45 protein-coding genes and 2 pseudogenes are annotated in these 47,844 nt (G+C 70.9%); 32 read left to right on the top strand and 15 right to left on the bottom strand.

The genetic code is table 11. From position 1 onward, the window contains the following. A pseudogene (locus AQJ64_RS49025) lies at window positions 1-322 on the bottom strand (ADP-ribosyltransferase); the annotation flags it as partial. A gap of 133 nt (window positions 323-455) precedes the next feature. Here AQJ64_RS49025 and AQJ64_RS50060 point away from each other — a divergent pair. Then, window positions 456-998 carry a hypothetical protein gene (locus AQJ64_RS50060; protein ID WP_055637856.1) on the top strand — a complete coding sequence of 181 codons (543 nt, stop codon included), beginning with the start codon at window positions 456-458 and terminating at the stop codon, window positions 996-998. Between the two features lie 10 nt (window positions 999-1,008). Here the strand turns inward: AQJ64_RS50060 and AQJ64_RS13440 are convergent, their stop codons facing one another. Continuing rightward, complete coding sequence (locus tag AQJ64_RS13440) at window positions 1,009-2,619, bottom strand: hypothetical protein (RefSeq protein WP_162252559.1); 1,611 nt, start codon at window positions 2,617-2,619, stop codon at window positions 1,009-1,011. A 336-nt stretch (window positions 2,620-2,955) separates the two neighbouring features. Between AQJ64_RS13440 and AQJ64_RS13435 the strand changes: the two genes are divergently transcribed. After that, complete coding sequence (locus tag AQJ64_RS13435) at window positions 2,956-3,285, top strand: hypothetical protein (RefSeq protein ID WP_157880997.1); 330 nt, start codon at window positions 2,956-2,958, stop codon at window positions 3,283-3,285. Here the strand turns inward: AQJ64_RS13435 and AQJ64_RS13430 are convergent, their stop codons facing one another. From AQJ64_RS13430 to AQJ64_RS13415, 4 genes are read right to left on the bottom strand one after another with little or no spacing between them, the layout of a single operon-like run. Then, entirely contained in the window at window positions 3,286-4,050 is a 765-nt protein-coding gene (locus tag AQJ64_RS13430) for a succinate dehydrogenase/fumarate reductase iron-sulfur subunit (protein WP_055635503.1), read from the bottom strand. Continuing rightward, window positions 4,047-5,927, bottom strand: a complete 1,881-nt coding sequence (locus AQJ64_RS13425) for a fumarate reductase/succinate dehydrogenase flavoprotein subunit (protein WP_055635502.1) — start codon at window positions 5,925-5,927, stop codon at window positions 4,047-4,049. Before AQJ64_RS13425 ends, AQJ64_RS13430 begins: the two co-directional genes overlap by 4 nt. Then, the gene (locus tag AQJ64_RS13420; RefSeq protein ID WP_055635501.1) at window positions 5,927-6,760 is read right to left on the bottom strand and encodes a hypothetical protein; all 834 of its coding nucleotides are present in this window, start codon (window positions 6,758-6,760) and stop codon (window positions 5,927-5,929) included. Before AQJ64_RS13420 ends, AQJ64_RS13425 begins: the two co-directional genes overlap by 1 nt. A gap of 35 nt (window positions 6,761-6,795) precedes the next feature. Further along, window positions 6,796-7,095, bottom strand: a complete 300-nt coding sequence (locus AQJ64_RS13415) for a hypothetical protein (protein ID WP_055635500.1) — start codon at window positions 7,093-7,095, stop codon at window positions 6,796-6,798. 296 nt (window positions 7,096-7,391) lie between these two features. Between AQJ64_RS13415 and AQJ64_RS13410 the strand changes: the two genes are divergently transcribed. The 16 genes from AQJ64_RS13410 to AQJ64_RS13335 all read left to right on the top strand — a co-directional run bounded on the left by AQJ64_RS13410 (window position 7,392) and on the right by AQJ64_RS13335 (window position 25,701). Then, a complete protein-coding gene (locus AQJ64_RS13410; protein ID WP_055635499.1) occupies window positions 7,392-9,650 on the top strand; it encodes an ABC transporter family substrate-binding protein in 2,259 nt (752 codons plus the stop codon). 133 nt (window positions 9,651-9,783) lie between these two features. Next, a complete protein-coding gene (locus AQJ64_RS13405; RefSeq protein WP_240512718.1) occupies window positions 9,784-10,125 on the top strand; it encodes a type II toxin-antitoxin system RelE/ParE family toxin in 342 nt (113 codons plus the stop codon). Beyond that, a complete protein-coding gene (locus tag AQJ64_RS13400) occupies window positions 10,125-10,430 on the top strand; it encodes a helix-turn-helix domain-containing protein (protein ID WP_055635498.1) in 306 nt (101 codons plus the stop codon). Before AQJ64_RS13405 ends, AQJ64_RS13400 begins: the two co-directional genes overlap by 1 nt. 143 nt (window positions 10,431-10,573) lie before the next feature. Beyond that, window positions 10,574-12,481 carry a translational GTPase TypA gene (gene typA, locus AQJ64_RS13395; RefSeq protein WP_055635497.1) on the top strand — a complete coding sequence of 636 codons (1,908 nt, stop codon included), beginning with the start codon at window positions 10,574-10,576 and terminating at the stop codon, window positions 12,479-12,481. Window positions 12,482-13,079: 598 nt separating this feature from the next. Beyond that, the gene (locus AQJ64_RS13390) at window positions 13,080-14,708 is read left to right on the top strand and encodes a peptide ABC transporter substrate-binding protein (RefSeq protein ID WP_055635496.1); all 1,629 of its coding nucleotides are present in this window, start codon (window positions 13,080-13,082) and stop codon (window positions 14,706-14,708) included. Window positions 14,709-14,853: 145 nt separating this feature from the next. Further along, window positions 14,854-15,786 (top strand): ABC transporter permease, encoded by a 933-nt coding sequence (locus AQJ64_RS13385; protein WP_055635495.1) that lies wholly within the window; start codon window positions 14,854-14,856, stop codon window positions 15,784-15,786. Then, on the top strand, window positions 15,779-16,726 hold the full coding sequence (locus AQJ64_RS13380; RefSeq protein ID WP_055635494.1) for an ABC transporter permease: 948 nt from the start codon (window positions 15,779-15,781) through the stop codon (window positions 16,724-16,726). The genes AQJ64_RS13385 and AQJ64_RS13380 overlap by 8 nt, the downstream gene beginning before the upstream one ends. An 11-nt stretch (window positions 16,727-16,737) precedes the next feature. Continuing rightward, window positions 16,738-17,790, top strand: coding sequence for an ABC transporter ATP-binding protein (locus AQJ64_RS13375; RefSeq protein ID WP_055635493.1), 1,053 nt, complete (start codon window positions 16,738-16,740; stop codon window positions 17,788-17,790). Further along, window positions 17,783-18,928 (top strand): ABC transporter ATP-binding protein, encoded by a 1,146-nt coding sequence (locus tag AQJ64_RS13370; RefSeq protein ID WP_055635492.1) that lies wholly within the window; start codon window positions 17,783-17,785, stop codon window positions 18,926-18,928. Before AQJ64_RS13375 ends, AQJ64_RS13370 begins: the two co-directional genes overlap by 8 nt. Window positions 18,929-18,997: 69 nt before the next feature. Beyond that, window positions 18,998-19,384, top strand: a complete 387-nt coding sequence (locus AQJ64_RS13365) for a VOC family protein (RefSeq protein ID WP_055635491.1) — start codon at window positions 18,998-19,000, stop codon at window positions 19,382-19,384. A 102-nt stretch (window positions 19,385-19,486) separates the two neighbouring features. After that, on the top strand, window positions 19,487-19,687 hold the full coding sequence (locus AQJ64_RS13360; protein WP_055635490.1) for a helix-turn-helix domain-containing protein: 201 nt from the start codon (window positions 19,487-19,489) through the stop codon (window positions 19,685-19,687). A gap of 179 nt (window positions 19,688-19,866) precedes the next feature. Next, complete coding sequence (locus AQJ64_RS13355) at window positions 19,867-21,489, top strand: peptide ABC transporter substrate-binding protein (RefSeq protein ID WP_055635489.1); 1,623 nt, start codon at window positions 19,867-19,869, stop codon at window positions 21,487-21,489. A gap of 6 nt (window positions 21,490-21,495) precedes the next feature. After that, entirely contained in the window at window positions 21,496-22,419 is a 924-nt protein-coding gene (locus tag AQJ64_RS13350; protein ID WP_055635488.1) for an ABC transporter permease, read from the top strand. Beyond that, window positions 22,412-23,365, top strand: a complete 954-nt coding sequence (locus AQJ64_RS13345; RefSeq protein WP_055635487.1) for an ABC transporter permease — start codon at window positions 22,412-22,414, stop codon at window positions 23,363-23,365. Before AQJ64_RS13350 ends, AQJ64_RS13345 begins: the two co-directional genes overlap by 8 nt. A 277-nt stretch (window positions 23,366-23,642) precedes the next feature. Further along, window positions 23,643-24,680, top strand: a complete 1,038-nt coding sequence (locus AQJ64_RS13340; protein ID WP_079061632.1) for an ABC transporter ATP-binding protein — start codon at window positions 23,643-23,645, stop codon at window positions 24,678-24,680. Further along, complete coding sequence (locus AQJ64_RS13335) at window positions 24,673-25,701, top strand: ABC transporter ATP-binding protein (protein WP_055635485.1); 1,029 nt, start codon at window positions 24,673-24,675, stop codon at window positions 25,699-25,701. The genes AQJ64_RS13340 and AQJ64_RS13335 overlap by 8 nt, the downstream gene beginning before the upstream one ends. A 170-nt stretch (window positions 25,702-25,871) precedes the next feature. Here AQJ64_RS13335 and AQJ64_RS13330 read toward each other — a convergent pair whose 3' ends face one another. Then, complete coding sequence (locus AQJ64_RS13330) at window positions 25,872-28,016, bottom strand: S9 family peptidase (protein WP_055635484.1); 2,145 nt, start codon at window positions 28,014-28,016, stop codon at window positions 25,872-25,874. A gap of 179 nt (window positions 28,017-28,195) precedes the next feature. Between AQJ64_RS13330 and AQJ64_RS13325 the strand changes: the two genes are divergently transcribed. Beyond that, complete coding sequence (locus tag AQJ64_RS13325; protein ID WP_055635483.1) at window positions 28,196-28,390, top strand: hypothetical protein; 195 nt, start codon at window positions 28,196-28,198, stop codon at window positions 28,388-28,390. Window positions 28,391-28,399: 9 nt separating this feature from the next. On the opposite strand, the gene AQJ64_RS45645 is transcribed toward AQJ64_RS13325, so the two are convergent. Both AQJ64_RS45645 and AQJ64_RS45640 read right to left on the bottom strand, forming a co-directional pair. Then, a complete protein-coding gene (locus tag AQJ64_RS45645) occupies window positions 28,400-28,495 on the bottom strand; it encodes a DUF397 domain-containing protein (protein ID WP_079061671.1) in 96 nt (31 codons plus the stop codon). Between the two features lie 13 nt (window positions 28,496-28,508). Beyond that, a pseudogene (locus AQJ64_RS45640) lies at window positions 28,509-29,076 on the bottom strand (DUF5753 domain-containing protein); the annotation flags it as partial. A 487-nt stretch (window positions 29,077-29,563) separates the two neighbouring features. Between AQJ64_RS45640 and mshB the strand changes: the two are divergent. The 7 genes from mshB to AQJ64_RS13285 all read left to right on the top strand — a co-directional run bounded on the left by mshB (window position 29,564) and on the right by AQJ64_RS13285 (window position 37,400). Beyond that, on the top strand, window positions 29,564-30,472 hold the full coding sequence (gene mshB / locus AQJ64_RS13315) for an N-acetyl-1-D-myo-inositol-2-amino-2-deoxy-alpha-D-glucopyranoside deacetylase (protein WP_055635481.1): 909 nt from the start codon (window positions 29,564-29,566) through the stop codon (window positions 30,470-30,472). After that, window positions 30,472-30,882 carry a DUF6113 family protein gene (locus tag AQJ64_RS13310; RefSeq protein WP_055635480.1) on the top strand — a complete coding sequence of 137 codons (411 nt, stop codon included), beginning with the start codon at window positions 30,472-30,474 and terminating at the stop codon, window positions 30,880-30,882. Before mshB ends, AQJ64_RS13310 begins: the two co-directional genes overlap by 1 nt. Window positions 30,883-31,035: 153 nt before the next feature. Then, a complete protein-coding gene (locus AQJ64_RS50715) occupies window positions 31,036-33,618 on the top strand; it encodes a hypothetical protein (RefSeq protein ID WP_059202647.1) in 2,583 nt (860 codons plus the stop codon). A gap of 290 nt (window positions 33,619-33,908) precedes the next feature. After that, the gene (locus AQJ64_RS13300) at window positions 33,909-34,844 is read left to right on the top strand and encodes an ABC transporter ATP-binding protein (protein WP_055635478.1); all 936 of its coding nucleotides are present in this window, start codon (window positions 33,909-33,911) and stop codon (window positions 34,842-34,844) included. Continuing rightward, the gene (locus AQJ64_RS13295) at window positions 34,841-35,581 is read left to right on the top strand and encodes an ABC transporter permease (protein WP_055635477.1); all 741 of its coding nucleotides are present in this window, start codon (window positions 34,841-34,843) and stop codon (window positions 35,579-35,581) included. The genes AQJ64_RS13300 and AQJ64_RS13295 overlap by 4 nt, the downstream gene beginning before the upstream one ends. Before the next feature lie 5 nt (window positions 35,582-35,586). Continuing rightward, a complete protein-coding gene (locus tag AQJ64_RS13290) occupies window positions 35,587-36,786 on the top strand; it encodes a sensor histidine kinase (protein WP_055635476.1) in 1,200 nt (399 codons plus the stop codon). Beyond that, a complete protein-coding gene (locus AQJ64_RS13285; protein ID WP_055635475.1) occupies window positions 36,783-37,400 on the top strand; it encodes a response regulator transcription factor in 618 nt (205 codons plus the stop codon). Before AQJ64_RS13290 ends, AQJ64_RS13285 begins: the two co-directional genes overlap by 4 nt. Window positions 37,401-37,427: 27 nt before the next feature. Here AQJ64_RS13285 and AQJ64_RS13280 read toward each other — a convergent pair whose 3' ends face one another. Continuing rightward, on the bottom strand, window positions 37,428-38,270 hold the full coding sequence (locus AQJ64_RS13280) for a transglutaminase-like and tetratricopeptide repeat-containing protein (RefSeq protein ID WP_059202646.1): 843 nt from the start codon (window positions 38,268-38,270) through the stop codon (window positions 37,428-37,430). Then, a complete protein-coding gene (locus tag AQJ64_RS13275) occupies window positions 38,267-39,298 on the bottom strand; it encodes a GNAT family N-acetyltransferase (protein ID WP_063808081.1) in 1,032 nt (343 codons plus the stop codon). The genes AQJ64_RS13280 and AQJ64_RS13275 overlap by 4 nt, the downstream gene beginning before the upstream one ends. Before the next feature lie 140 nt (window positions 39,299-39,438). Here AQJ64_RS13275 and fdxA point away from each other — a divergent pair, with 140 nt between their 5' ends. Together fdxA and AQJ64_RS13265 are read left to right on the top strand one after the other, a co-directional pair. Then, on the top strand, window positions 39,439-39,759 hold the full coding sequence (fdxA, locus tag AQJ64_RS13270; protein ID WP_030961637.1) for a ferredoxin: 321 nt from the start codon (window positions 39,439-39,441) through the stop codon (window positions 39,757-39,759). Between the two features lie 142 nt (window positions 39,760-39,901). Further along, window positions 39,902-41,002, top strand: a complete 1,101-nt coding sequence (locus tag AQJ64_RS13265; protein WP_055639140.1) for a bifunctional succinyldiaminopimelate transaminase/glutamate-prephenate aminotransferase — start codon at window positions 39,902-39,904, stop codon at window positions 41,000-41,002. 72 nt (window positions 41,003-41,074) lie between these two features. Here the strand turns inward: AQJ64_RS13265 and AQJ64_RS13260 are convergent, their stop codons facing one another. Then, entirely contained in the window at window positions 41,075-41,521 is a 447-nt protein-coding gene (locus AQJ64_RS13260; protein WP_055639141.1) for a hypothetical protein, read from the bottom strand. 331 nt (window positions 41,522-41,852) lie between these two features. Then, entirely contained in the window at window positions 41,853-42,872 is a 1,020-nt protein-coding gene (locus tag AQJ64_RS13255; RefSeq protein ID WP_079061630.1) for a VldE C-terminal domain-containing protein, read from the bottom strand. Between the two features lie 93 nt (window positions 42,873-42,965). On the opposite strand from AQJ64_RS13255, the gene dapE reads away from it, so the two are divergent. Both dapE and AQJ64_RS13245 read left to right on the top strand, forming a co-directional pair. Further along, window positions 42,966-44,045, top strand: coding sequence for a succinyl-diaminopimelate desuccinylase (dapE, locus tag AQJ64_RS13250; protein WP_055635253.1), 1,080 nt, complete (start codon window positions 42,966-42,968; stop codon window positions 44,043-44,045). A gap of 111 nt (window positions 44,046-44,156) precedes the next feature. Then, window positions 44,157-44,918 carry an LOG family protein gene (locus AQJ64_RS13245; protein ID WP_055635252.1) on the top strand — a complete coding sequence of 254 codons (762 nt, stop codon included), beginning with the start codon at window positions 44,157-44,159 and terminating at the stop codon, window positions 44,916-44,918. A 3-nt stretch (window positions 44,919-44,921) separates the two neighbouring features. Here the strand turns inward: AQJ64_RS13245 and folP are convergent, their stop codons facing one another. Further along, window positions 44,922-45,782, bottom strand: a complete 861-nt coding sequence (gene folP, locus AQJ64_RS13240; RefSeq protein ID WP_055635251.1) for a dihydropteroate synthase — start codon at window positions 45,780-45,782, stop codon at window positions 44,922-44,924. Between the two features lie 131 nt (window positions 45,783-45,913). Between folP and AQJ64_RS13235 the strand changes: the two genes are divergently transcribed. Together AQJ64_RS13235 and AQJ64_RS13230 are read left to right on the top strand one after the other, a co-directional pair. Next, the gene (locus AQJ64_RS13235) at window positions 45,914-46,267 is read left to right on the top strand and encodes a DivIVA domain-containing protein (protein ID WP_055635250.1); all 354 of its coding nucleotides are present in this window, start codon (window positions 45,914-45,916) and stop codon (window positions 46,265-46,267) included. Continuing rightward, window positions 46,264-46,845 carry a DNA-3-methyladenine glycosylase I gene (locus AQJ64_RS13230; RefSeq protein ID WP_055635249.1) on the top strand — a complete coding sequence of 194 codons (582 nt, stop codon included), beginning with the start codon at window positions 46,264-46,266 and terminating at the stop codon, window positions 46,843-46,845. Before AQJ64_RS13235 ends, AQJ64_RS13230 begins: the two co-directional genes overlap by 4 nt. A 55-nt stretch (window positions 46,846-46,900) precedes the next feature. On the opposite strand, the gene chcB is transcribed toward AQJ64_RS13230, so the two are convergent. Continuing rightward, the gene (gene chcB / locus AQJ64_RS13225; protein ID WP_055635248.1) at window positions 46,901-47,692 is read right to left on the bottom strand and encodes a 2-cyclohexenylcarbonyl CoA isomerase; all 792 of its coding nucleotides are present in this window, start codon (window positions 47,690-47,692) and stop codon (window positions 46,901-46,903) included. Between the last annotated feature and the right edge of the window lie 152 nt (window positions 47,693-47,844).

Raw genomic sequence — 47,844 nt, 5'->3', positions numbered from 1 at the left:
CGACGAACGTGGTCGCCTTCGTCTTCAGCTCCAGCAGCTTCGAGACGAGGGGACGGATCTCCGTGGCGTAGGAGGAGAGAGCCGAGGAGACCGTCTCCAGGTCCGTCGCGAAATCGTCGGCCCTGGTCTTCACCGGCTTCGTCGTCGCGAACAGCTGTTCCGCCTCGGGCGCCTTGTAGAACGCCGACAGGCCCTGGAACTGCGCGTCCACGTCACTGCCCGTGGTCCGGACGTCGCCTGCGTCCTTCTTCAACGCGGCATGATCCAGTTCCAGTTGGAACAGATTGCCGGTGAACTGCGGAATTTCCTCCGGCTTGATCACGCCTCTCACACCCCCGTGTGTCCGACTCGTCCCCGCGATGAACGCGCGACAAGAGTCGGATCATCATACAAAGGGGGGCTGACGCGGCCTCGGGACCGTCACCGTTTCGCCACAACTACCGCCGATTTTCCAGGTGCAGAAGCTGGTGTATACGGACATCAAGGCGACGTTTGGTCTCTCCGCCCAGCCCGCCGTCCGCGTGATCGAGAAGACCGTCGACGCCTACGCCGCCCTGCAGACGAATCTGACGGCCGGAAACCTCGGCAAGCCCGGCTCGAAACGCTGGCTCAAGGCCACCGGCACCCCCATCACCTTCCGGCCCGAGGCGGCCCAGCCGTTCGACGACCGGTGTCTGTCGTGGCAGCACGACGCGCGCACGGTGTCGATCTGGACGGTTCAGGGGTGGCTGAAGAACCTGGGCTACACCGGCCATGCCGACCAGCTCAAGACACTGGTGCAGTACCGGCGCGGTGAGAGCGATCTCATCTGCCGGGGCGGCAGGTGGTACCTGATCGCCATCTGCGAGGTGCCCGACCCCGAGGCTCCTGCCGCGGCACTAGCTTGGGGAGAGGGCGGATGCGATCCGTGGCCGTCCTGTCGTAGGGGACAGTCGGAAGCGCGACGAAGCGTGAACGACCGAGCGCACAAGCTCGGCCGTTCACGGCCGCGAAGGTGACGTTCTTGCTCTAGGGCCGGCCGAAACCCCACGCCGAGTGCTCCCCGCCCTCCTCGGCCGCCGCCTCCCCCGGGAGGATCCCGCCGAGGACCGCCCCGGCGGAGCCGTCCGTCTCCGGCTGTCCGGCCGGTACCGGGGACGCCGGATTTCCGTGCAGCCGTACGTCACGCTCCGCCAGGTCGCTTGCCTCCAGGGCCAGTTCGTCCGCGCGCTCGATGTCTCCCGGTGCGCCCTCGGCCAGCAGTCGGCGCGCCTCCGCGAGCCGGGTGCGGGCGGTGGCGCCCACCGCACCCCGGTGCGTGGTGACGAAGTCGTCCGCGGCGGCGGCCGAGGCGCGGGCCACGGAGAGCGCGGCGGCCGGAAGCACCCCGGCCCGGCCCGAGGCGAGCGGCGCGGTCGCCCGTACGATCCGGCGCAGGGCGCTCAGCGGGTCGTACGGCCGGTTCGACGTCACCTCCTGGCGTACGGAGGCGAGGACGGCGTCGGCGTTGAGGAGGCGGGGGTGCGGCTCGTCCGCGCGGACGGTGTGCCGCCGTACCGTCGACAGCTCGGCCTCCGCCCCGGTGAGCGCCGCCGGTACGGTCTCCTCGGCGTCCCGCAGCTCGGCGGCCGTGCGGTCGACGCCCTCGACGAAGACGGCCGCCTGGGCCACCGCCGCCTCGGCGGAGTGAAGTTGGCGGGACGCGGCCTCGGTGCGGCCCGAGAAGAGCTCCTGGCGGGCCAGGTTGAGCCGCAGGGTCGCGAACAGCAGGCGGTCCTTGGCCTGTTCGACGGAGCCGGTGACGGCGGAGGTCGCGGTGGGGGCGTACCGCTCCGCGAGGTCGGCCAGGAGGGTCTGGGCCGCGGCGGTGTGTCCGGTCAGGTCGCGGAAGCGCGCCTCCGCGTAGGGGAGGGCCCGCTCCGGATCCCGCAGGCGCGCGAAGTCCCCCGCCACGGCGTCCAGCCGGCGGCCGGCCTCCTCGCAGCGGCCGATCATCCCGGCGAGCGCGTGCCGCCGGGGTGCCTCCTCCGCCGGTACGCCCTCGTCGTAGCGCTGCCGCATCCGGAAGGCGGCGGCCAGTTCGCCCTCGGCCTCGCCCAGCGCCCGCGTGAACGGGGCGACGGCCGCCGCACCGAGGAGTCCGCGTGCGAAGCCGAGTTCGGCACGGGCCACGCGGAGCCGGTCGTCGGCGCGGACCAGCGCCGCACACGCCTGCGCGTCCGGCTCCGCGAGGGACTGCGGCGGCGTGCTCACGGGCGGGGGCCCGCTCACCCCGCCGGGGGTCGTCCGCCCGCGCGTCCGCCGGACCCGGCGTATGTAGCCGTAGGCCGCGACCGCGCCCACCGCGCCGGCCGCCACCAGGGGAAGCACGAGGTCCGTGGTGGACGTCCCGTCGGCCTCGGCCCTTCGTGACTGCACGAAGTCCGGCGGCGAGTCCAGCGGCGAGTGCCGTGGCGAGTCCAGCGCCGAGTCCGGCGGCGAGTCCAGCGCCGAGTCCCGTGGCGAGTCCCGGGCCACTGCCGTGGCGCTCACCACCTGCCGCGGCTCCTTGATCGCGACGGGCGCGTCGTCTCCCGGCGTCATCCCCGGCAGCACCAGCCACACGACCCCGGCCGCACCGCCCAGCACGGCGTGCGCCACCCGCACGGGTATGTGCGATCTGGCCCGCCGCCTGCCTCGGTGCATGGATGACGTCACATTTCGGAGCGTATGGTCGCGAATGCGGCCACGCGAGCGGGATACACCCGAGGCGGGACCGGTGGGGCGGGGGACCGCGGAAGGGGGGAACGGGGACGGACGACGAGGCGTCCCGGGCCGACGCCGGCCGCGCGTACGTCGGGGTGGCGGCCTCCGTGGACCTCACGGGTGGACCTCACGGGTGGACCTCACGGCGACGGAGACGGACCGGGCGGCGTACGCACGGGGCCCGGGGCCGCTGAGCCGGATCTCTGGCGCGAGCCGCCGATCCTGGGGATCATGACCGTCATGTTCACGGCACTGACGGGCATCGGCGTGGTCTGCTTGGCGGGCATGGCGGTGCTGGGCGCGGTGGCCCTCGTCACCGGCCGGACCCCGCGGTTCACCGGGGTCGAGGAGCGGACGAGGCTGTGGGGGGCCGGCGTGCTGCTCAGCGCGTTCGGTCTGACGGCCTTCCTGTTCCTCGGCCCGCTGAACAGCACGCACCACCTCCACCGCGACCTTCCGCTGATCGGCATGGGCCTCAACCTGGCGGGCCTGGCGCTCCAGTGGTACGCCCGGCGCGCCCGCCCCCTGCCCCCGCCGCCCGCGCGGACGACGCCTTCCTGATCAGCGCCGCCGGATCTTCGACCCCAGCCACACCAGCGGGTCGTACTTGCGGTCGACCGCCCGTTCCTTCAGCGGGATCAGCGCGTTGTCGGTGATCTTGATGCCCTCGGGGCAGACCTCCGTGCAGCACTTGGTGATGTTGCAGTAGCCGAGTCCGTGTTCGTCCTGGGCCGTCTTCTTGCGGTCCAGGCCGCTCTCCTCCGCCGCGTCCAGCGGGTGCATGTCCAGCTCCGCCACCCGCATCAGGAAGCGCGGGCCGGCGAACGCCGTCTTGTTCTCCTCGTGGTCGCGCACCACGTGGCAGGTGTCCTGGCACAGGAAGCACTCGATGCACTTGCGGAACTCCTGCGACCGGTCCACGTCCTCCTGGAACATCCGGTACTCGCCCGGCCCGACGCCCTCGGGCGGCACGAACGCCGGGACCTCGCGCGCCTTCCGGTAGTTGAAGCCGACGTCGGTCACCAGGTCACGGATCACCGGGAACGCCCGCAGCGGGGTCACGGTGATGGTCTCGGCCCGGTCGAACACCGACATCCGGGTCATGCACATCAGCCGGGGCCGCCCGTTGATCTCCGCCGAACACGAACCGCACTTGCCCGCCTTGCAGTTCCAGCGGACGGCCAGATCGGGGGCCTGGGTGGCCTGGAGGCGGTGGATGATGTCCAGGACCACCTCGCCGTCGTTGACCTCGACGGCGAAGTCCTCCAGGCCGCCGCCGTCGACGTCACCCCGCCACACCTTGAAGCGGGCCTCGTAGCTGCTCACTCGTACAGCTCCTCTTCGGCGAGGTACTTGACCAGCTCCTCCTTCTCGAACAGGGCGAGCAGGTCCGGGCGGATGGGATCGGTGGTCTCCCGGTCGAGGCCGACGCCGGTCGCGTCGTCGGTGAGCCGGCACAGCAGGTTGACGTTGCGCCAGGTCCGTTCCATCGTCGGGTGGTCCTCGCGGGTGTGGCCGCCCCGCGACTCGGTGCGCTCCAGGGCCGCGCGGGCCACGCACTCGCTGACCAGCAGCATGTTCCGCAGGTCCAGGGCGAGATGCCAGCCCGGGTTGAACTGGCGGTGGCCCTCGACCCCGGCGCGCGCCGCCCGTACCCGCAGCTCCGCGAGCCGTTCCAGGGCCTGTTCCATCTCGCCCTGCCGGCGGATGATGCCCACCAGGTCGTTCATGGCCTGCTGGAGTTCGTGGTGGAGGGTGTACGGGTTCTCGGCGGGGTCGCCCGAGAACGGCCGCAGGGCCTCCTCCTCGGCCACCGCGAGGTCCGCGTCGTGCACGGGAGGCCGTACGTCCGCCCCCGCCGCGTACTGTGCCGCGTGCAGCCCGGCCCGGCGGCCGAAGACCAGCAGGTCGGACAGGGAGTTCCCGCCGAGCCGGTTGGAGCCGTGCATCCCGCCGGCCACCTCACCGGCCGCGAACAGCCCCGGTACACCACGTGCGGCGGCGGTGTCGGAGTCGACCGCGATACCGCCCATGACGTAGTGGCAGGTCGGCCCGACCTCCATGGCCTCCGCCGTGATGTCGACGTCGGCCAGCTCCTTGAACTGGTGGTACATCGACGGCAGCCGGCGTTTGATCGTCTCGGCCGGCATCCGGGTGGAGACGTCGAGGAAGACACCGCCGTGCGGGGAGCCCCGGCCCGCCTTCACCTCGGCGTTGATGGCGCGGGCCACCTCGTCGCGGGGGAGGAGCTCGGGCGGGCGCCGGTTGTGGTCCGGGTCCTCGTACCAGCGGTCGCCCTCCTCCTCCGACTCGGCGTACTTCTCCTTGAAGACGTCCGGGACGTAGTCGAACATGAACCGCTTGCCCTCGGAGTTCCTGAGCACCCCGCCGTCGCCGCGGACGGACTCCGTGACGAGGATGCCCTTCACGGACGGCGGCCAGACCATGCCCGTCGGATGGAACTGCACGAACTCCATGTTCAGCAGGGGCGCGCCCGCGAGCAGGGCCAGGGCGTGGCCGTCGCCCGTGTACTCCCACGAGTTCGACGTCACCTTGAAGGACTTGCCGATCCCGCCGGTCGCGACGACCACGGCGGGTGCTTCGAGGACGAAGAAACGGCCGCTCTCGCGCTCGTAGGCGAAGACGCCCGAGACACGTGGGCCGTCCTTCAGCACACGGGTCACCGTGCACTCCTGGAAGACCTTCAGCCGGGACTCGTAGTCGCCGGTCTCACGGAAGTCCTCCTGCTGGAGCGCGACGATCTTCTGCTGGAGGGTGCGGATCAGCTCCAGGCCGGTGCGGTCGCCGACGTGCGCGAGGCGCGGGTACTCGTGGCCGCCGAAGTTGCGCTGGGAGATCCGCCCGTCCTTCGTCCGGTCGAAGAGGGCGCCCCAGGTCTCCAGCTCCCACACCCGGTCCGGGGCCTCCTGCGCGTGCAGCTCGGCCATCCGCCACTGGTTGAGGAACTTGCCGCCGCGCATGGTGTCGCGGAAGTGGACCTGCCAGTTGTCGTGCTCGTTGGCGTTGGCCATCGCCGCCGCGATCCCGCCCTCGGCCATCACGGTGTGCGCCTTGCCGAACAGGGACTTGCAGATCACGGCCGTACGGGCGCCGCGCTCACGGGCCTCGACGGCGGCGCGCAGTCCCGCGCCGCCCGCGCCCACGACCACGACGTCCCACTCCTGCCGCTCGACCACGGACATCAGAAAAACCTCGGATCGTCGAAGACACCGGACGCGACCAGGTACACGTAGAAGTCGGCGAGCGCCACGCTCACCAGGGACGCCCAGGCGAGCAGCATGTGCCGGGCGTTGAGTCTGCCGACGAACTGCCACGCCCGGTAGCGCACGGGATGCCGGGAGAAGTGCTTGAGCTTGCCGCCCACGATGTGCCGGCAGGAGTGGCAGGAGATCGTGTACGCCCAGATCAGCGTGATGTTGACCAGGAAGACCAGGGTGCCGAGGCCCATGTGGCCCCAGCGGTAGTGCTCGTCGCGGAAGGAGAGCACGGTGTCGTAGGTCAGGATCCCGGCGACGACGATCGCGGCGTAGAAGAAGTACCGGTGGATGTTCTGCAGGATCAGCGGGAAGCGGGTCTCACCGGTGTACTTCGTGTGCGGCTCGGCCACCGCGCAGGCCGGGGGCGAGGCCCAGAAGCCCCGGTAGTAGGCCTTGCGGTAGTAGTAGCAGGTCAGGCGGAAGCCCAGCGGGAAGATCAGGATGATGATCGCGGGCGAGATGCCCCACCAGCCGCCGAAGATCTCCGCGTTGGGGCCGGCGTGCATGGGCCGGCAGTTCTCCGCCAGACAGGGGGAGTAGAACGGCGAGACGTACGGCGCCGCGTAGTAGTCGGCGTTGGCGAAGGCCCGCCACGTCGAGTAGGCGATGAACGCCAGCAGACCGGCGGCGGTGGCGGCGGGCGCCAGCCACCAGCGGTCGGTCCGCAGATGGGGGGCGGCGATCGCGGCGCGTCCGGCGCCGCGTACGCCGCCCGGGGGATGGGGTTCCGTGGAGGGAGGTTCCGTACCAGTGGCCAACGCAGGACTCCGGTCGGTGTCGGGTCAGAGGGTTCTCAGGGGGCGTGCCGGTCCCGGGCGCCGAGTCCCTCGTCGTCCGTGTCGATCCACAGGGAGTCGTCGTAGGGGGTGTCCGGGATGGTGAGGAGCTGCTGCTTCTGCGGGACCGGCGGGGCCGTCGGGCCCGAGGCGGTCTCGCGCAGCAGCGCGACGCTCTCCCGGAGATGGTCGGCGTCGGCGCGGACGCGGCGCATCTCCAGGCCGCCGCTGCCGAGCTGCTGCTCCAGGCGGCCGACGGACCGTGAGAGGTCGTCGAGGCAGCGCTGGACCGTAGTCAGGTCGTCGTGCACGGACATGACGTGACCTCGCTTCCGTGGGCGGCTGTGCCCTGGACGGCAACGTTCATGTGCGCCTGCGAGTGTTGCGCGTCACACCTGTCGATGTGAAGGCGTGTGCAGCGATTGGCGGATGCGGAGGGGGTGCATTGCTCCGCACGGGTGGGGCTGCGAGCCCCCGCCGCCGTGTCGCCCCCGGCAGGCGAACCCTTTCCTCTTCAGTGAGCCGAAGACCAGACCGTAGATCTGATCAACTCCAAAATACCGCCAAATGTGATCAGAACGCACTGGAAGTGGCTCCCCGGAGGTAACCAGAGATGTCGAAGCCCTACGACGGCGTCGGACTGCGCGCGGTCATGCGCTCGGTCGCCTTCCTCGCGGCGGGCGCGCTCGCGGTGCCGCTGCTGGCCGGCTGCGGCGACAGCGACGAGGCCGGCAAGCCGCTGGCCCGCCAGGACGTCGCCCCGGCCGCCCGGGCCCTGGTCGCCGACGGGGGCACGCTGCACTGGGCGGTGGACGCGGTCCCGGAGACCTTCAACACCTTCCAGTCGGACGCCGACGCCACGACGACCCGGGTGGCCCAGGCCGTCCTGCCGTCGATGTACCGGATCGACGCGAACGGGCGGGCCCGGCGCAACCCCGACTACCTGGAGTCCGCGAAGGTCGTCGACACCGAGCCCAAGCAGGTCGTGCTGTACAAGCTGAACCAGCAGGCGGTGTGGAGCGACGGCCGGGAGATCGGCGCCGCCGACTTCGCCGCCCAGTGGCGCGCCCTGTCCGGCAAGGACAGCGCGTACTGGACCGCGCGCAACGCCGGCTACGACCGCATCGAGAAGATCGAGCGCGGCGACGACGACCTCGAGGTCCGGGTCACCTTCGCCCGCCCCTACTCCGACTGGCAGTCGCTGTTCTCGCCGCTGTACCCGAAGGACGTCATGGGCACGCCCACCTCGTTCAACGACGGGGCGCGGCGCACGCTGAAGGTCACGGCCGGTCCGTTCCTGGTGAAGAAGGTCGACCGCAAGAAGGCCCAGGTCCGGCTCACCCGCAACCCGCGCTGGTGGGGGGAGCCGGCCAAGCTCTCCGAGATCCAGCTGACGGCCGTGCCCCGCGCGGAGCGGGCCGCCGCCCTGGCCGCCGGGAAGATCGAGCTGGCCGAGATCGACGCCGCCGACGCCCAGCGCATCGAGGGCGCGGCGAAGGGATCGGCGGCCGGACCGCTCGCCGGACCCGGCGCCGGGCGCACCGCCGCGAAGGCCCTGCGCTCCTGGGCGCTCGCGCACGGCTCCGACGAGGAGACGGCGGAGCACGAGACGCAGGCCCGTACCGAGCTGCGCAAGGCGATCGCGAAGTGGGAGCGCCAGCAGAAGGCGCTGAAGGACTTCGAGGTACGGCGTTCCCTGGAGCCGGCGTACACCCAGCTCGCGCTCAACGGCGCGGACGGGCCGCTCGCGGACGAACGGGTGCGGCGGGCCGTGGCCCGGGCGCTGGACCGCAAGGCCCTGGCCGAACTGGTGCTGAAGCCGCTGGGGCTGCCCGCGGTACCCGTGGGCAGCCATCTCGCCCTGTCCGGGCAGGAGGCGTACGCCGACAACAGCGGCGCGCTCGGCGGCCAGGACACGGCGGAGGCACAGGCGCTGCTCACGGATGCCGGGTGGGTGGCCGGCGGGCCGGTCAAGGAGGAGAAGAAGGGCGAGAAGGCGGCGGGGGCGAAGGGAGAGAAGGGAGAGAAGGGAGAGAAGGGCGCGAAGGGCGGGAAAGGCGGGAAGGACGAGGAGGAGGCGTCCGGCGAGGAGGGCTCCGAGGACGAGGGCTCCGACGACGAGAAGTCGCAGGGCGGTTCCGAGGGGGCGTACATCGTCGGGGAGGACGACAAGGGACACGCCCCGGACGACCGGCAGCTCGCGCAGGAGGGCACCCAGTACAAGCACCAGCGGCAGGGCGGCGCCCCCGGCGCCTACGCCCCCAAGGGCACCCGGGCCCCGGCCGGGGCGGCCGCCGGGGCGCTGGCCAAGGACGGCAAGGCGCTGTCGCTGCGGTTCGTGGTGCCGTCCGGGCCGGGCTCGGAGCCGCTGCGCACGGTCGCCGCGCGGATCACGAAGATGCTGGGCAAGGTCGGCATCCGCACGGAGACCCTCAAGGTCTCGGACGAGAGCTACTTCAAGGACCACATCGCCTCCGGCGAGTACGACCTCGCGCTCTACTCCTGGCCCGCGACCGCGTTCCCGGCCACCGATGCCCGCCCGATCTACGCCAAGCCCGTACCGGCCGCCGACGGCTCGCTCAGCGTCGAGCAGAACTACACCCGCGTCGGCACCGACCAGGTCGACCAGCTCTTCGACCGGGCGATCACCACTCTGGACGCGGGCGAGGAGCGCTCCCTGATCCGCAAGGCCGACTCGCGTATCTGGGCGGCGGCCGCCTCGATCCCCCTCTACCAGCGCCCCCAGCTCACCGCCGCCCGCAGGAACGTCGTCAACGCCGGCGCCTTCGGCTTCCAGACCCCGGTCTACGAGGACATGGGCTTCCTGAAGAAGGGCGCCCAGGCGCCGCCGAGCCCGTCGGCGAGCGACTGAGGACTCGGTCCGGAGAACACGTCGGCCGCCGTTCCCCGCTGCCCGGGGGACGGCGGTCACTCGCACGATCGGGTGACTCAGAGCTGTTCGGCGCTCTGCGGCTCACCTGCGGTCATAGCGTTGGTGCTATGAAGTGGGGTACCGTCGAACTGGAGCCGGGGTCGCCGCCCGGCTGGCCGGGCTCGACGACAAACGCTGGGCGCAGGCGCTCATGCATCTCGACCTGCTGGAGCAACGGGGAGTCCACCTCGGTGAGCCGTACACACGCCAGCTCGACGGCAAACTGAGAGAGCTGCGGTTCTACTGCGGCGCCGAGCGTGTTCGGGTCACGTACTGGATCGCCACGGGACGCCGCATCATCATGCTCACCGTGTTCCCCAAGACGAGAATGCGCGAGTTCGCCGAAGTGGAGCGGGCGCGTCAGGCCATGAAACGGTGCCAGGCGGAAGGGCACACCGCGGACGAGGAGGAGTAGTGACGGAGACCACGCGAACCAGCCTCGCCGATGCTCGGCAGGCCAGGGGCATGACCCCCGAGATCGAGGACGAGTACGCCGCCGCGCAACTGCGATTCGCCTTGGGCGAGACTGTGCGCACCAAGCGGCAGGATCTCGGATTGTCGCAGCACGAACTCGGGCACAGGGCCGGTATGACCCAGTCGGCCGTGGCGCGGTTCGAGGCAGGCGGCACTGTGCCGACGATTCCCGTCCTGGACCGCCTGGCCCGGGCTCTGGGACTGGAGCTGAGGGTGGAACTGGCTCCCACGGCGAAGAGCGCCTGACGGGGTCGGGACCCCCTGCGGAGGCCGACCCCTTCCGAGCCCCGTACCATGGGGTGAGGCCGTGGCATGTCAAGCCCGGCAGGGCCCGCGTCACACAGACGTACACGACGGGCCTTCCTCACACTCCGGGAGAACGCCGCTTTATGGCCACGCGCCACGACATCCGCAACGTCGCCATCGTCGCCCACGTCGACCACGGCAAGACGACCCTCGTCGACGCCATGCTGAAGCAGGCCGGTGCCTTCGCGGCGCACGCGGCCGAGTCGCTCGACGACCGAATGATGGACTCGAACGACCTGGAGCGTGAGAAGGGCATCACGATCCTGGCCAAGAACACGGCCGTGAAGTACCACCCGAAGGATGGCGGCGACGTCATCACCATCAACATCATCGACACCCCGGGCCACGCCGACTTCGGTGGCGAGGTCGAGCGCGGTCTGTCGATGGTGGACGCGGTGGTGCTGCTCGTCGACGCCTCCGAGGGCCCGCTGCCGCAGACCCGTTTCGTGCTCCGCAAGGCGCTCCAGCAGCGCCTGCCCGTCATCCTGTGCATCAACAAGACGGACCGTGCCGACTCGCGCATCGACGAGGTCGTCAACGAGACCTACGACCTCTTCCTCGACCTGGACGCGGACGAGGACCAGATCGAGTTCCCGATCGTCTACGCGTGCGCGCGTGACGGCGTGGCCTCGCTGACCAAGCCGGAGGACGGCACCGTCCCGGCCGACAGCGACAGCCTGGAGCCGTTCTTCTCCACGATCCTCTCCCACGTCCCGGCTCCGGAGTACGACGAGGCGGCCCCGCTCCAGGCGCACGTCACCAACCTGGACGCCGACAACTTCCTCGGCCGCATCGCGCTGCTCCGCGTCGAGCAGGGCGAGCTGCGCAAGGGCCAGACCGTCACGTGGATCAAGCGTGACGGCACGATGTCCAATGTGCGCATCACCGAGCTGCTGATGACCGAGGCGCTCACCCGCAAGCCCGCCGAGGTGGCCGGCCCGGGCGACATCTGCGCCGTCGCCGGTATCTCGGACATCATGATCGGCGAGACCCTCGCCGACACCGAGAACCCGATCCCGCTGCCGCTGATCACGGTCGACGAGCCGGCGATCTCGATGACCATCGGTACGAACACCTCGCCGCTGGTCGGCCGGGGCGGTACCGGCAAGGGTGCCGACAACAAGGCCGCGGTCAAGGACCGCAAGGTCACCGCGCGCCAGGTCAAGGACCGCCTCGACCGCGAGCTGGTCGGCAACGTCTCCCTCCGCGTGCTCGACACCGAGCGTCCCGACGCCTGGGAGGTCCAGGGCCGTGGTGAGCTGGCGCTCGCCATCCTGGTCGAGCAGATGCGCCGCGAGGGCTTCGAGCTGACCATCGGCAAGCCGCAGGTCGTCACGAAGGAGGTCGACGGCAAGACGTACGAGCCGGTCGAGCGCATGACGATCGACGTGCCCGAGGAGCACATGGGCGCGGTCACGCAGCTCATGGGCGTCCGCAAGGGCCGGATGGACAACATGTCCAACCACGGCTCGGGCTGGGTCCGCATGGAGTTCGTCGTACCGTCCCGCGGTCTCATCGGCTTCCGTACCGAGTTCCTGACGCAGACCCGCGGCACGGGCATCGGGCACTCCATCCACGAGGGCCACGAGCCCTGGTTCGGCGCCCTCCAGACCCGTAACAACGGCTCGCTGGTCGCCGACCGCTCCGGTTCCGTCACCGCCTTCGCGATGACGAACCTCCAGGAGCGCGGCGTGCTGTTCACGGACCCCGGCACCGAGGTGTACGAGGGCATGATCGTCGGTGAGAACTCCCGCTCCGACGACATGGACGTCAACATCACCAAGGAGAAGAAGCTCACGAACATGCGGTCGTCCTCGGCCGACTCGTTCGAGGCGATCGTCCCGCCGCGCAAGCTCTCCCTGGAGCAGTCGCTGGAGTTCTGCCGCGACGACGAGTGCGTCGAGGTGACCCCGGAGGCCGTCCGCATCCGCAAGGTGAACCTGGACGCCCGCGAGCGCGCCCGCGCCGCGAGCCGCGCCAAGCACGGCTGACGGACCCTCTGGCAAGTGAGCCAGGTCCCGCACGGCGGGGCCTGGCTCACTTGTTGAACACAGTTTTTACTCCGAGGGGACATAGGGATAACCCTTTGATCGCGTGCGGAACCGCCCGCAAGGGGCCGATCGGTACTAGCCTCGGATGTGTGTGCAGTGTGCGCACTGCGGGTGCGGTGTCGGTGAACGCCCTTGCGGGCGTGACCCGTTGATAACGGTGGACATGCCAAGCCGACCCCCCGCACAGCGGTCACGTTAGCCGCAACTGGTTTTTGGCTCCCCTGCGTCCGGAATGCGGACACCTCTCGCCGATAGATGTGTAACAAGTCCGTTTCGCAGGGATCTTCCCTCTATCCCTTTGTCCGGATTTTGGAAGATGTCGCCGCCAGGTGTGATCGAACCGAGACCTTGACGGTGTGGTTCGGCCTTCGCTGATGGCAGATAGTTAGGCGCGTAGAGCTCGGAGGACGGGTCAGGCGCCGACAGGCGGCGCAGGCTCGCGAGCGCTGGGGGCACCGACCATTTTCAGGCGCCGGCAACGGTGTTGTGTCGTGTGCTGCCCTGTGCAGTGAACCAATGGATTCTTGAGGAGGAACCCATGCGCGGTGCGAGGAGTGCCAAGTGGGTCGCGATGGCCGCGGTTGTGGCACTGGGGGCGACCGCCTGTGGTGGTGGCGACAGCGACAGCAAGGGCGACAGCAAGGCCGCCATCGACCCGAACGGCACGTTCACGGTCGAGTCCGGTGAGCCGCAGAACCCGCTGCAGCCCGCCAACACGATGGAGTCCTACGGCAGCATCGTGATCAACTCGCTGTTCACCGGTCTCGTCGACTACGACGAGAGCGGCAAGATCGTCTACATGAACGCCGAGTCGATCAAGACGTCGGACAGCAAGACCTGGACGGTCAAGCTGAAGTCGGGCTGGAAGTTCCACGACGGCACCCCGGTCACCGCCGAGTCCTACGTCAAGGCCTGGAACTGGGCCGCCAACCCGGACAACAAGCAGACCAACAGCTTCTGGTTCTCCGACATCGCGGGCTACGACAAGGTCGCTCCGGAGAAGGGCAAGGCCACGGCCACCGAGCTCTCCGGTCTGAAGGTCGTCGACGACAACACCTTCACCATCGCGCTGACCACGGCGATCCCGTACTACGAGTACAAGCTCGGCTACCAGGCCTTCTCGCCGCTGCCCGACTCCTTCTTCAAGGACCCGAAGGCCGCCGGTGAGAAGCCGGTCGGCAACGGCCCCTACGAGTTCGTCAGCTGGGACCACAAGAAGGCCATCACGGTCAAGAAGTACGCCGGCTACAAGGGCTCGAACGCGGCCAAGAACGGCGGCGTGGTCTTCAAGAACTACTCCACCCCGGAGACCGCGTACGAGGACCTGAAGTCCGGAAACCTCGACGTCACCACCCAGATCGCCCCCAAGGACCTGCCGGTCTACAAGCAGGACCTCGGCGACCGCGCGATCGACCAGGCGTACTCCGCCATCCAGATGATCACCCCCGCCTTCTACACCAAGCAGTGGAAGGACATCGACCCGAAGGTCCTTCAGGGCCTGTCGATGGCGATCGACCGTGACACCATCACCAAGACCGTGCTCCAGGGCACCCGTGAGCCGGCCACCGGCTGGGTCGCCAAGGGCGTCCTCGGCTACCAGCCCGACGTCGCGGGTGACGTCACCAAGTACAACCCGACCAAGGCCAAGGAGCTCATCAAGGAGGGTGGCGGCGTTCCCGGCAACGCGATCACCATCCAGTACAACACCGACGGCGGTCACAAGGAGTGGGTGGAGGCGGTCTGCAACTCCATCACCAACGCCACCGGTGTGAAGTGCGCCACCGACCCGAAGGCCGACTTCCAGGCCGACCTCGACGCGCGTGACGCGAAGGAGGTCAAGTCCCTGTACCGCTCGGGCTGGGTGCTGGACTACCCGGTGAACGCCAACTTCCTCCGTGACCTGTACGGAACCAAGTCGTCCGGCAACCAGAGCGGCTTCTCCAACAAGACGATCGACGCGGACATCGCCGCCGCCGACAGCGCCACCACGCTGGACGACTCGGTGAAGAAGTACCAGGAGGTCGAGAAGCAGCTCGTCAACTACATGCCGAGCATTCCGCTCTGGTACTACAAGGTCAACGCGGGCTACTCGGAGAAGGTCTCGGGTGTCAAGTTCGGCCAGGACGGTGACCCGATCCTGACCGGCGTCCAGGTCAAGAAGAAGTAACCGCAGACAGCCCGTCGGCCGGGGCGCGCACAGCGTGCCCCGGCCGCCACGGCAGCGGCCGGGGGGCCCTTTCCACACGTATCGCCGGCCGGTACGCGGGGAAAGGGCCCGCATGCTGCCGCTGTGACTTTTTTATGGAGGCACGATGGGGCGCTACGTCGCACGACGACTGCTCCAGATGATCCCGGTCTTCATCGGGACCACACTGCTCATCTTCCTCATGGTCTACGCCCTGCCCGGCGATCCCGTCCGCGGGCTGTTCGGCGACAAGGGCGGAAGCCCTCAGGTCATCGCCGCGCTGAGACACCAGTACGGCCTCGACCAGCCGATCCTGGTCCAGTACTGGGACTACATGAAGGGCATCATCCTGCACGCCGACTTCGGCACGCAGATCGGCAGCGGGCGGCCCGTCACCGATGTCCTCGGGGACGCCTTCCCGGTGACCCTGCGCCTCGGCGGCTTCGCCTTCGTCATCGAGCTCGTCCTCGGCATCGGCCTCGGCGTCTTCGCCGGCCTGCGTGCCGGACGGGCCGCCGACACCTCGGTCCTGATGGTCACGCTGCTGCTGATCTCGGTCCCGGTGTTCGTCCTCGGCTTCATCCTCAAGTGGATCTTCGCCGACGAGCTCCAGTGGCTGGAACCGAACGTCAACGACCCGACGAACTACGGTGAGTTGCTGATGCCCGCGATTGTGCTGGCCACGGCGTCACTCGCCTATGTGTCCCGGCTGACCCGTACGTCGATCGCGGAGAACATGCGCGCCGACTACGTCCGCACGGCCATCGCCAAGGGCCTGCCCCGCCGCCGGGTGGTCGGTGTCCACCTCATGCGCAACTCGCTGATCCCGGTCGTCACCTACCTCGGCACCGACATCGGCGCCCTGCTCGGCGGCGCCGTCGTGACCGAGGGCATCTTCAACATCCAGGGCATCGGCGGCACGATCTACCAGTCGATCGTCCGCCGGGAAGGCACCACCCTCGTGGGCCTGGTGACCATCCTCGTCCTCGTCTATCTCGTCGCCAGCCTCCTTGTCGACCTGCTCTACGCGGTCCTTGACCCGAGGATTCGCTATGCCTGACATGACCAAATCCGACACTGCCACCGCCGCGCCGGACGCGGTCGACGCCACCGCGCCCGCCCCGCAGCCGGTCAAGGCCGAGAAGACCCGCAGCCTGTGGGGCGATGCCTGGGAGGACCTGCGCCGCAACAAGATCTTCCTGATCTCCGCGGTGCTGATCCTGCTGCTGCTGACGATCACCTTCTTCCCCGGCTGGTTCACCAGCGCCAACCCGACCTACGGCGACCTGGCCAAGCACTATCTGCAGAAGCCGCAGCTCGGGAAGGTCTTCTCGCCCGAGTGGCTGGGCTACGACCAGCAGGGCCGCAGCGTCTACGCCCGGCTCATCTACGGCGCCCGGGCCTCCATAGCCGTCGGTTTCGGCACCACGATCGTGGTGACGATCGCGGGCGGCCTGGTCGGCATGATCGCCGGATACTTCGGCGGGATCATCGACTCGATCCTGTCCCGGCTCGTGGACGTGTTCTTCGGCATCCCGTTCCTGCTGGGCACCATGGTCGTCCTCAACTCCTTCCCGGAGCGCACGGCCTGGGTCGTCATCGGCGCCCTGGGCTTCTTCGGCTGGACCCAGCTGGCCCGCGTGATGCGCGGCGCGGTGATCACCACCAAGCAGTCCGACTACGTCCAGGCGGCCAAGGCGCTGGGCGCGAGCACCCCGCGCATCCTGTTCCGGCACATCCTGCCGAACACCCTGGCCCCGGTGATCGTCGTCGCCACCATCTCGCTCGGCGTCTACATCGGCTCCGAGGCCACGCTGTCCTTCCTGGGCCTCGGCCTGAACGGCGTCTCCTGGGGCAACGACATCTCCGACGGCGGCAACCAGATCCGAGTGGCGCAGTGGATCATGCTGTACCCCTCGATCATGCTCACCATCACGGTGCTGGCGTTCATCATGCTCGGTGAAGCGGTACGCAACGCCCTTGACCCGAAGACGCGCTGAGGGAGGCGTACGTGACCATCATCGAAGAAACCGCTCCGGTACCGGCGCCCCGCGAGGGCGACGACGGGCCACTGCTCGAAGTGCGTGACCTGCACGTCGAGTTCGTCACCCGCGAGGGTGTCGTCCAGGCCGTCAACGGCGTCAACTACAGCGTCAGCGCCGGCGAGACCCTCGCCGTCCTCGGCGAGTCCGGCTCCGGCAAGTCCGTGACCGCGCAGGCCATCATGGGCATCCTCGACATGCCGCCGGCCCGGATCCCGCAGGGCGAGATCCTCTTCCGCGGCCAGGACATGCTGAAGATGTCCGCCGAGGAGCGCCGCCGCATCCGCGGCCGGCGGATCGCCATGATCTTCCAGGACGCGCTCAGCTCGCTCAACCCGGTGCTCTCCGTCGGCTACCAGCTCGGCGAGATGTTCCGGGTGCACCAGGGCCTCTCCAAGAAGGAGGCCAGGACCAAGTCGATCGAGCTGATGGACAAGGTCAAGATCCCGGCCGCCGCGGCCCGGGTGGACGACTACCCGCACCAGTTCTCCGGCGGTATGCGCCAGCGCATCATGATCGCCATGGCGCTGGCCCTGGAGCCGGACCTGATCATCGCCGACGAGCCCACCACGGCCCTCGACGTGACGGTCCAGGCCCAGGTCATGGATCTGCTCGCGGAGCTCCAGCGCGAGTACAACATGGGTCTGATCCTGATCACCCACGACCTCGGCGTGGTCGCCGACGTCGCGGACAAGATCGCGGTGATGTACGCGGGCCGGATCGTGGAGCGCGCCCCCGTGCACGAGCTCTACAAGCGCCCCGCGCACCCCTACACGCGCGGTCTGCTGGACTCGATCCCGCGCCTGGACCAGAAGGGCCAGGAGCTGTACGCGATCAAGGGTCTGCCGCCCAACCTGCTGCGGATCCCCACCGGCTGCGCCTTCAACCCGCGCTGCCCCAAGGCGCAGGACATCTGCCGCACGGAGATCCCGGCCCTGGTGCCGGTGACCGAGCAGGACGGCGCCGAACTGGTCGGCCGGGGTTCGGCGTGCCACTTCTGGAAGGAGACGATCCATGGCTGAGCTCAGCAAGAACGACGAGCAGGAGGCCACGCCGAACGTCTCCGAGGTGGAGACCGCCGACGTCCACTCCGAGTCGGAGGCGGTCGCCGCGATCGAGGCGCCGGTGGACCGCGGCGAGCCGATCCTCCAGGTGCGCAACCTGGTGAAGCACTTCCCGCTCACCCAGGGCATCCTGTTCAAGAAGCAGATCGGCGCGGTCAAGGCCGTCGACGGGGTCTCCTTCGACCTGTACCAGGGCGAGACCCTGGGCATCGTGGGCGAGTCCGGCTGCGGCAAGTCCACGGTCGCCAAGCTGCTGATGAACCTGGAGCGGGCCACCGCCGGCGAGATCTTCTACAAGGGCCAGGACATCACCAAGCTGTCCGGGCGCGCCCTGAAGGCGGTCCGCCGCAACATCCAGATGGTGTTCCAGGACCCCTACACCTCGCTCAACCCGAGGATGACGGTCGGTGACATCATCGGCGAGCCCTTCGACATCCACCCGGAGGTGGCCCCCAAGGGGGACCGGCGCCGGAAGGTCCAGGAACTCCTGGACGTCGTGGGTCTGAACCCGGAGTACATCAACCGCTACCCGCACCAGTTCTCGGGCGGTCAGCGCCAGCGCATCGGCATCGCCCGCGGCCTGGCCCTCAACCCCGAGATCATCATCTGCGACGAGCCGGTCTCCGCGCTGGACGTGTCCGTCCAGGCCCAGGTCATCAACCTGATGGAGCGACTGCAGGACGAGTTCAACCTCTCCTACATCTTCATCGCGCACGACCTGTCGATCGTCCGGCACATCTCGGACCGCGTCGGCGTGATGTACCTCGGCAGGATCGCCGAGATCGGCTCCGACGAGCAGATCTACGACCACCCGACGCACCCCTACACCCAGGCGCTGCTGTCGGCGGTCCCGGTTCCGGACCCGGAGGCCCGTGAGGGCCGCGAGCGCATCATCCTCACCGGTGACGTGCCCTCGCCGGCGAACCCGCCGTCCGGCTGCCGCTTCCGCACCCGGTGCTGGAAGGCGCAGGACAAGTGCTCGACCGAGGTGCCGCTGCTCGCCGTACCGGAGCGCTTCCGGGGCGAGGACACCCCGGCGGCCCATGAGTCGGCCTGCCACTTCGCCGAGGAGAAGGACGTCGTGCACGCGGCGTGACCCGCACACAGGAGCCCGGCACCTCATGGCGAGGTGCCGGGCCGTGTGCTGTCCCGGGAAAGGACGCCGATGCTTCACCACGTCGAGCTGTGGGTTCCCGACCTGCGCAGGGCCGTGGACGAATGGGGCTGGCTGCTGGGCCGGCTCGGCTACGTGCCGTACCAGGACTGGGACCACGGCCACAGCTGGCGGCACGGCACGCTCTACGTCGTGGTCGAGGAGTCCCCGGCGCTGCGCGAGGGCACGGGCCACGACCGGATGCGCCCGGGACTGAACCACCTGGCGTTCCACGCCGGAAGCCGCCCACAGGTGGACGCGCTGGTCGCGGAGGGCCCGGCGCACGGATGGACCCCGCTCTTCGCGGACCGCTACCCGCACGCCGGCGGCCCGGACCACTACGCCGCCTACCTGGAGAACACGGACGGCTTCGAGACCGAGCTGGTCGCCGGCCCCTGAGTCGCCGTCACTTCCACTCCAGGCCCCAGACGTCGGCGTCCGCCTTCACCGGGGCGAACGTTGCCTGCCGCGGCACTAGGGTGGACTTGTTGGTGATTTGACATCCTCCCCTCTCAAAAGCAGGAACGCCTCGCGACCGAGGCGGGCATGACACAGGGCGCGCTGTCGCGCATGGAGTGCGGCCGCGGGGTGCCGACCCTGCCGCTGCTGGAGCGGCTGGCGGCGGCCCTGTCGTCGAACCTGCTGATCTCCATGTCACCGCACGGCGGTGTCCCCGTGGTCTTCAAGGCGCTGCCGCGCTGACCCACCCTCCGCGCGACCGACCCCGAACGGCTCAGCCGAGCCGTTCGGGGTCCGCCTTCTGACGCCCTTCGCACCCGTACGGGTGGGGTGAACATGCACGGAAGCCGCCATGTGCCGATATTGGCTGGTAAAGGATCAAGGCACTTCCGGGTCCGGCGCCAGTCAAGAGGAGGCACTCCATGCGTGGAGCCACGCAAGCCAAGTGGGCCGTGTGCGCGGCGGCCGCCCTGCTCGCGACGGCGGCCTGCGGAGGCGGGGGGAGCGGCGGCGACACGAGCGCGGTCCTCACCTCCTCCTGGGGCGACCCGCAGAACCCGCTGGAGCCCGCCAACACCAACGAGGTGCAGGGCGGCAAGGTCCTCGACATGATCTTCCGCGGGCTGAAGCGGTACGACCCCGAGACCGCCCAGGCGCAGAACATGCTGGCGCAGAGCATCGAGACGCCGGACTCGCAGAACTTCACGGTCACCCTCAAGGACGGCTGGACGTTCAGCAACGGCGAGAAGGTGACCGCGCGCTCGTTCGTCGACGCCTGGAACTACGGGGCGAGTCTGAAGAACGCGCAGAAAGCCGCCGAGTTCTTCAAGTACATCGACGGCTACGACCGGATCCACCCGGAGACGGGCACCCAGAGCGCGGACACCCTCTCCGGGCTGAAGATCGTCGACGACCGTACCTTCACCGTGCGGCTCAGCCAGAAGTTCTCGTCCTTCCCGGACACCCTCGGCTACGCCGTCTTCTCGCCGCTGCCCCGGGCGTTCTTCGACGACCACGAGGCCTGGCTGAAGAAGCCGGTCGGCAACGGGCCCTACACGATCGCCTCGTACACCCGGGGCGCGCAGATGAACCTCGTCCGCCGGGCCGACTACCCCGGCGCGGACAAGGCGCGCAACGGCGGGGTCACCCTGAAGGTCTACACCGACCCCAACACCGCCTACACCGATCTGCTGGCCGGCAACCTCGACCTCACCGACGACGTGCCCGCCGCCCAGCTGGCAAACGCCCCGGGCGACCTCGGCGGCCGGTACCTCAACCAGCCCGCCGGGATCATCCAGACGATCGCCTTCCCCTACTACGACAAGGAGTGGGGCAAGCCCGGCATGGACAAGGTCCGCAAGGGGCTGTCCATGGCCATCGACCGGGACCGGATCACCAGGACGATCTACCGGAGCACCCGTGTCCCGGCGACGGACTGGACCTCACCGGTCCTCGGGATCAAGGGCGGCGACAGCAAGGGACTGTGCGGCGAGTGGTGCACCTACGACCCGGCCCGGGCCAAGGAGCTGATCCAGGAGGGCGGGGGGCTGCCCGGCGGACGGGTGCGGATCACGTACAACGCGGACGCCGGCTCGCACAAGCAGTGGGTCGACGCCGTCTGCAACTCCATCAACAACGTCCTGGGCGATGACCGGGCCTGTGCGGGCAGCCCGATCGGCACCTTCGCCGACTACCGCGACAAGACCACCCGGCAGAAGCTGAGCGGCCCCTTCCGGGCCGGCTGGCAGATGGACTACCCGCTCATCCAGAACTTCCTCCAGCCGCTCTACTACACCAACGCCCCCTCCAACGACGGCAAGTGGTCCAACAAGGAGTTCGACCGGCTCGTCGACCGGGCCAACGCCGAGACCGACCCCGCCAAGGCCGTGGCGCTGTTCCAGCAGGCCGAGGAGGTCGTCCGGGACGACATGGCCGCCATCCCGCTCTGGTACCAGAACGGCACGGGCGGCTACGGGGAACGCCTCACCGACGTCCGGCTCAACCCGTTCTCCGTCCCCGTCTACACCGACATCAAGGTCGGCTGACCCGCCATGGGGCGGTACGTCGTACGGCGACTGCTGCAGATGGTGCCCGTGTTCATCGGGGCGACGCTGCTGATCTTCCTCATGGTGAACGTGATGGGCGACCCCGTCGCGGGCCTGTGCGGCGAACGGCAGTGCGACGCGGCGACGACCGCCCGGCTCAAGCAGGAGTTCGGCCTGGACCGGCCCGTCTGGCAGCAGTACCTGACCTACATGGGGAACGTCTTCACCGGGGACTTCGGTACGGCGTTCAACGGCCAGCCGGTCACCGAGCTGATGGCGACGGCCTTCCCCGTCACCGCGCGCCTCACGGTCGTCGCGATCCTCTTCGAGATCGTCATCGGGATCACCCTCGGCGTGATCACCGGGATGCGCCGCGGCCGCCCCGTCGACACCGGGGTCCTGCTGGCCACCCTCGTGGTGATCTCCGTGCCCACCTTCGTCACCGGTCTGCTGCTCCAGCTGCTGCTCGGCGTCGAGTGGGGCTGGATCAGACCCTCCGTCTCCCCGGACGCCGCCTTCGGCGAACTCCTCGTCCCCGGCCTGGTCCTGGCCTCGGTCTCACTGGCGTACGTCACCCGGCTGACCCGGACGTCCATCGCCGAGAACCGGCGCTCCGACTACGTCCGCACGGCCGTCGCCAAGGGGCTGCCGCGCCGGCGGGTCGTCACCCGGCATCTGCTGCGCAACTCCCTCATCCCCGTGGTCACCTTCATCGGCGCGGACATCGGGTTCCTGATGGGCGGCGCCATCGTGACCGAGCGGATCTTCAACATCCACGGCGTCGGCTACCAGCTCTACCAGGGCATCCTCCGCCAGAACACCCAGACGGTCGTCGGCTTCGTCACCGTGCTCGTGCTGGTCTTCCTGGTCACCAATCTGCTCGTCGACCTCCTGTACGCCGTACTCGACCCGAGGATCCGCTATGCCTGAACTGGAACCCGAGGGCGAGATCGTGGCGCCGGGGCTGACGGCGCTCCCCCTGGACCAGGCCCCGCCGGGGGCGCCCGCCCCGGTCGCCGGGACCACGGGCAGACCCCGCTCCCTGTGGTCGGACGCCTGGCGCGACCTGCGCCGCAACCCGGTCTTCCTGGCCTCCTCCCTGATCATCCTCTTCCTGCTGTTCATCTCCCTGTGGCCCTCGGCCATCACCTGGGAGAGCCCCCTGAAGTGCGACCTCGCCCACGCCCAGGAGGGCTCCGGACCCGGCCACCCCTTCGGCTACGACGGTCAGGGCTGCGACGTCTACACCCGCACGGTCTACGGCGCCCGTACGTCCGTCACGGTCGGCGTCCTCGCCACCCTCGGGGTCGCCGTCCTCGGCAGCGTCCTCGGCGGCCTCGCGGGCTTCTTCGGCGGCGCCGGAGACGCGGTCCTCTCCCGCATCACGGACGTCTTCTTCGCGATCCCCGTGGTCCTCGGCGGGCTGGTGCTGCTCTCCGTGGTCACCGGCGACACCGTCTGGCCGGTCATCGGTTTCATGGTGCTGCTCGGCTGGCCCCAGATCTCCCGGATCGCCCGCGGCTCGGTGATCACGGCGAAACAACACGACTACGTCCAGGCGGCCCGCGCCCTCGGCGCCTCCTCCTCCCGCATCCTCCTGCGCCACATCGCCCCGAACGCGGTGGCCCCCGTGATCGTCGTCGCGACCATCGCACTCGGCACGTACATCGCCCTGGAAGCGACCCTCTCCTACCTCGGTGTGGGCCTGAAGCCCCCCACGGTCTCCTGGGGCATCGACATCTCCGCCGCCTCCCCTTACGTCCGCAACGCCCCCCACGCCCTCCTGTGGCCCTCCGGCGCCCTCGCCCTGACGGTCCTGGCCTTCATCATGCTCGGCGACGCGATCCGCGACGCCCTCGACCCGAAGCTGAGGTGACGGAGCGATGGGACAGCACGTGCCGGACACGCGGTCCGGGGCGCAGCGGGCGGGTGCCTCCGGTCCGGTCCGCCGGCCTTCTCCGGCGACGCGGTCGGCGTCGTCCCGATCCGAAGTCGAGGTGATCCGGTGATGCGGCGGGTGGTGCGTGTGGCGCGGCGGGAGTGCCGGTGCCCTGCGGGGTATCGGGGGCGGGGTGCCCTTCGGTCGGGTCCGCGGGTTTTCGTCTGCGACGCGCGTGGGCGTCGTCCCGATCCGAAGTCGAGGTGACCCGGTCATGCCGCTGGATGCAGGGGACGCGGGGGACGTACAGGTCACGGGGCCGCGGTCCCGTGGGGAGCGGTTGCTGGACGTGCGGGATCTGCGGGTGGAGTTCCGGACCCGGGACGGGGTCGCGCGGGCCGTCAACGGGGTCAGCTGGGCCGTGGACGCCGGCGAGACGCTCGCGGTGCTCGGGGAGTCCGGGTCCGGGAAGTCGGTGACCGCGCAGGCCGTGATGGGGATCCTCGACGTGCCGCCGGGCCGGATCACCGGCGGCGAGGTGCTCTTCAAGGGCCGGGACCTGCTCAGGATGAAGGAGGACGAGCGCCGCAGGATCCGGGGCGCCGAGATGGCGATGATCTTCCAGGACGCGCTGTCCTCCCTGAACCCGGTCGTCCCCGTCGGCGACCAGCTCGGCGAGATGTTCGTCGTCCACCGGGGCATGTCCAGGAAGGACGCGCGGGCCAGGGCCGTGGAGCTGATGGACCGGGTCCGCATCCCGGCCGCGAGACAGCGGGTCGGGGACTACCCGCACCAGTTCTCCGGCGGCATGCGCCAACGCATCATGATCGCGATGGCCCTCGCCCTCGAACCGGCCCTGATCATCGCCGACGAGCCCACCACCGCCCTCGACGTCACCGTACAGGCCCAGGTCATGGACCTCCTCGCCGAGCTCCGGCGCGAGTACCGCATGGGCCTCGTCCTGATCACCCACGACCTCGGTGTGGTCGCCGACGTGGCCGACCGCATCGCCGTGATGTACGCGGGCCGGATCGTCGAGTCGGCCCCCGTCCACGACCTCTACAGGGCCCCGGCCCACCCGTACACCCGGGGGCTCCTCGACTCCATCCCCCGCCTCGACCGCAAGGGCCACGCGCTCCACGCCATCAAGGGCCTGCCGCCCAACCTCATGGACATCCCGCCCGGCTGCGCCTTCCACCCCCGCTGCCCGGCGGCCCGGGACGTCTGCCGGACCGACGTACCGCCGCCGCACCCGGTGGACGAGCACCGCGGGAGTGCCTGCCACTTCTGGAGGGAGTGCCTGCATGACTGAGCCGATTCTCCAAGTGAGCGGGCTGTACAAGCACTACCCGCTCACCCGGGGCGTCCTGTTCAAGAAGCGGGTCGGCTCGGTGAAGGCCGTCGACGGCGTCGACTTCGCGCTGGGCAAGGGCGAGACCCTCGGTATCGTCGGCGAGTCCGGCTGCGGCAAGTCCACGGTCGCCAAGCTGCTGGTCAGCCTGGAGCGTCCGACGCGCGGCCGGATCCGCTACAAGGGCGAGGACATCACCAGGCTGTCCGGGCGCGCCCTGAAGGCGGTCCGCCGCAACATCCAGATGGTGTTCCAGGACCCGTACACCTCCCTCAACCCGAGGATGACGGTCGGTGACATCGTCGGGGAGCCGTACGAGATCCACCCCGAGGCCGCCCCCAAGGGCGACCGGCGCCGCCGGGTGCGGGAACTGCTCGACGTGGTCGGCCTCAACCCGGAGCACATCAACCGCTACCCCCACCAGTTCTCCGGCGGCCAGCGCCAGCGCATCGGCATCGCCCGCGGTCTCGCCCTGCGCCCCGAGGTGATCGTCGCCGACGAACCGGTGTCCGCGCTGGACGTCTCGGTGCAGGCACAGGTCGTCAACCTCCTCGACCGGCTCCAGCGCGAGTTCGAGCTGTCGTACCTCTTCATCGCCCACGACCTGTCGATCGTCCGGCACATCTCGGACCGGGTCGGGGTGATGTACCTCGGCCGGATCGTGGAGATCGGCTCCGACGAGCAGATCTACGGCCGCCCGACGCACCCGTACACCCAGGCGCTGCTGTCGGCGGTCCCGGTCCCGGACCCGGAGGCCCGTGAGGGCCGCGAGCGGATCATCCTCACCGGTGACGTCCCGTCCCCGACGGACGTGCCCTCCGGCTGCCGCTTCCGCACCCGCTGCTGGAAGGCGCGCGAGCGGTGCGCCCAGGAGGTGCCGGTGCTCGCCGTCCCGGAGCCCCTGAGGGACCTCGGCGGGGCCGCCGCGCACGCCTCCGCCTGCCATTTCGCCGGGGTCGATCATGGAAACGATCGCCCATAACAGCACATTTGTGCCGCAACTGTGTTAACACGCAGGCAACTTGGCCGACCCGATTCCGATATACGGACGCGTCAGTCTGTACAGCGTACGGCCGTGCGGGTGCCGTAAACGGGCCGGGATGCGCCATGTCATCCCGGCCCGTTGCCGTGCCTTGCCTTGCCTTGCCGTGCCTAGGCGTGCGGGCCGAGCCCCAGCGAGCGCTTCAGGAAGTCGACCTGGAGCAGCAGCAGATTCTCCGCGACCTGCTCCTGCGGGGTCATGTGCGTGACGCCGGACAGCGGCAGCACCTCGTGCGGCCGGCCCGCCGCGAGCAGCGCCGAGGACAGCCGCAGGGCGTGCGCCACGACCACGTTGTCGTCGGCGAGGCCGTGCACGATCATCAGCGGCCGGTGCGGCTCGGCGGGCGCGGACAGCCCCTCGTCGGTGACGAGCGAACTCTTCGCGTACGCCTCCGGGTTCGTCGCCGGGTCGCCGAGGTAGCGCTCGGTGTAGTGGGTGTCGTACAGCCGCCAGTCGGTGACCGGGGCGCCCGCGATGCCCGCGTGGAAGACGTCCGGGCGGCGCAGCACCGCGAGCCCGGCCAGCCAGCCGCCGTAGGACCAGCCGCGGATCGCCACCCGGGTCAGATCCAGGGGGTGGGACTTGGCCAGATCCTGGAGCGCCTCGATCTGGTCGTCGAGGCTGACGGTGAGGTCGTGGTGGACCGCCTTCTCCCAGGCGGGGGAGCGGCCCGGGGTGCCCCGCCCGTCGGCGACGACCACCGCGAAGCCCTGGTCGGCGAACCACTGCGAGGTCAGATGCGCGTTGTGGGCGGCGAGGACCCGGGGGCCGTGGGGGCCGCCGTAGGGGTCGAGGAGGACGGGCAGCAGGGGTGCGGAGGGTTGCGAGGTGTCACCCGGGTAGTCCGTAGGCATAAGCACGGCGCACGGGATCCGCCGTGCGCCCCCCTCGGTGAGGATCACGCGCGGGGACAGACCGGGATCTTCCGCATACGACCGGACAGTCGCCGTCTGCTTCCCGTCCCGCAGGATCCGCACCAGGCTCCCCGGCCGGTCGAGCCCCGCGGACACCAGCACGGTCACGCCCCCGGCGCGCACGGCGGAGTGCACACCGGGCTCCTGGGAGAGGCGCTCAACCCCGAGTTCGTTGACCCGGTAGACATGCACCTCGCCGATTTCCGGGCTTTCCGCCTCCGCGCCGGCCGACGCCGAGAGCAGCACGTCGTCAGCCGTGACGTCCAGCACCGCCCGTACGTGCAACTGTGCCCCCGTCAGCGGACGTTCGCCGACCGCGAGGACCCGGGCACCGCCCTCGTCGGCGATCCGGACCAACCGCCCCGAGGGGCTCCAGCACGGCACACCAGGGAAAAGATCCAGCCAAATCGGATCTTCGTCGGCGTGCACCATCCGGGTCGCCCCGGACTCCGTGTCCACCGCCAGATACAGCTGGCTGCGCTGATCGCGCGCCTGGACCAGAAGCAGCGGCGCACCCGCCCCTGACCAGTGCACTCGCGCCAGATACGGGTACCGCGCCCGGTCCCAGACGACCTCCGTGCGCACCCCGTCCAGCCCGAACACGAACAGCCGGACCTCGGCGTTGGCCGTCCCAGCAGCTGGATACGGCACGTGTTGTGGGTCACGTTTCGGCTGTGCGGGGTCTGAGATCCACCACCGCTCCACCGGCGTGTCGTCCACCCGCGCCACCAGCAGCCGGTCCGACTCCGGGGCCCACCAGAAGCCCCGCGAACGCGCCATTTCCTCGGCCGCGACGAACTCGGCCAATCCATAGGAAACCGTGCCGGATTCCGGCTCCGCGACCGCCCGGTCGTCCTCGCCCTCGGCGCTCACCACCCGCAGCGCACCCCCGGCGACATACGCGACGAGCCGCCCATCGGGGGACGGACGGGGATCGACCACCGGCCCCGGCACCCGGATCTCGCGCGCCGTACCGGCCCTCAGTTCGGCCGTGAAAAGCCGCCCCGACAGCGAGAAGGAGGCCAGTTCCACGGCCTCGTCGGTGGCGTAGCCGACGATCCCGGCACCGCCCTCGCGGCTGCGCTCCCGGCGCGCCCGCTCCTCGGCGGAGAGGTCCTCCGCGGCACCTCCGAGCAGCCCCCGAGGATCGGCGGCCAGCCGCTCCTCACCGTCCGCGGGATCGAGGACCCACAGGGCGCCTGCGCGATCCGTACCGGAGCCGGAGCGCAGGAACGCGACCCGGGAGCCGTCGGGGGCCACCGTGAACGAACGCGGCGCGCCGAGCGTGAAACGCTGGGTGCGCGCGTGCCGGCGGGGGAAGGAGTCGGACTCGGTCGTCATCCCACGACCATATTGGCCATGCGCCCCCTTGTGCGGCTGTGCGCCGAGAGATGCGCACGTACTCGTAGTTATGATCACTAGCGCACTGTGGGTATGAACCTGCTGGCAGTTGTATGGATTTACAAGTTCCCTCGTTCTGTTCTGCCCCCACGTTCCCGGGTTCTTGGAGGTGAGCCGCCGTGGCACTCTCGATTTCGGCGGTGGTGCTGCTGGCGATCATCGTCTTCTTGTTGATCAAGAAGTCAGGGCTGAAGGGCGGTCATGCGGTCGTCTGCATGCTGCTCGGCTTCTACCTCGCCTCCTCGACGATGGCGGGGACGATCAACGATCTGACGACGAGCGTGGCGAGCATGATCGGCAGCATCAAGTTCTGACGCACGCCGTCAGTGCCCTGACGCGTACGACACGAAGTCGGCCCATGCCTTCGGCGAGAGCCGGAGGCGGGGGCCGGTGGTGTGCTTGGAGTCGCGGACGTGGATGGTGAGTCCTGCATCACGTTTCTCCCAGTAGTTGCTCGATGAAGGTGAGTGACTGCCCGGGCGTGCGGGCTTGGGCCCGGATGGTGCCGTACCGCAGCCCCAGGATCCTCGGTTCCTTCAGGTCCGAGGTGGCACGGCCACCGAAGGCCCCGTCGGAACGCCCCAAGGCTGTGCCGTCCGCGAACTGGTCGGCATCACCTGGAACGTGACGTTGCGCAACTGCGCTACCTCCAGCAGATGTTCGAGTTGTCGACGCCTGACCATTGTGCCTCCGACGCGACGGCGCAACGCGGCCTCTTCCTGCACGAAGCTGAGCGCCGGCACGGGAGTCCCAGGCGCTCGACCTCCGCCTCCGGGTAGGGCGGCTGGCGCGCTCCGAACAGGGCTCGTGCGTGCTCGGGAGTCTGCAGAAGCCCGTGAACGCTGAGCCCGACGTAGACCCCGATCTCGACGGCCCTGGCCTCCATGGCCGCCAGATCCCGCATCTTCTTCGGGTACCGGACCTTCTCCACGTCCTCCTTCATCGCGGAGAGCAAGCCACCGGCCCCCAGCACCTCGTCGGCCCGGTCCAGGAACGCCGGCGGACTCCCGCCGAAGCTTCAACTGCCGCCCCACTCTGCGTGAGGTGATCCACGAAACCGGCACGGGAGCTTGCCTGTTGCCCGAACCCGACGACTCGCGTTCCGGTGCGAGGGGCGCTCTCTTCCAAGGACCGCGGCGGGGAAAAGACCCTCACCAAGCCCCACCCCTCCCGCCGCGGGCGACGCTCACTCGCGCGCACAAATGCGACGGCCCCCGCCGGGAGCGCAATCCCGATGCGAGGGCCTGACCACCGAGGAAGTCAAGAGCTTCCCGCTACTCGTCCTGAGGCCGGTGGCCTCGACGTCACCGACGAGATCCGCGAGCGCATCACCACCTGTGATGATCCGGATCTCCTGCGTATCCGGCTCACCCGGGCAGCAACAGCAGCCTGCGCCGCGGACGTGTTCACCGAGCCGGAAGACGACGCCTTAGTCTCCCGAGGAGGGAGATGGCCGCCGGGCGGCTGTCGCCTCGTAGGGTGGCCCCATGACGGAACTGCCCGCTCGGCGTCTGCTTCTGGTGCACGCGCATCCGGACGACGAGTCGATCAACAACGGCGCGACCATGGCCCGGTACGCGGCCGAGGGTGCTCGGGTGACGCTGGTGACCTGCACGCTCGGAGAGCGGGGGGAGGTCATCCCGCCGGAGCTGCGGCATCTGACCGGTGCCGCCCTCGGTGAGCACCGGCTGCGTGAGCTGACCGACGCCATGGCCGCGCTCGGTGTCGGGGACTTCCGGCTGCTCGGCGGTGTGGGGCGGTACGGCGACTCCGGGATGATGGGCATGGCCGACAACGACGATCCCGGCTGCTTCTGGCAGGCCGCTGTCGACGAGGCCGCCACCGCGCTCGCCGAGGTGATCCTCGAGGTGCGTCCCCAGGTCGTCGTCGCCTATGACGACAACGGCGGCTACGGCCACCCCGACCACATCCAGGCCCACCGCGTCGCCCTGCGGGCCGTGGACTTCGCGGCAGGGGCTGAGGCAGGGGGCGGATGGAGTGTCCCCAAGGTCTACTACAACCGCGTGCCGCGTTCCGTCGCCGAGACCGCCTTCGACCGGCTCCGCGAGGAGCTGCCCACGCTGCCCTTCGGCAAGAGCGCCGCCGTCGCCGACGTACCCGGTGTCGTCGACGACGACCGGATCACCACCGCGATCGACGGCACCGCGTACGCGCCCGCAAAGGCCGCCGCGATGCGCGCGCACGCCACCCAGATCGAGGTCGCCCCCGGCGAGCGCTACTTCGCGCTCTCCAACGAGCTGGCCCAGCCCCTCTTCACCACCGAGTACTACGAGTTGGTGCGCGGGGAGCCCGTCAGGGATTCCGGACCGGGCGCCCAGAACAGGGAGACCGACCTGTTCGCCGGAGTCGAGGCCGGGAACGAGGAGGTCGCCTGATGTCCGGTGTCGGTTCGATGCTCGCCCAGCCCCTCCAGCGGCCCTCCGCCGGACGGATCGCCGCCTACCTCGGGCTTTTCGTCCTCGGCGCGGTGACCGGCCTGGCCGGTGCGCTCGTGCAGGCCGGCTGGTTCCCCGGCGGACTGCTGCTCGCGCTCGCCGGCGCGGCCGGGCTCTTCCTCGGCGGCGCCCGGGCCGCGAACAGCCGTGCCGGGGCGGTCGCGTCGGCCGCCGGCTGGATGGTCGCCGTGATCGTGTGCACCGCGGGCCGTCCCGAAGGAGACTTCCTGTTCGGCGCGGGAGGCGGCTCCTACCTCTTCCTGCTCGGCGGTATGGCTCTCGCTGTGATCTGCGCCACCCTTGGGCTGGGGCGGCAACCGGACCGCCCCGACGTCCGACTTGGCAAGTGACGTACCACTTCGCAGGGCGCGGCCGTGCGAGTCCCGTGCGGGTTTCAACGGCGGTCGTGGGATACGCGCCAGAAGTGGCCAGTATGGTGGTGCGCGCCGCCGAGCTGCCCGAGAGGTCGTGGCGAGCGGTGGAGTCAACCTGGAGAACCTGCCTTGAGTCGTGAAACTGACAGTCCGTCCTCCGGGCCCAACGGGCGCGGCGGGGCGGCGTACCCCTCGGGTACGCCGCCGTACGGCATCCCCGTGGTGTCCGACCCCGGTGCGGACGCGGGCCGTTCGGCCGACCGGCCGGAGGAACGCAAGACCGAGACCACGCTGACGACCCGGATCCGGATCAACATCCCCGGTTCCCGGCCCATTCCGCCGGTCGTCGTGCGCAAGCCCGTCGCCGACTCCGAGGTCGACGACACCAACACCGGCGCGCAGCCGCGGCCCGCGGCCGGGGCCGGCAACTCCACCGGCTCCATCGGGTCCTCCAACGCGACCGGTTCCTCCGGTTCTTCCGGTTTCTCCGGGTCCGACACGGGCGGCTTCGCCGCGCCCGCCGAACCCGCGGCCGCCGGAGAGGAGAAGGCGAGCGACTGGTTCGCCCCGCGCAAGTCCTCGCCCGGCAAGGGCGGTCAGGGCGGCGGAGCGACCAACGGGGCGGGCATTCCGGGCGGTTCCGCCGCAGGTGTGGGTGCTTCCGGCGCTTCCGGCGCTTCGGGTGCCCCTGGTGCCGGCGCGCCGGGGGCTCCGGCCGGTGGCGCACGCCCCGCTGCCGGGCGACCGGGCGGCGGACGGCCCGGTGGCGTGGTCGGCTCCATGAGCGCGCCGCTCGGCTCCCGGCCGGGCGGCACCAACGGCGCCGGGCTCCCCGGTGCCACCGGCGGTCCGGTGGCTCCCGGGCACGGCGGCGGCACCGGTTCCTTCGACGTGACCGAGGCGCTGTCCGCGGGCCCGCTCGGCAACTCGCGACCCGCGCAGGGGCAGGCGCCGGCGGGTCAGGGGGGCGGCGGTGCCGGGACGCCCCGCGACGAGCTGCCGTACTTCTCCGACAACGGCCGTGGCGACCAGCAGGGCCTCCCCGGGGCGAACGGCCAGGGCGCCGCCCCCGGTCCCGGCAGCCGGCACGACTTCAACGGCCCCGAGGGTCCCTCCGGCCCGCACGGCCGCGGCGGCCCGCAGGGTCCCACCGGCCCGACGGGCGGCCCGGTCACCGGCGACGGCCCGATGGTGCCCCCGGTGGCACAGAGCGCGTCCGGCACGGCCGTCCGCGCCCCCGGCGCCCCCAACGGCTACGGCGGTCCCGGTGGTCCCGGTGGTCCCGGTGGTCCCGGTGGTCCCGGTGGTCCCGGTGGTCCCGGTGGTCCCGGTGGTCCCGGTGGTCCCGGTGGTCCCGGTGGTCCCGGTGGTCCCGGTGGTCCCGGTGGTCCCGGTGGTCCCGGTCGACCTGGTGGCCCCGCGGGTCCCGGCGGCCCCCGTACGACCGCTCCCGGCACCGGAACAGGTACCGGACCCGGCTCGGCTCGGCTCCCCGGCGGCGGTCTGAGCGACGACACCGCGGTCCTCACCCCGCAGATCCAGGCCCCCGGGCCGGGCGCCGGCGGCTACGGCCGTCCCGCCGACAACGTCTCCGGGCACACCGTCACCAGCGGCATCCCGGTCGTGCCCTCCGCCGGCCAGGGCAACCCCGGCGCGCCCACGCCCTTCGCGCCCGGTGGTACGCAGAGCGGCGGACCGGGGGCGAAGAACGCGCCCAAGCCGGCCGCCGGGGCCGCGCAGAACGCGTCCGGCTCGAAGAAGGCGAAGAAGAAGGGCCGCAGCAAGCTGGTCCTGCTCGGCGGCGTCCTGGTCCTCGGCGGTGTCGGCGTCTACGGCGCCGGACTGCTGATGAACCACTCCGACGTGCCCAAGGGCACCACCGTGCTCGGCGTCGACATCGGCGGCAGCACCCGCGACGAGGCCGTCAAGAAGCTCGACGACGCCTTCGACGAGCGGGCGGCGCAGGCGCTGAAGCTGTCCGTCGACGGCGACACGGTCTCCCTCAAGCCGGACCAGGCGGGCCTCCAGTTCGACATCCAGGCCACCCTCGACGACGCCGCGAAGAGCGACTACAACCCGGTCTCCGTGATCGGCTCGCTGTTCGGGCAGCACCGTGAGATCGAGCCCGAGATGCCGGTCGACGAGGAGAAGCTCCAGGCGGCGCTGCAGAGCGCGGCGGGCGGCGCGGGCTCGGCCACCGACGGCACCATCAAGTTCGAGTCGGGCAAGGCCGTCGCCGTCTACGGCAAGGCGGGCAAGGGCATCGACGCGGCGAAGGCCGCGGAGGCCGTCGTCGCCGGGTACCGCACCCAGGTGGAGAACGGCTCCACCGCCGCGGTGATCGTCCCGACCACGACCAAGCAGCCGACGATCACCGACGCCGAGGTCGACCGGATGATGAAGGAGTTCGCCGAACCGGCGATGTCCGGCCTCGTCACCGTGCAGACCGACGCGGCGCACAGCATTCCGTTCGGGCCGGTGTCCCTGCCGAAGATCCTTGGTGTCAAGGCCATCGACGGGAAGCTGGTGGAGACGTACAACCTGAAGGCACTCGAGAAGGCGTACGGCAGCACGTTCGACGGCGTGAAGGTCGACGGAGCGAGCGGCAAGCGGGACGTCCTGCCGCAGGATGTCGTCGCCGCTCTGCGCAAGGCTCTGCGGGGCAAGACAGCGGCGGAGCGCATCGGAGTCATCGACACCAACCCGACCTGACCGTCGGCCGTCCGTGAACGCGTAGGAGGCCCGTCCCGGGGCAGGGACGGGCCTCCGCGGGCTTTCACCGGTGCACGGGCACGGTCACGGCGACGCAGTTGATCTCCGAGGCGGCGACCGAGGCCGTCGACGTGCTCGGCGGGTCGGGCCGAGCAGCGGTCAAGCCGGCCCCTCGGATGTGCCCATGCCGCTGAGTTTCCGTGCCGCGCGACGGCACATGACATCTGTCATGCGGCACCGAGGACGCCCGACACTGCCCCCGCCCGCGTCCTGCGGGCGACGATCGGGACATGACGACGAAGACAGCAGCCCCCGGGGCGAAGACAGCACCCGTGGTCGGCTTCGACCGCGTGAGCAAGGCCTACGGCGACGTACGCGCCGTGGACGGGCTGACCCTGGAGCTGCACCCCGGGGAGACCGTGGCGCTGCTCGGGCCCAACGGGGCCGGCAAGTCCACCACCCTCGATCTGCTGCTCGGGCTCAAGCAGGCCGACGGCGGCGAGGTCAGCGTGTTCGGCACCAGCCCGCGTGAGGCGATCGTCGCCGGGCGGGTCGGGGCCATGCTCCAGAGCGGCGGCCTGATGGACGAGGTCACCGTCGGCGAACTGGTCGGCCTCGCCTGCGCCCTGCACCCCAGGCCCTACAAGGTCTCCGACGTGCTGGCCCGCGCGGGCATCGCCCAGATCGCCTCCCGCAAGGTCAACAAGCTCTCCGGCGGCCAGGCCCAGCGCGTCCGCTTCGCGCTCGCCACGGCCGGCGACAGCGATCTGATCGTCCTGGACGAGCCCACCACCGGCATGGACGTCACCACCCGCCAGGGCTTCTGGGCCACCATGCGCGAGCAGGCCGACCAGGGCCGCACGGTGCTGTTCGCCACCCACTACCTCGAAGAGGCCGACGCCGTCGCCGACCGCGTCCTGGTCCTGCACCGGGGCCGGCTGCTGGCCGACGGCACCGCCGCCGAGATCAAGGCGAAGGCGGGCGCCCGCAGGATCTCCTTCGACCTCGAGGGCGACATCGACGAGCCCGCGCTGCGCGCCCTGCCCTTCCTGACCACGTTCGACCTCTCCGGGCAGACGGTCCGCATCCAGTCCGCCGACGCCGACGCCACCGTCCACGCGCTCTACGGCCTCGGCGTCCACCCCCGCAACCTCGAAGTCGCCGGGCTCGGTCTGGAGCAGGCCTTCGTCGCCATCACCGCCGCCGAGGAGGCGAGGACCAAGTGAACAGCCTGATCAGGCTGGAACTCGCGCGCGCCCTGCGCAACCGCAAGTTCCTGTTCTTCTCGGTGATCTACCCGTCGGTGCTGTTCCTGCTGATCGCGGGCAGCGCCGACGCCACCACCAGGGTCGGCGGCACGGGCCTGACCCTGCCGACGTACATGATGGTCTCGATGGCCTCCTTCGGCGCCCTCACGGCCGTCCTGATGGGCAACAGCGAGCGCATCGCCAAGGAGCGCGAGAGCGGCTGGGTGCGCCAGCTGCGGCTGACCACGCTGCCGGGCCGCGGATACGTCCTGGCGAAGACCGCGAGCGCGGCCGTCGTCAGCCTCCCGTCGATCGTGGTGGTCTTCGCCGTCGCCGCCGCCGTGAAGGGCGTACGGCTGGACGCCTGGCAGTGGCTGGCGCTCACCGGCGCGATCTGGGCCGGCAGCCTCGTCTTCGCCGCCCTGGGCGTCGCGATCGGCTACCTCGCGAGCGGGGACGCGGTCCGCCCCATCACGATGATCACCTACTTCGGGCTGTCGATCCTCGGCGGTCTGTGGATGCCGACGACGACCTTCCCGCAGTGGCTCCAGGACATAGCCAGGTGGGTGCCCACGCACGCGTACGCTGCCCTGGGGCAGGCGATCGAACAGAGCCAGGCCCCGCACGCCAAGGACATCGCCGTCCTGGCCGTCTTCTTCGCCCTGTTCACGGGCGGCGCGGCCTGGCTGTACCGGAAGGACACGCTGAAGGCGTGAGTGCCATGACGGACGACCCGCTGCCGGAGGAAGCCCGCAAGGGACCGCCGATCCTGCTGGGCCAGGCGGCCCGCACCCGACGCGAGCTGTGGCGGCGCAAGCTGCTGTGGATCGGCGTCTGGCTGGTGTTCCTCAGCTCACCGGTCCACGACCTGGTCTCCGGCCACCACACCACCGCCGGCACGGTCGCCGGCTGGACGGGACTGGCGGTGTTCGTCGCCGTCTACCTCTCGCTCCTCTTCCGCGACATGGGGGCGACGCCCTACCCGTCGAAGGTCGTCCACGGCCTCATCGGCGCGATGGCGGTGCTCGCCGTCGTCCTGTCCCTCACGCTCGGCTCCGCCTGGCTCGGCCTGTTCTGCTACGTCTCCGTGGCCGGCGGAATCGCCCTGCCGCTGCGGATGGCGTTCTGGGCGATCCCGGGCACGGGCGCGGTGCTGATGCTCGTCGGCCTGCGCACCGACGTGGGGGAGGCCGCCAACCTCCTCGTCCTGGTCCTCCTCATCGGCTTCGCGATGACGGGCGTGAGCCAACTGGTGCGTACGACGGTCGAATTGCGCAAGGCCCGCGCCACCGTCGCCCAACTCGCCGCCAACGAGGAGCGGTTGCGCCTGGCCCGCGATCTGCACGACCTCCTCGGCCACTCCCTCTCCCTGATCACCCTCAAGAGCGAGCTGGCCGGCCGGATGCTCCCCGACCACCCCGAGAAGGCGGCCCAGCAGGTCGCCGACATCGAACAGGTCAGCCGCCAGGCCCTGGTCGACGTCCGGGAGGCCGTCACCGGCTACCGGCGCCCCCGCCTCGCCGCCGAACTCGCGGGCACCCAGGTCGCGCTGACGGCGGCGGGCATCACCGCCGTGACCCCGGCCGAGCCCGACCTCGACGGCGTCCCCGAGGAGAGCGAGTCCGCCCTCGCCTGGGCCCTGCGCGAGGCCGTCACCAACGTCGTACGGCACAGCGGCGCCACCCGCTGCACGGTGGAGGTCCACCGGCGCCAGACCCTCGACGGCCCCCGCCTCGAACTCCGCGTCGAGGACAACGGCTCCGGCGGCTCCGGCAAGGGCCCCGGCAACGGCCTGACCGGCCTCACCGAACGCCTGGAGAAGGCGGGCGGCACCCTGGAGGCGGGCCGGGTCAAGCACGGCTTCCGGCTGACCGCCCGCGTCCCGGCGGGCACCGCCGCGGACGTAGGATCCCGCCCATGAGCGACGGCACGATCAAGGTCCTGCTGGCGGAGGACCAGTCGATGGTCCGCGAGGCGCTGGCGGCCCTCCTCGGCCTGGAGGACGACATCGAGGTGGTCGCCCAGGTGGCCCGCGGTGACGAGGTCCTCGCGGCCGCCCGCACCCACGCCGTGGACGTGGCCCTCCTCGACATCGAGATGCCGGGCTGCACCGGCATCGAGGCGGCGGCCCTGCTCCACCGGGAGATCCCGCACCTGAAACTGGTCGTCCTCACGACCTTCGGCCGCCCCGGCTACCTCCGCAGCGCCATGGAGGCGGGCGCCGACGCCTTCCTGGTGAAGGACGCCCCGGCCGCCCAACTCGCCCAGGCGGTACGCAAGGTACTGGCGGGGGAGCGGGTCATCGACCCGACCCTGGCGGCGGCGGCTCTCGCGGAGGGCGCCAACCCCCTGACGGACCGCGAACGCGAGATCCTCCGGGCGGCGGCCGACGGCTCCACCAACGCCGAACTGGCGGCGGAGCTCCACCTCTCGCAGGGAACGGTGCGCAACTACCTCTCGACGGCGATCCAGAAACTGGCGGCGCGGAACAGGGCGGAGGCGGTACGGATAGCCAGGGAGAAGGGCTGGCTCTGAAACCGGCGCCGGACGCGGCTCACCCGCTCAGTTCAACATCGCCCGCGCCGCATGAGCCTCCCTGCGCACCTTCGCCGCCGCAGGCTCGTCCACCACCTCCACCAACGACGCGTACTCCTCCAACTCCGCTGCCCCGCCCAGGAAATCCCCCCGCTGCACCAGCAACGCCCCCTTCTCGTACCGCAACCGGGCCGGATGGGACGGCACCAGCAACGACAGTTCCACCGCCCACAACCCCACGTCCGACCGCTCCGGCCGGGCCGCCGCCCACGACCGGATGTTGTTCAGGATCCGCATCACCACCGACAACGGCTCCGCCGGCACCAGCATCGACGGCTCCAGCCGTGTCGCCCCCGCCCCGGCCACCAGCAGCTCCGCGTCGCCGCCGGACAGCACCCGCCCCCCGTCGAACGGATCGACCAGCACCTGCCGTTCGAGATCCTCCGGCGGCCCGAACCCCACCACGAAGTGCCCCGGCAGCGCGACCCCGTACACCGGCGCCCCCGCCCGCCGCGCCACCTCCACCCACACCACCGACAGCAGGATCGGCAGCCCCCGCCGCCGCAGCAGCACCTGATGCAGCAGCGAGGACTCCAGCCGCTGATAGTCCGCGCCGGAGCCCCGGAACCCGTACCGCCCGCCCAGCAGCTCCTCCAGCGCCCGCGCCCACGCCCGCGCCCCGCCCGGCCGGAAGGGCACCTCCCCGGCCAGCCGGTCGAGTTCCATCTGCGCGGCGTCCACCCCGGCCTCGCCCAGCTCCGGGTCCGCCGCCGCGCCGACCAGCAGACACAGCGCCGCCAGGTCGGGCCGCTCGGCCCGCGCCTCCTCGGCGAACAGCCGCCGCACCTCCGCGGGGTCGTACGCGCTCACGACGGCTCCCGGTAGTGGTGGTAGGCGTGATGCGCCGAGAACCCCATCCCGGCGTACAGCGCCCGCGCCCCCGCGTTCTCCTCCTCCACCTGGAGCCAGGCGGCCGAGGCGCCCTCGTCCAGCGCCCGCCGGGCCAGCGCGGCCATCACGATCGTGGCGAGGCCCGTGCGGCGCTGGGCCGGATCGACCTCGACGGCGCCGAACCCGGCCCACCGCCCGTCCACGACACACCGCCCGATGGCGACGGGCGCACCACCCGCCGGACCGGGTATCGACGCGAACCACACCGAAGGCCCTCCCCCGCTCCCGGCTTCGCTCGAGCGGGGGGACCCCCCTCCGAGCACCTTCAGGGCCACCTCGCTCACTCCCTTGCGCTGATACCGGGCCAGCCATGCCTCGTCGGCCGTCCTGCCCAGCACCACACCCTCAGCGTCCGCCCGGTCGGCGACCGGCGCCAGCGCCCCGGTCCACAGTTCGGCGGTCACCTCGCGCACCCACCCGCGCCGCTCCAGCTCCGCGCAGAGCAGCTCCTGGGTCCCCTCGGCGCCCGTCGCCGTCTGCACATAGGCCGGCAGACCGCGCTCGCCGTACCAGCGTCGTACGGCGTCCAGGGCCGCGTCGAGCGGCAGGCCGGGGTCGCCGAGCGGCAGCACGGAGTTGGCGCGGCGGGTGAACCCGGAGGCGGCCCGCAGCTCCCATGCGCCGAGCCGCTCGCTCTCCACCGGCCGCCAGGCCCGCGAGGCGGCCCGGGCGAGTTCCTCGTACGTCGCGGCGGGACCCCGGCGGCGGGCCGGTGCGGCCGGTACGGCCTTCCCGGCCACCAGCGAGGACTCGTCAATCCGGACGACCTCCCCGCTCTTCCGTGTGATCACGAGCACACCCTTGTCCCATGATGTGAGAACACCCACCGTGTCGGTGAATTTCCCCTCCGTGACCCCAGGGTCGCTCAACCGTCGCACCGAGACGCGTTTGCCCACGTCAGCAATGGTGATACGGACCTCGAGGCGTCCGTAAGCCGAGAATTCCACTGGTCGGTCCACCCCTCCTGTTCGGATCATGCCCAAGAACGGAGATACTAGGGGCGGGCATCGACGACGCCGCGCTCCCGCGCGCCAGGCGGCAGGGCCTGAGGAGGCCCGCCAGCGCCCTATCGAGGAGGAACGACAGCGTGACCTACGTCATCGCGCAGCCTTGTGTCGACGTGAAGGACAAGGCGTGCATCGAGGAGTGCCCGGTCGACTGCATCTACGAGGGCTCCCGGTCCTTGTACATCCACCCGGACGAATGCGTCGACTGTGGTGCCTGTGAGCCGGTCTGCCCGGTCGAGGCGATCTTCTACGAGGACGACACTCCGGAGGAGTGGAAGGACTACTACAAGGCGAATGTCGAGTTCTTCGACGAGCTCGGCTCGCCCGGCGGCGCCAGCAAGCTGGGTCTGATCGAGCGCGACCACCCCTTCATCGCCGCGCTGCCGCCGCAGGCCGAGTAACCGCGAAGCGGCCCGCACCACACGTGCCGCCTCGGTCCCGTACGGCCTGATCCGCTCTGCCGGCCGTGCGGGACCGGGGCGTTTGCCGTCGGTACGACAGCGTTCGTACGACCGCGTCCGACGAGAAAGTGAGCCAGAACCCGTGTCCGCAGTCTCCGACCGCCTGCCCACGTTCCCCTGGGACAAGCTGGAGCCGTACAAGAAGACGGCCGCCTCGCATCCGGACGGCATCGTCGACCTCTCCGTCGGCACCCCGGTCGACCCGGTCCCCGACCTGATCCAGAAGGCCCTGATCGACGCGGCGGACTCCCCGGGCTACCCGACCGTCTGGGGCACCCCGGCGCTGCGCGACGCGATCACCGGCTGGCTGGAGCGCCGGCTGGGCGCCCGTGAGGTCACCCACCGGCACGTCCTGCCGATCGTCGGCTCCAAGGAACTCGTCGCCTGGCTCCCGACCCAGCTGGGCCTCGGCCCCGGCGACCGGGTCGCGTACCCGCGCCTCGCCTACCCGACGTACGAGGTCGGCGCCCGCCTGGCGCGCGCGGACTTCGAGGTGTACGACGACCCCACCGCGCTCGACCCGGAGGGTCTGAAGCTCCTCTGGCTGAACTCCCCGTCCAACCCCACCGGCAAGGTCCTCTCCCAGCAGGAGCTGACCCGGATCGTCGCCTGGGCCCGTGAGCACGGCGTCCTGCTGTTCTCCGACGAGTGCTACCTCGAACTGGGCTGGGAGGCCGACCCGGTCTCGGTCCTGCACCCGGACGTGAACGGCGGTTCGTACGACGGCATCGTCGCGGTCCACTCGCTCTCCAAGCGCTCGAACCTCGCGGGCTACCGCGCCGCCTTCCTGGCCGGCGACCCCGCGGTCCTCGCCCCGCTGCTGGAGATCCGCAAGCACGGCGGCATGATGACCTCGGCGCCGACGCAGGCGGCGGTCGTGGCGGCCCTCGGCGACGACACCCACGTCCACGAGCAGCGCGCCCGCTACGCGGCCCGCCGCGCCCTCCTGCGCGAGGCCCTGGTGGCCCACGGCTTCCGTATCGAGCACAGCGAGGCCAGCCTCTACCTCTGGGCCACCCGCGAGGAGTCCTGCTGGACCACGGTCGCCCACCTCGCCGACCGGGGCATCCTGGTCGCCCCCGGCGACTTCTACGGCGAGGCGGGGGCCACCTTCGTCCGCGTGGCCCTGACCGCGACGGACGAACGGATCGCGGCAGCGGTGTCGCGCCTGGCGGCGGGCTAGGGCAGGGAAACGGAACGGGGCCCAGGGGCGACGCCCCGGACCCCGTCCGCCTCACCGGCGTACACCCCGGTGTCAGCCGAGCGGCAGGCCCTTCACCGTGCCGCCGCCCGGCAGCCCGCCCTTGGTGAGCGCGTCCGTCGGCAGCCCGCCCTTCGTCGCGGACTTGGCGGTGTCCCCGAGGACACCCCCGGCGGACCCGGCGGCCTCGCCGGCCACCTTCTGCACCGCCGGCGTCGCCTTCTTCACGGCCTTGCCACCGGACTTGCCCGCGCCCGGCACGGCCTTCTCGACGGCCTTGCCGCCGGCTTCACCCGCGACCCCGGTCGCACTGCGGGTCGCACCGTCGAGCGTCTTGCCGACGGTCGCCCCGTCCAGGGCGGTCAGCCCGCCCAGGTCAGGGGTGGCGGGCAGGGTGGAGGGGGCAGCGCTCGCGGAGCCGGCCGCACCGACCCCGGCGGCCGCTCCCGCAGCGACGAGCAGCGCGGCACGGGCGATCCTGCGGGTCAGGGGGAGGGACATGGTGCTCCTTCGACGGGAGAGAACAGAGAACGCTGTGACTACCGCTCGAAGCCGCCGAAGGTTGCGCACGCCCGATGTAAAGAGTTGGCAATGCGTCGCATTATCGGGCCGTGGATAAAAGCGGGCGAAAAGTACCCGATAAGCACCCGATGTGAAAGTCCGTCGAACGGCCGGAGCCCAGCGCCCCCAAGGATTCCGCCACACCCGTACGGGAGGGCGCGAAAACCGGGCGCCGGGTCGTCCCACGGCCCCCGCACCCCACCCGCCCGGGTGAAGACCCGTACGCCTGCCCGTACGCCTGCCCGTAACCCTGCCCGGCCTGCTGCCCGGTCTACTGCCCGGTCACGATCCGCACGCTGCCCGTGCCGCCGCCCGACCCCGCCGCCCCGGCGGCCTCCGTGCTGCCCGAGCCCGTGGGCCGCCACTGGCTGTCGGTGTTCCCGGCGGTCCACTCCCGTCCCGCGTACGACACCTGCCGGATGTGCAGCGCCGAGGCGTTGGCGACGGCCCAGTGCGCCAGCTGCCATCCCCGCTCACGGACGGCGCGCCCGGCGGACGTCTCCCGGGACACGGGCAGCGTCACGGTGTGCCCGTCGGTCTCGGCGGTGGGCACGCCGTCGTCGGCCGAGGCGGACGCCTTGCTGTTCCCGTCCTCCTCCTCCGCCTCCTCCAGCGCGTCCCGCCCGAAGTCCCGCGAGAGCGCCGCGCGCACCGCGTCCGGGCCGGTGGCGGCCGGCGTGGCCGCCGCGCTCGCCGTGCCGGTACCCAGGCGTCCGTCGCAGGTCAGGGTGGCCGCCGAGGTCCCGGTGAGCGCGGCGGCCAGCATCACGGCGTCCGCCTCGTGCTTGGCGTACGCCTCCGGGTAGCCGCTGCGCTGCACCTTCTGCGCGGCCACGGTGAGCGGGAGTTCGGTGTAGTCGGGCACCTTGGCGAGGTGCTCGTAGAAGATGCTCGCCGCGTACGCCGGGTCCGTGACCTGCTTCTCGGTGCCCCAGCCCTGCGAGGGCCGCTGCTGGAACAGGCCGAGCGAGTCCCGGTCGCCGTGGGCGAGGTTGCGCAGCCCCGACTCCTGGATCGCGGTCGCCAGCGCGATGGCCACGGCCCGCTCGGGCATCTCCCGGTTGGTGCCGACGGCGGCGATCGTCGCCGCGTTCACCGCCTGCTCGGGCGTGAACTCGTACCTCGCCTTGTCCCCCGTGCCGGAAACGACTCTGCACCCGGGATCGTCGGCCCCACCGGTGACGTACTGGACCACGACATAGCCCGCGACGGCTGACAGAACCACGCAGGACGCGCCGATCCGGAGGAGGCGGCGGCCGCGACGCTTGGGGGAGGGGGACTGCTCTGGCACGCGTACAAGGTACTGGAGAGTACGGAAACGGAGGAGACGGGTGCGCAGCCTGTGAAGAGCGGTCCGTGGATCTGGCGCGTTAGGGTCGACGCCATGGCCGACACCCCCCTTGATCTCACGCTGGACGCCGCCGCCCTCACCGCGCAGCTCGTCGACTTCCCCTCCGAGAGCGGCACCGAGAAGCCCCTCGCGGACGCGATCGAGACCGCGCTGCGCGCGCTGCCGCACCTCACGGTGGACCGGTACGGCAACAACGTGATCGCCCGGACCGACCTGGGCCGTCCGGAGCGGGTGATCCTCGCCGGCCACATCGACACCGTGCCGATCGCCGGCAACGTCCCCTCGCGCCTCGACGAGGACGGGGTCCTGTGGGGCTGCGGCACCTGCGACATGAAGGCGGGCGTCGCCGTCCAGCTGCGGATCGCGGCCACCGTCCCGGCCCCCAACCGCGATCTGACGTTCGTCTTCTACGACAACGAGGAGGTCGCCGCCGACCTCAACGGCCTCAAGCATGTCGCCGAGGCCCACCCGGAGTGGCTCGTCGGCGACTTCGCGGTGCTGCTGGAGCCGTCGGACGGCCAGGTCGAGGGCGGCTGCCAGGGCACCCTGCGGGTGCTGCTGAAGACCTCCGGCGAGCGGGCCCACTCGGCGCGCGGCTGGATGGGCTCCAACGCGATCCACGCCGCCGCCCCCATCCTGGCCCGCCTCGCGGAGTACCGGCCGCGGTGGCCGGTCATCGACGGCCTGGAGTACCGCGAGGGCCTGAACGCGGTCGGCATCCAGGGCGGGGTCGCGGGCAACGTCATCCCCGACGAGTGCGTGGTCACCGTCAACTTCCGCTATGCGCCCGACCGCACCGGGGAGGAGGCGATCGCGCACGTGCGGGAGGTGTTCGCCGACTGCGGCGTCACGGAGTTCGTCGTCGACGACCACAGCCCCGGGGCGCTGCCCGGCCTCTCCCACCCGGCGGCGGCCGCCTTCATCGAGGCGGTGGGCGGCACCCCGATGCCGAAGTACGGCTGGACCGACGTCAGCCGGTTCTCGTCGCTCGGCGTCCCCGCGGTCAACTACGGCCCGGGCAACCCGCACCTGGCCCACAAGCGCGACGAACGCGTCGAGGTGGCGAAGGTCCTGGCGGGGGAGGAGCGGCTGCGGGCCTGGCTCAGCAGCTGACCCTGGGCGCTCGACCCCGGGCTCTTTGTGCCGGACACGCTTACGTCCCCCGTCCGTAACCCGGGTGGATCTACGCTGGCACGGAAAGACCTGCAAGCGGAGGGAGCGCACATGGCTACCGGAAACCCCGAGGGGAAGAAGCAGCCGCCGGACGAGCAGCGGCTGGGACCGGTCCTCCGACGGCGGGGGCAGGTCACGGCGAGCACCACCGACCAGCGGCTGCTCGACGCGGGAGGCCCCTCGGACTGGGTCCACACGGACCCCTGGCGCGTCCTGCGCATCCAGTCGGAGTTCATCGAGGGCTTCGGCACCCTGGCCGAACTGCCCCCGGCGATCAGTGTGTTCGGCTCCGCCCGGACACCCGTCGACTCCCCGGAGTACGAGGCGGGCGTCCGCCTCGGCCGCGCCCTCGTCGACGCCGGCTGGGCGGTGATCACGGGCGGCGGCCCGGGCGCGATGGAGGCGGCGAACAAGGGCGCCTGCGAGGCGGGCGGCACCTCGGTCGGCCTCGGCATCGAGCTCCCCTTCGAGCAGGGCCTCAACCCCTACGTCGACATCGGCCTCAACTTCCGCTACTTCTTCGTCCGCAAGATGATGTTCGTGAAGTACGCGCAGGGCTTCGTGGTCCTGCCCGGCGGACTCGGCACCCTGGACGAGTTCTTCGAGGCCCTCACCCTCGTCCAGACCCAGAAGGTCACCCGCTTCCCGATCGTCCTCTTCGGCACGGAGTACTGGGGCGGACTGGTCGACTGGCTGAAGAACACGCTGGTCGCCCAGGGCAAGGCGGCCGAGAAGGACCTCCTCCTCTTCCACGTCACGGACGACGTGGACGAGGCGGTCGCCCTGGTGTCGAAGGAAGCGGCCCGCGACTAGCCGCTACGCGAGTCCGCGTCGGGCCACCGCCGGTGGGCGGTGGCCCGCGATGGACGCCACCATGTCCAGCACCTGCCGGGTCTCCGCCACCTCGTGCACCCGGTACACCTGCGCACCGAGCCACGCGGACACGGCGGTCGTCGCCAGCGTCCCCAGCACCCGCTCCTTCACCGGCCGGTCCAGCGTCTCCCCGACGAAGTCCTTGTTGGACAGCGACACCAGCACCGGCCAGCCCGTCTCCACCATCTCCGGCAGCCGCCGGGTCGCCTCCAGGCTGTGCCGGGTGTTCTTCCCGAAGTCGTGTCCGGGATCGATCAGGATCGACTCCCTCGGCACCCCCAGCTCGGCGGCCCGCTCGGCCAGCCCCAGGGTCACCGACAGGATGTCCGCCATGACGTCGTCGTACGTCACCCGGTGCGGCCGTGTCCGGGGCTCCGAACCGCCCGCGTGCGTGCACACCAGCCCCGCCCCGTACCGTGCGGCGACCTCCGCGAGCCCGGGATCCACCCCGCCCCACGCGTCGTTCAGCAGATCCGCGCCCGCCTCGCAGACCGCCTCGCCGACCTCGGCCCGCCAGGTGTCCACGCTGATGATCACGTCCGGGAAGCGCCGTCGCACCTCCGCCACGAACCCGACCGTGCGCCGCGCCTCCTCCTCGGCGGTCACCTCCTCACCGGGCCCGGCCTTCACCCCGCCGATGTCGACGATGGCGGCCCCCTCGGCCACGGCCCGCTCCACCCGGGCGAGCGCCGGCTCGTCGCGGAAGGTGGCCCCCTGGTCGTAGAAGGAGTCAGGGGTCCGGTTCACGATCGCCATGATCACCGGCTCACGGGCCCCGAATTCACGCCTGCCCAGCCTGAGCATCGCCTGTGACCTCTCCTAGTACCTGCCGCACATCCACCGCCTGTGACCCTAACCGCCGGGCTCACATGGCACGATCGGACCCACACACATCCGAGATCGAGCACACCGAGCCTGGGGACCCACCGATGGTTATGTTCTTGTTCCTGGTCATCGCGCTCGCCGTGGTGGTCGCCGCGGTGACACTCGCCGTGGTGGGCGGCGGCGAGGGCACCGGCCCGCTGCCCGAGGTGGCCCCCGAGCGGCTGCACGACCCGCTGCCCCCGGACCGTCCGCTCGACCGGTCCGACGTCGACCGGCTCCGCTTCCCGCTCGCCGTCCGCGGCTACCGCATGGAGGACGTCGACGACGCCCTGAACCGGGTCGCCGCCGAGCTCGCCGAGCGCGACGCCCGGATCGCCGTCCTGGAGACCGCCCTCGCCGGCGCCCAGTCCCCGGCCCGGCCCCATGTCTCCTTCGAGAAGCCCGCACCGGAGGACGGGCAGTGAGCGACGGCGCCGCCCTCGCCGGCCCCGACGGCGCCCTGCGCTGCCCCTGGGCCCTGTCCACGCCCGACTACATCACGTACCACGACGAGGAGTGGGGCCGCCCGGTCCACGGCGACGACGCCCTCTTCGAGCGCCTCAGCCTGGAGGCCTTCCAGTCCGGCCTGTCCTGGATCACGATCCTGCGCCGCCGCGAGGGCTTCCGTACCGCCTTCGCCGACTTCAAGATCGCCTCGGTCGCCGCCTTCACCGACGAGGACCGCGAACGCCTCCTCGCCGACGAGGGCATCATCCGCAACCGAGCCAAGATCGACGCGACCCTGGCCAACGCGCGGGTCCTGCTCGGCTGGTCGCCGGGCGACCTGGACGAGCTGATCTGGTCCCACGCCCCTGCCCCGGGCAAGGCGCCGAGGACCCTCGCGGACGTCCCGGCGGTGACGGACGAGTCGACAGCCCTGTCGAAGGCCCTCAAGAAGAAGGGCCTTCGCTTCGTGGGCCCCACGACGGCGTACGCGCTGATGCAGGCGTGCGGCCTGGTGAACGACCACTTGGAAACCTGCGTGAGGAGAAGCGCCCTTTAGGCCGCGTGGGCGCGACCAGCCCCCACGCACCCGCAGTCGCAGTCGCAGTACGACCTCAGCGGCCCATGAACTTGGGCGTCTCCTTCTGAACGAAGGACCGAACCGCGATGGTGTGGTCCTCGGAAGCCCCCGCGCGAGCCTGCAACTCGTCCTCCTTCTCCAGCGTCTCGGAGAGCGAGTGCGAGGACCCGAACGCCACGGCCTCCTTGAGCGCCGCGTAGGCGACGGTCGGTCCCGCGGCCAACGCCCGCGCCACCTTCTCGCCCTCGGCACGCAGATCGGCGGAGGGGACGACCCGGTTCGCGATCCCCAGCTCGTACGCCTCCCGCGCCGAGATGGTGCGCGGGAACAGCAGCAGATCCGTCGCCCGCCCCGGCCCGACCACCCGCGGCAGGGTCCAGGAGACGCCGGAGTCGGCGGTCAGCGCGACCCCCGCGAACGAGGTGTTGAAGGACGCGGTGTCGGCGACGACGCGGTAGTCCGCGGCCAGCGCGAACCCGAAGCCGGCGCCCGCCGCGACCCCGTTCACCGCCGCGACGACCGGCTTCGCCGCCTCCGTCAGCGCCCGCACGATCGGGTTGTAGTGCTCCTTGACCGTGCTCATGACGTGCCCCGACCCCTCGGCCAGCAGCCCGATGTGCTCCTTGAGGTCCTGGCCGACGCAGAAGGCCCGGTCCCCGGCGGCGGTCAGCAGCACCGCCCGCACCCCGGTGTCGTCCGCCGCCGCGCGCGCCGCCTCCCGCAGGGCGACCTTGGCCGCCACGTTCAGCGCGTTCATCGCCTCGGGGCGGTTCAGCGTGATCGTCGCGAGCCCGTCGCTCACCTCGTAGAGCACGGTGTCGGCCATGGCGTATCCCCTCATGTCTGTCGGCTTGGGTGTCCGCCTGTGTGTCGGCGCGGTCACCAGAGAACAGCATGGCGTCCGAGGACCGGACGTGACGTGTGACCTGCGTCAAAGAAATCGACCCGGTTTACGGACCGGGGGTGTCTGTGCGGCGG

It is taken from the genome of Streptomyces griseoruber, assembly GCF_001514205.1.
Taxonomy (GTDB): domain Bacteria; phylum Actinomycetota; class Actinomycetes; order Streptomycetales; family Streptomycetaceae; genus Streptomyces; species Streptomyces griseoruber.
The sequence above is the reverse complement of the archived record's forward strand: the minus strand, read 5'-3'. Positions and strand labels throughout refer to the sequence as shown.

Coding starts and splice junctions, on each gene's coding strand:
- AQJ64_RS13350 (WP_055635488.1), top strand. CDS start 21,496: ATGGGGCGGTACGTCGTACGGCGACTGCTGCAGATGGTGCCCGTGTTC.
- AQJ64_RS13300 (WP_055635478.1), top strand. CDS start 33,909: ATGACGACGAAGACAGCAGCCCCCGGGGCGAAGACAGCACCCGTGGTC.
- AQJ64_RS13335 (WP_055635485.1), top strand. CDS start 24,673: ATGACTGAGCCGATTCTCCAAGTGAGCGGGCTGTACAAGCACTACCCG.
- AQJ64_RS13370 (WP_055635492.1), top strand. CDS start 17,783: ATGGCTGAGCTCAGCAAGAACGACGAGCAGGAGGCCACGCCGAACGTC.
- AQJ64_RS13285 (WP_055635475.1), top strand. CDS start 36,783: ATGAGCGACGGCACGATCAAGGTCCTGCTGGCGGAGGACCAGTCGATG.
- AQJ64_RS13340 (WP_079061632.1), top strand. CDS start 23,643: ATGCCGCTGGATGCAGGGGACGCGGGGGACGTACAGGTCACGGGGCCG.
- AQJ64_RS13380 (WP_055635494.1), top strand. CDS start 15,779: ATGCCTGACATGACCAAATCCGACACTGCCACCGCCGCGCCGGACGCG.
- AQJ64_RS13415 (WP_055635500.1), bottom strand. CDS start 7,095: ATGTCCGTGCACGACGACCTGACTACGGTCCAGCGCTGCCTCGACGAC.
- dapE (WP_055635253.1), top strand. CDS start 42,966: ATGGCCGACACCCCCCTTGATCTCACGCTGGACGCCGCCGCCCTCACC.
- AQJ64_RS13385 (WP_055635495.1), top strand. CDS start 14,854: ATGGGGCGCTACGTCGCACGACGACTGCTCCAGATGATCCCGGTCTTC.
- AQJ64_RS13425 (WP_055635502.1), bottom strand. CDS start 5,927: ATGTCCGTGGTCGAGCGGCAGGAGTGGGACGTCGTGGTCGTGGGCGCG.
- AQJ64_RS13330 (WP_055635484.1), bottom strand. CDS start 28,016: ATGACGACCGAGTCCGACTCCTTCCCCCGCCGGCACGCGCGCACCCAG.
- AQJ64_RS13245 (WP_055635252.1), top strand. CDS start 44,157: ATGGCTACCGGAAACCCCGAGGGGAAGAAGCAGCCGCCGGACGAGCAG.
- AQJ64_RS13235 (WP_055635250.1), top strand. CDS start 45,914: ATGTTCTTGTTCCTGGTCATCGCGCTCGCCGTGGTGGTCGCCGCGGTG.
- AQJ64_RS13365 (WP_055635491.1), top strand. CDS start 18,998: ATGCTTCACCACGTCGAGCTGTGGGTTCCCGACCTGCGCAGGGCCGTG.
- AQJ64_RS13290 (WP_055635476.1), top strand. CDS start 35,587: ATGACGGACGACCCGCTGCCGGAGGAAGCCCGCAAGGGACCGCCGATC.
- typA (WP_055635497.1), top strand. CDS start 10,574: ATGGCCACGCGCCACGACATCCGCAACGTCGCCATCGTCGCCCACGTC.
- folP (WP_055635251.1), bottom strand. CDS start 45,782: ATGCTCAGGCTGGGCAGGCGTGAATTCGGGGCCCGTGAGCCGGTGATC.
- mshB (WP_055635481.1), top strand. CDS start 29,564: ATGACGGAACTGCCCGCTCGGCGTCTGCTTCTGGTGCACGCGCATCCG.
- AQJ64_RS13310 (WP_055635480.1), top strand. CDS start 30,472: ATGTCCGGTGTCGGTTCGATGCTCGCCCAGCCCCTCCAGCGGCCCTCC.
- AQJ64_RS13345 (WP_055635487.1), top strand. CDS start 22,412: ATGCCTGAACTGGAACCCGAGGGCGAGATCGTGGCGCCGGGGCTGACG.
- chcB (WP_055635248.1), bottom strand. CDS start 47,692: ATGGCCGACACCGTGCTCTACGAGGTGAGCGACGGGCTCGCGACGATC.
- AQJ64_RS13260 (WP_055639141.1), bottom strand. CDS start 41,521: ATGTCCCTCCCCCTGACCCGCAGGATCGCCCGTGCCGCGCTGCTCGTC.
- AQJ64_RS13410 (WP_055635499.1), top strand. CDS start 7,392: ATGTCGAAGCCCTACGACGGCGTCGGACTGCGCGCGGTCATGCGCTCG.
- AQJ64_RS13355 (WP_055635489.1), top strand. CDS start 19,867: ATGCGTGGAGCCACGCAAGCCAAGTGGGCCGTGTGCGCGGCGGCCGCC.
- AQJ64_RS13390 (WP_055635496.1), top strand. CDS start 13,080: ATGCGCGGTGCGAGGAGTGCCAAGTGGGTCGCGATGGCCGCGGTTGTG.
- AQJ64_RS13435 (WP_157880997.1), top strand. CDS start 2,956: ATGACCGTCATGTTCACGGCACTGACGGGCATCGGCGTGGTCTGCTTG.